Annotated in this window: 60 protein-coding genes (1 of these 60 running past the window's edge); 35 read left to right on the plus strand and 25 right to left on the minus strand. The window is 68.7% G+C overall.

Annotated features, from left to right (window positions below; genetic code table 11):
- Positions 1-78 precede the first annotated feature (78 nt).
- Complete coding sequence (locus tag PCA76_RS20560; protein ID WP_272612095.1) at positions 79-1,077, plus strand: RNA polymerase subunit sigma-70; 999 nt, start codon at positions 79-81, stop codon at positions 1,075-1,077.
- Between the two features lie 283 nt (positions 1,078-1,360).
- Complete coding sequence (locus tag PCA76_RS20565) at positions 1,361-1,816, plus strand: DUF6069 family protein (protein ID WP_272612096.1); 456 nt, start codon at positions 1,361-1,363, stop codon at positions 1,814-1,816.
- 81 nt (positions 1,817-1,897) lie between these two features.
- Here the strand turns inward: PCA76_RS20565 and PCA76_RS20570 are convergent, their stop codons facing one another.
- A complete protein-coding gene (locus PCA76_RS20570; protein WP_272612098.1) occupies positions 1,898-2,728 on the minus strand; it encodes a peptidoglycan-binding domain-containing protein in 831 nt (276 codons plus the stop codon).
- Positions 2,729-3,076: 348 nt separating this feature from the next.
- On the opposite strand from PCA76_RS20570, the gene PCA76_RS20575 reads away from it, so the two are divergent.
- Positions 3,077-3,742, plus strand: a complete 666-nt coding sequence (locus PCA76_RS20575; RefSeq protein ID WP_272612099.1) for a DNA alkylation repair protein — start codon at positions 3,077-3,079, stop codon at positions 3,740-3,742.
- A gap of 43 nt (positions 3,743-3,785) precedes the next feature.
- Here the strand turns inward: PCA76_RS20575 and PCA76_RS20580 are convergent, their stop codons facing one another.
- Positions 3,786-4,409 (minus strand): hypothetical protein, encoded by a 624-nt coding sequence (locus PCA76_RS20580; RefSeq protein ID WP_272612100.1) that lies wholly within the window; start codon positions 4,407-4,409, stop codon positions 3,786-3,788.
- 120 nt (positions 4,410-4,529) lie between these two features.
- Here PCA76_RS20580 and PCA76_RS20585 point away from each other — a divergent pair, with 120 nt between their 5' ends.
- Complete coding sequence (locus PCA76_RS20585) at positions 4,530-5,126, plus strand: VanZ family protein (protein WP_272612101.1); 597 nt, start codon at positions 4,530-4,532, stop codon at positions 5,124-5,126.
- 274 nt (positions 5,127-5,400) lie between these two features.
- Positions 5,401-6,051 (plus strand): DinB family protein, encoded by a 651-nt coding sequence (locus tag PCA76_RS20590; protein WP_272612103.1) that lies wholly within the window; start codon positions 5,401-5,403, stop codon positions 6,049-6,051.
- 4 nt (positions 6,052-6,055) lie between these two features.
- On the opposite strand, the gene PCA76_RS20595 is transcribed toward PCA76_RS20590, so the two are convergent.
- The gene (locus tag PCA76_RS20595) at positions 6,056-6,448 is read right to left on the minus strand and encodes a winged helix-turn-helix transcriptional regulator (RefSeq protein ID WP_272612104.1); all 393 of its coding nucleotides are present in this window, start codon (positions 6,446-6,448) and stop codon (positions 6,056-6,058) included.
- A 79-nt stretch (positions 6,449-6,527) separates the two neighbouring features.
- Here PCA76_RS20595 and PCA76_RS20600 point away from each other — a divergent pair, with 79 nt between their 5' ends.
- From PCA76_RS20600 to PCA76_RS20610, 3 genes are all read left to right on the plus strand, one after another.
- Complete coding sequence (locus PCA76_RS20600) at positions 6,528-7,196, plus strand: NAD(P)-dependent oxidoreductase (protein ID WP_272612105.1); 669 nt, start codon at positions 6,528-6,530, stop codon at positions 7,194-7,196.
- Positions 7,197-7,356: 160 nt separating this feature from the next.
- Entirely contained in the window at positions 7,357-8,292 is a 936-nt protein-coding gene (locus PCA76_RS20605; protein WP_272612106.1) for a hypothetical protein, read from the plus strand.
- 178 nt (positions 8,293-8,470) lie between these two features.
- Positions 8,471-9,142: an MFS transporter gene (locus PCA76_RS20610; protein ID WP_272612107.1), complete on the plus strand. Its 672-nt coding sequence runs from the start codon at positions 8,471-8,473 to the stop codon at positions 9,140-9,142.
- Here PCA76_RS20610 and PCA76_RS20615 read toward each other — a convergent pair.
- The 3 genes from PCA76_RS20615 to PCA76_RS20625 form a co-directional block, all read right to left on the minus strand.
- The gene (locus PCA76_RS20615) at positions 9,073-9,369 is read right to left on the minus strand and encodes a chorismate mutase (RefSeq protein ID WP_272612108.1); all 297 of its coding nucleotides are present in this window, start codon (positions 9,367-9,369) and stop codon (positions 9,073-9,075) included. The two genes, PCA76_RS20610 and PCA76_RS20615, sit on opposite strands and share 70 nt — an antisense overlap.
- A 227-nt stretch (positions 9,370-9,596) precedes the next feature.
- The gene (locus PCA76_RS20620; RefSeq protein ID WP_272612109.1) at positions 9,597-9,899 is read right to left on the minus strand and encodes a MerR family transcriptional regulator; all 303 of its coding nucleotides are present in this window, start codon (positions 9,897-9,899) and stop codon (positions 9,597-9,599) included.
- 627 nt (positions 9,900-10,526) lie between these two features.
- On the minus strand, positions 10,527-11,105 hold the full coding sequence (locus tag PCA76_RS20625) for a TetR/AcrR family transcriptional regulator (RefSeq protein ID WP_272612110.1): 579 nt from the start codon (positions 11,103-11,105) through the stop codon (positions 10,527-10,529).
- A gap of 92 nt (positions 11,106-11,197) precedes the next feature.
- Here PCA76_RS20625 and PCA76_RS20630 point away from each other — a divergent pair, with 92 nt between their 5' ends.
- Positions 11,198-12,133 carry an SDR family oxidoreductase gene (locus tag PCA76_RS20630; protein ID WP_272612112.1) on the plus strand — a complete coding sequence of 312 codons (936 nt, stop codon included), beginning with the start codon at positions 11,198-11,200 and terminating at the stop codon, positions 12,131-12,133.
- A gap of 121 nt (positions 12,134-12,254) precedes the next feature.
- Here the strand turns inward: PCA76_RS20630 and PCA76_RS20635 are convergent, their stop codons facing one another.
- Complete coding sequence (locus PCA76_RS20635; RefSeq protein WP_272612114.1) at positions 12,255-12,677, minus strand: ATP-binding protein; 423 nt, start codon at positions 12,675-12,677, stop codon at positions 12,255-12,257.
- A 201-nt stretch (positions 12,678-12,878) separates the two neighbouring features.
- Here PCA76_RS20635 and PCA76_RS20640 point away from each other — a divergent pair, with 201 nt between their 5' ends.
- Positions 12,879-13,244, plus strand: a complete 366-nt coding sequence (locus PCA76_RS20640) for an STAS domain-containing protein (RefSeq protein WP_272612115.1) — start codon at positions 12,879-12,881, stop codon at positions 13,242-13,244.
- Here the strand turns inward: PCA76_RS20640 and PCA76_RS20645 are convergent, their stop codons facing one another.
- From PCA76_RS20645 to PCA76_RS20660, 4 genes are all read right to left on the minus strand, one after another.
- On the minus strand, positions 13,245-14,501 hold the full coding sequence (locus tag PCA76_RS20645; protein ID WP_272612116.1) for a PP2C family protein-serine/threonine phosphatase: 1,257 nt from the start codon (positions 14,499-14,501) through the stop codon (positions 13,245-13,247).
- A 144-nt stretch (positions 14,502-14,645) separates the two neighbouring features.
- Positions 14,646-15,131, minus strand: coding sequence for a DUF6896 domain-containing protein (locus PCA76_RS20650; RefSeq protein WP_272612117.1), 486 nt, complete (start codon positions 15,129-15,131; stop codon positions 14,646-14,648).
- A gap of 289 nt (positions 15,132-15,420) precedes the next feature.
- Positions 15,421-16,152: a GAF and ANTAR domain-containing protein gene (locus tag PCA76_RS20655; RefSeq protein WP_272612118.1), complete on the minus strand. Its 732-nt coding sequence runs from the start codon at positions 16,150-16,152 to the stop codon at positions 15,421-15,423.
- Between the two features lie 53 nt (positions 16,153-16,205).
- Complete coding sequence (locus PCA76_RS20660; RefSeq protein WP_272612119.1) at positions 16,206-16,949, minus strand: GAF and ANTAR domain-containing protein; 744 nt, start codon at positions 16,947-16,949, stop codon at positions 16,206-16,208.
- Between the two features lie 269 nt (positions 16,950-17,218).
- Here PCA76_RS20660 and PCA76_RS20665 point away from each other — a divergent pair, with 269 nt between their 5' ends.
- Positions 17,219-17,635, plus strand: coding sequence for an STAS domain-containing protein (locus tag PCA76_RS20665; RefSeq protein WP_272612120.1), 417 nt, complete (start codon positions 17,219-17,221; stop codon positions 17,633-17,635).
- Here the strand turns inward: PCA76_RS20665 and PCA76_RS20670 are convergent.
- Positions 17,615-18,556, minus strand: coding sequence for a TIGR01777 family oxidoreductase (locus PCA76_RS20670; protein WP_272612121.1), 942 nt, complete (start codon positions 18,554-18,556; stop codon positions 17,615-17,617). The two genes, PCA76_RS20665 and PCA76_RS20670, sit on opposite strands and share 21 nt — an antisense overlap.
- 179 nt (positions 18,557-18,735) lie before the next feature.
- Here PCA76_RS20670 and PCA76_RS20675 point away from each other — a divergent pair, with 179 nt between their 5' ends.
- From PCA76_RS20675 to PCA76_RS20710, 8 genes are all read left to right on the plus strand, one after another.
- On the plus strand, positions 18,736-20,277 hold the full coding sequence (locus tag PCA76_RS20675) for a phenylacetate--CoA ligase family protein (RefSeq protein WP_272612122.1): 1,542 nt from the start codon (positions 18,736-18,738) through the stop codon (positions 20,275-20,277).
- On the plus strand, positions 20,274-20,720 hold the full coding sequence (locus tag PCA76_RS20680; RefSeq protein ID WP_272612123.1) for a DUF4188 domain-containing protein: 447 nt from the start codon (positions 20,274-20,276) through the stop codon (positions 20,718-20,720). Before PCA76_RS20675 ends, PCA76_RS20680 begins: the two co-directional genes overlap by 4 nt.
- Positions 20,717-21,841, plus strand: coding sequence for a hypothetical protein (locus PCA76_RS20685; RefSeq protein WP_272612124.1), 1,125 nt, complete (start codon positions 20,717-20,719; stop codon positions 21,839-21,841). Before PCA76_RS20680 ends, PCA76_RS20685 begins: the two co-directional genes overlap by 4 nt.
- Positions 21,838-22,731, plus strand: coding sequence for a hypothetical protein (locus PCA76_RS20690; protein ID WP_272612125.1), 894 nt, complete (start codon positions 21,838-21,840; stop codon positions 22,729-22,731). The genes PCA76_RS20685 and PCA76_RS20690 overlap by 4 nt, the downstream gene beginning before the upstream one ends.
- A 113-nt stretch (positions 22,732-22,844) precedes the next feature.
- Positions 22,845-23,525, plus strand: a complete 681-nt coding sequence (locus tag PCA76_RS20695; RefSeq protein ID WP_272612126.1) for an NAD(P)-dependent oxidoreductase — start codon at positions 22,845-22,847, stop codon at positions 23,523-23,525.
- Between the two features lie 4 nt (positions 23,526-23,529).
- A complete protein-coding gene (locus PCA76_RS20700) occupies positions 23,530-24,387 on the plus strand; it encodes a sigma-70 family RNA polymerase sigma factor (protein ID WP_272612127.1) in 858 nt (285 codons plus the stop codon).
- A 139-nt stretch (positions 24,388-24,526) separates the two neighbouring features.
- A complete protein-coding gene (locus PCA76_RS20705) occupies positions 24,527-25,381 on the plus strand; it encodes a phosphotransferase (RefSeq protein WP_272612128.1) in 855 nt (284 codons plus the stop codon).
- A gap of 169 nt (positions 25,382-25,550) precedes the next feature.
- On the plus strand, positions 25,551-26,528 hold the full coding sequence (locus PCA76_RS20710) for a phosphotransferase family protein (protein ID WP_272619491.1): 978 nt from the start codon (positions 25,551-25,553) through the stop codon (positions 26,526-26,528).
- Between the two features lie 286 nt (positions 26,529-26,814).
- Here the strand turns inward: PCA76_RS20710 and PCA76_RS20715 are convergent, their stop codons facing one another.
- A complete protein-coding gene (locus tag PCA76_RS20715) occupies positions 26,815-28,848 on the minus strand; it encodes a hypothetical protein (RefSeq protein WP_272612129.1) in 2,034 nt (677 codons plus the stop codon).
- Between the two features lie 182 nt (positions 28,849-29,030).
- On the opposite strand from PCA76_RS20715, the gene PCA76_RS20720 reads away from it, so the two are divergent.
- Positions 29,031-30,002 carry a PaaX family transcriptional regulator gene (locus tag PCA76_RS20720; protein WP_272612130.1) on the plus strand — a complete coding sequence of 324 codons (972 nt, stop codon included), beginning with the start codon at positions 29,031-29,033 and terminating at the stop codon, positions 30,000-30,002.
- Positions 30,003-30,236: 234 nt separating this feature from the next.
- Positions 30,237-31,442 (plus strand): cellulose binding domain-containing protein, encoded by a 1,206-nt coding sequence (locus tag PCA76_RS20725; RefSeq protein ID WP_272612131.1) that lies wholly within the window; start codon positions 30,237-30,239, stop codon positions 31,440-31,442.
- A gap of 136 nt (positions 31,443-31,578) precedes the next feature.
- Here the strand turns inward: PCA76_RS20725 and PCA76_RS20730 are convergent, their stop codons facing one another.
- Entirely contained in the window at positions 31,579-32,139 is a 561-nt protein-coding gene (locus PCA76_RS20730; RefSeq protein ID WP_272612133.1) for an AAA family ATPase, read from the minus strand.
- Positions 32,140-32,314: 175 nt separating this feature from the next.
- Between PCA76_RS20730 and PCA76_RS20735 the strand changes: the two genes are divergently transcribed.
- The 4 genes from PCA76_RS20735 to PCA76_RS20750 all read left to right on the plus strand — a co-directional run bounded on the left by PCA76_RS20735 (position 32,315) and on the right by PCA76_RS20750 (position 37,683).
- Positions 32,315-32,779 (plus strand): NUDIX hydrolase, encoded by a 465-nt coding sequence (locus tag PCA76_RS20735; protein ID WP_272612134.1) that lies wholly within the window; start codon positions 32,315-32,317, stop codon positions 32,777-32,779.
- A gap of 124 nt (positions 32,780-32,903) precedes the next feature.
- Entirely contained in the window at positions 32,904-34,115 is a 1,212-nt protein-coding gene (locus PCA76_RS20740) for a radical SAM/SPASM domain-containing protein (protein ID WP_272612135.1), read from the plus strand.
- Positions 34,112-35,143: a zinc-dependent alcohol dehydrogenase gene (locus PCA76_RS20745; protein ID WP_272612137.1), complete on the plus strand. Its 1,032-nt coding sequence runs from the start codon at positions 34,112-34,114 to the stop codon at positions 35,141-35,143. Before PCA76_RS20740 ends, PCA76_RS20745 begins: the two co-directional genes overlap by 4 nt.
- Before the next feature lie 80 nt (positions 35,144-35,223).
- The gene (locus PCA76_RS20750) at positions 35,224-37,683 is read left to right on the plus strand and encodes an NB-ARC domain-containing protein (RefSeq protein ID WP_272612138.1); all 2,460 of its coding nucleotides are present in this window, start codon (positions 35,224-35,226) and stop codon (positions 37,681-37,683) included.
- A 127-nt stretch (positions 37,684-37,810) separates the two neighbouring features.
- On the opposite strand, the gene PCA76_RS20755 is transcribed toward PCA76_RS20750, so the two are convergent.
- The 3 genes from PCA76_RS20755 to PCA76_RS20765 form a co-directional block, all read right to left on the minus strand.
- Positions 37,811-38,140 (minus strand): TraR/DksA family transcriptional regulator, encoded by a 330-nt coding sequence (locus PCA76_RS20755; protein ID WP_272612139.1) that lies wholly within the window; start codon positions 38,138-38,140, stop codon positions 37,811-37,813.
- A complete protein-coding gene (locus PCA76_RS20760; protein ID WP_272612140.1) occupies positions 38,137-38,565 on the minus strand; it encodes a hypothetical protein in 429 nt (142 codons plus the stop codon). The genes PCA76_RS20755 and PCA76_RS20760 overlap by 4 nt, the downstream gene beginning before the upstream one ends.
- A 96-nt stretch (positions 38,566-38,661) precedes the next feature.
- Positions 38,662-39,420 carry a TetR/AcrR family transcriptional regulator gene (locus tag PCA76_RS20765; RefSeq protein ID WP_272612141.1) on the minus strand — a complete coding sequence of 253 codons (759 nt, stop codon included), beginning with the start codon at positions 39,418-39,420 and terminating at the stop codon, positions 38,662-38,664.
- 111 nt (positions 39,421-39,531) lie between these two features.
- On the opposite strand from PCA76_RS20765, the gene PCA76_RS20770 reads away from it, so the two are divergent.
- Positions 39,532-40,731: a DUF418 domain-containing protein gene (locus tag PCA76_RS20770; RefSeq protein ID WP_272612142.1), complete on the plus strand. Its 1,200-nt coding sequence runs from the start codon at positions 39,532-39,534 to the stop codon at positions 40,729-40,731.
- Positions 40,732-40,900: 169 nt separating this feature from the next.
- Here the strand turns inward: PCA76_RS20770 and PCA76_RS20775 are convergent, their stop codons facing one another.
- A complete protein-coding gene (locus PCA76_RS20775; RefSeq protein WP_272612144.1) occupies positions 40,901-42,142 on the minus strand; it encodes a cellulose-binding domain-containing protein in 1,242 nt (413 codons plus the stop codon).
- Positions 42,143-42,410: 268 nt separating this feature from the next.
- Here PCA76_RS20775 and PCA76_RS20780 point away from each other — a divergent pair, with 268 nt between their 5' ends.
- The 3 genes from PCA76_RS20780 to PCA76_RS20790 all read left to right on the plus strand — a co-directional run bounded on the left by PCA76_RS20780 (position 42,411) and on the right by PCA76_RS20790 (position 45,240).
- Entirely contained in the window at positions 42,411-42,848 is a 438-nt protein-coding gene (locus tag PCA76_RS20780) for a ribosomal maturation YjgA family protein (protein WP_272612145.1), read from the plus strand.
- A gap of 314 nt (positions 42,849-43,162) precedes the next feature.
- Entirely contained in the window at positions 43,163-43,984 is an 822-nt protein-coding gene (locus PCA76_RS20785; protein ID WP_336298004.1) for an alpha/beta fold hydrolase, read from the plus strand.
- Between the two features lie 83 nt (positions 43,985-44,067).
- A complete protein-coding gene (locus PCA76_RS20790; RefSeq protein WP_272612146.1) occupies positions 44,068-45,240 on the plus strand; it encodes a PP2C family protein-serine/threonine phosphatase in 1,173 nt (390 codons plus the stop codon).
- Positions 45,241-45,283: 43 nt separating this feature from the next.
- Here PCA76_RS20790 and PCA76_RS20795 read toward each other — a convergent pair whose 3' ends face one another.
- Positions 45,284-45,517 carry a hypothetical protein gene (locus PCA76_RS20795; RefSeq protein ID WP_272612147.1) on the minus strand — a complete coding sequence of 78 codons (234 nt, stop codon included), beginning with the start codon at positions 45,515-45,517 and terminating at the stop codon, positions 45,284-45,286.
- A 286-nt stretch (positions 45,518-45,803) separates the two neighbouring features.
- On the opposite strand from PCA76_RS20795, the gene PCA76_RS20800 reads away from it, so the two are divergent.
- Both PCA76_RS20800 and PCA76_RS20805 read left to right on the plus strand, forming a co-directional pair.
- Positions 45,804-46,841: a fatty acid desaturase family protein gene (locus tag PCA76_RS20800; RefSeq protein WP_272612148.1), complete on the plus strand. Its 1,038-nt coding sequence runs from the start codon at positions 45,804-45,806 to the stop codon at positions 46,839-46,841.
- 67 nt (positions 46,842-46,908) lie between these two features.
- Entirely contained in the window at positions 46,909-47,619 is a 711-nt protein-coding gene (locus PCA76_RS20805) for a helix-turn-helix domain-containing protein (protein WP_272612149.1), read from the plus strand.
- Here the strand turns inward: PCA76_RS20805 and PCA76_RS20810 are convergent.
- From PCA76_RS20810 to PCA76_RS20820, 3 genes are all read right to left on the minus strand, one after another.
- Positions 47,601-48,179 (minus strand): dihydrofolate reductase family protein, encoded by a 579-nt coding sequence (locus PCA76_RS20810; RefSeq protein ID WP_272612151.1) that lies wholly within the window; start codon positions 48,177-48,179, stop codon positions 47,601-47,603. The genes PCA76_RS20805 and PCA76_RS20810 overlap by 19 nt on opposite strands.
- Positions 48,180-48,482: 303 nt before the next feature.
- Entirely contained in the window at positions 48,483-49,547 is a 1,065-nt protein-coding gene (locus PCA76_RS20815; RefSeq protein WP_272612152.1) for a golvesin C-terminal-like domain-containing protein, read from the minus strand.
- Positions 49,548-49,688: 141 nt separating this feature from the next.
- Positions 49,689-50,066: a hypothetical protein gene (locus tag PCA76_RS20820; protein ID WP_272612153.1), complete on the minus strand. Its 378-nt coding sequence runs from the start codon at positions 50,064-50,066 to the stop codon at positions 49,689-49,691.
- Between the two features lie 194 nt (positions 50,067-50,260).
- Here PCA76_RS20820 and PCA76_RS20825 point away from each other — a divergent pair, with 194 nt between their 5' ends.
- Positions 50,261-50,863, plus strand: a complete 603-nt coding sequence (locus tag PCA76_RS20825; RefSeq protein WP_272612154.1) for a DUF5317 family protein — start codon at positions 50,261-50,263, stop codon at positions 50,861-50,863.
- Positions 50,864-51,088: 225 nt separating this feature from the next.
- Here the strand turns inward: PCA76_RS20825 and PCA76_RS20830 are convergent, their stop codons facing one another.
- From PCA76_RS20830 to PCA76_RS20840, 3 genes are read right to left on the minus strand one after another with little or no spacing between them, the layout of a single operon-like run.
- On the minus strand, positions 51,089-51,652 hold the full coding sequence (locus tag PCA76_RS20830) for a GerMN domain-containing protein (RefSeq protein WP_272612155.1): 564 nt from the start codon (positions 51,650-51,652) through the stop codon (positions 51,089-51,091).
- A complete protein-coding gene (locus PCA76_RS20835; protein ID WP_272612156.1) occupies positions 51,649-53,004 on the minus strand; it encodes a sensor histidine kinase in 1,356 nt (451 codons plus the stop codon). Before PCA76_RS20835 ends, PCA76_RS20830 begins: the two co-directional genes overlap by 4 nt.
- On the minus strand, positions 53,001-53,690 hold the full coding sequence (locus PCA76_RS20840) for a response regulator transcription factor (protein WP_272612157.1): 690 nt from the start codon (positions 53,688-53,690) through the stop codon (positions 53,001-53,003). Before PCA76_RS20840 ends, PCA76_RS20835 begins: the two co-directional genes overlap by 4 nt.
- A gap of 153 nt (positions 53,691-53,843) precedes the next feature.
- Between PCA76_RS20840 and PCA76_RS20845 the strand changes: the two genes are divergently transcribed.
- The 3 genes from PCA76_RS20845 to PCA76_RS20855 form a co-directional block, all read left to right on the plus strand.
- The gene (locus PCA76_RS20845; RefSeq protein ID WP_272612159.1) at positions 53,844-54,248 is read left to right on the plus strand and encodes an STAS domain-containing protein; all 405 of its coding nucleotides are present in this window, start codon (positions 53,844-53,846) and stop codon (positions 54,246-54,248) included.
- 133 nt (positions 54,249-54,381) lie between these two features.
- Positions 54,382-54,999 (plus strand): STAS domain-containing protein, encoded by a 618-nt coding sequence (locus PCA76_RS20850; RefSeq protein ID WP_272612160.1) that lies wholly within the window; start codon positions 54,382-54,384, stop codon positions 54,997-54,999.
- Between the two features lie 166 nt (positions 55,000-55,165).
- On the plus strand, positions 55,166-55,265 hold the beginning of the coding sequence (locus PCA76_RS20855; RefSeq protein WP_272612161.1) for a sensor histidine kinase. It continues 1,040 nt past the right edge of the window; 100 of the gene's 1,140 nt are visible here — the first part of the coding sequence; it begins with the start codon at positions 55,166-55,168; the stop codon falls past the right edge of the window.

Genomic DNA, 55,265 nt, shown 5'->3' on the forward strand with positions numbered 1-55,265 from the left:
ACTGACCCTGGTGATGAGTTGTCGCGCCCGCACCCGTCACACCTACGACAGGACATGACGAAGCGGAAGGATGACGTGATGAGTGCGGACACGCGGCTGAAGGAGCTGGGCGTGAGTGGTCTGGGCGAGGTCGACGAACCGGCGTTCTCGGGGCTGGCGGAGCGGCACCGGCGGGAGCTGCACGTGCACTGCTACCGGATGCTCGGGTCGTTCGAGGATGCCGAGGACACCGTGCAGGAGACGTTCCTGCGTGCCTGGCGGCGGCGGGAGACCTTCGAGGGGCGGTCGACGTTCCGGGCCTGGCTGTACCGGATCGCCACCAACGCCTGCCTGGACCTGCTCGCCAAGCGCCGCCCGGAACCCGCGACCGGTGGCGAGGTGCTGTGGCTGCAGCCCTACCCGGACCGGCTGCTCGACGAGCTGCCCGCGGGCGACGCGGACGAGCCGGAGACCGTCGCGGTCGCGCGGGAGACGATCGAGCTGGCGTACCTGATCGCCGTCCAGCACCTCGCTCCGCGCCCGCGGGCCGTGCTGATCCTGCGGGACGTGCTCGGCTGGCCGGCGAAGGACGTCGCGGAGCTCCTCGGGGACTCCGTCAACTCGGTGAACAGCGCGCTGCAGCGGGCCCGCGCCGGCATGCGAGAGCACCTGCCCGCCGAGCGGCAGGACTGGACCGGCGGCGAGGAGGACGTCGCGACGCGCGATTTGGTGCGCCGCTTCACCGACGCGAGCGTGGCCAAGGACATCGACGGGCTCGCCGCAATGCTGCGAGACGACGTCCGCTGCTCGATGCCGCCCACGCCGGGTCTGCACGTCGGCCGCGACGCGGTGGTGAACGACTGGATCGGGGGCGGCTTCGAAAGCCTGGGTGCCATGCGCACCGTCGCCACCTCCGTGAACCGGCAGCCCGCCGTCGCCTCCTACCTCTGGCATGAACAGGAGAGCGCGTACCTGCCGCTGACGATCGACGTCCTGCGCATTACCGGCGGGGCGGTCGCCGAGATCGTCATCTTCCACAACGACCAGTTCCCGCGGCTCGGGCTGCCGGAGCGACTGCCGGCGGACGGCACGGAGTAGTCCCGGTGTGGACGCTTGCGCTGCGCGGTGGCGCGCGTGTCGCGGTGGTCGCGGCGGAGTGGTGCGACGCGTTCGCCGTCGTCACCCGTGGGCGGGTGCAGCTGGAGCTGCGCGACGGCGAGCCCGGGCCGGTCCTCGGACGCGACGCCGGGTTCTGGCTCCGCGGCACCGGCGTCCGCGCCCTGTGGAACCCCGGCCGTCGCACGGCGAGGGTACGCATCGTCACGCCCAGGGCCAGGACCGTCACCTGCCAGTCAACACAACCGAATGATGGAGGATCGCCATGAACAGCATGAATGACACCGGGGTCGCCGCAGACCCGGCATCGGGCCACACCGGCCGCAGCCACCGACTCCGCGGGCTCGCCGTCACCGGCTTCGTTGCCACGCTCGCAGCGATGGTGGCCACCACCCTCGCCGCTGCGCTTGCCCAGGCCGTTGGCGTCGACTTCGAGGTCCCCGATGGTGGCGAGACGATCCCGTTGCCAGGGTTCGCCGTGGTGACCGGCTTCTTCTCGGTCGTAGGCATCGTCATTGCCGTCGCTCTTCTTCGTTGGAGCGCTCGCCCCGCCGAACGATTCGTGTGGACGGCAGTGTCGCTGACCGCGATCTCGTTGGTCCCGCCCCTCCTCTCCGGGGCAGACAGCGCCACCACCACCGCCCTCCTCGGGCTACACCTCGTCCCTGCGGCGGTGATGATCCCCACCCTGGCGCGGAGCCTCCGCACCCGGACCGATTGACGATCCCGCAACGAAACAACGGTGGGCGCAAGGGCGTGCACGAGCGGATCGGCGTGCCGCCACTCCTCTATGGACGCGTTGTCAGAGCGTCCGCTGATACTCCTCCCAGGTCCGCTTGGGGCTGACCGCCGGTCCATCATCGGCACCTCGGTTGGCCAGACCGTTACGACCGAGGTAGTAGTCGCCGGCCTGGTTCTGCGCACCAGTCGACTGGTCGGTGTCGGAGAGCGCGACGGCGTGGATGTGGTAGCCCCAGTCCCCCTGGGCCGGGGTCCGCAGCCACGCGGCGAAGCCCACCGTGCGCAGCCGACGCAGCACGTCGGTCCGGACGGCCGAGGAGAGACCGCTGACCGAGAGGTCGAGTGCTCCGCCGCCATCGTGGGTGCCGGCGGAGGCGCCCACATCATTGCTGTACGAGCCCTGCGTGATGCTGAGCTGACGGCTGAGCAGGCGTTCGGCCTCGAACAGCATCGATCTGGTGCGGGTGTTGACCTGCACCCCGCGCAGGGTCACCACACTGCCGGGCGAGATCGCCCTGACCACGGTGTAACGCCCCTCGCCGAGCGACCGCAGCGACGACGGGCCGGGGAGGCCGGTCGCGTCGAGACCGGTGTAGCCGAGCGACCGCTGGTACGCCGCGTACGCGGCGATCGTGCTCGTGCCGAAGTGCCCATCGACGTACGTTGACGACAGCAGCCCTTTCGCCTGGAGTGCGCGCTCCACCAGCAGGACACTGTCCTTGGCCCCTTCGGTGAGCGCGGTGTCCGGCCGACGCGGGTCAATCTGCGCCGCTTTGATCAGCGCTTCCATGTCGACCTGCGGCAACGCGGCCGTGGCCGAAGCAGCCATCGGTACGGCGGCGACCACCACCGCCGCACCGGCGGCGACGAGCAGGTTCCTTCTCGTTAGCACTTTGTCCTCCGTGAAAGTCTGAGCGATCCGTACGGTCGGCGGTGCGCCACACGGCCTCGACAGGCGGGCCATCGGATCGGGGCGATGCGATCAGTCGTCGTGGGCCGGCTTACACATGGCCGCCCAACGGCGGCTGGCGACGGATGCGACCCCGCCGTCTCAAGAGGAGCGCTGCGCGACACCGTCGAGGCGTAACGTCAGCGGCAGACCTTTGAGGCGAGTCTTGACCATGACTTCACCTGAAACAACCTCACCCGGGCATCGATCGAGCCGACTCCCTCAGGCGTGTACGGCAGGGCAGACCTCCGTCGTACGCTGCATCTCGCACGCGACAAGCAGGAGGCTGCGGTGGTTGGGACGACGGTGGCCGAGGTCACGGCCGAGTTGGCCGCGCTCGAGGACCCGAAGACACGCGAGGTGAACGAGAGACACGGTGACGATCACGGGGTGAACCTCGGCAAGCTACGCGCGCTCGCGAAGCGGCTGAAGACACAGCAGGATCTCGCGTGTCAGCTCTGGCAGACGAATGACACCGCGGCGAGGCTGCTGGCGATCCTGATCTGCCGTCCGAAGGCGTTCGAGCGTGACGAGTTGGACGTCATGCTGCGCGAGGCGCGCGTTCCCAAGGTGCACGACTGGCTCGTGAACTACGTGGTGAGGAAGAACCCGCACTCCGAAGAGCTGCGCCTGGTCTGGTCCGCCGATCCGGACCCAGTGGTCGCGAGTGCCGGCTGGGCGCTGACCACCGAGCGCGTGACGAGGAAGCCCGAGAGCCTCGACCTCCCGGGGCTGCTCGACGTCATCGAGACGGAGATGAAAGACGCCCCGGATCGCCTGCAGTGGGCGATGAACCACTGCCTGGCTCAGATCGGGATCGAGCACGCCGAGCACCGTGCCCGCGCGATCGACATCGGTGAACGACTGGAGGTGCTCAAGGACTACCCGACGTCCCCGGGCTGCACGTCACCGTTCGCGCCCATCTGGATCAGCGAGATAGCGCGCCGAGCGCGATAGGCAGGAGGTTCCCTCTCGACTTCGGGGGGGTGGATCAGCCCGGTCAGGCGGCCGGTGCGCGGTTGGGCGACCGGTGGCCTCCGTGGCACGCGACCAACGCGTCCGCCACGATTTCGGCGTCAGCTTCCGCGACGTCCGCTGGATACTCCGGCAGCAGGTCGTCCCAGACCACCAGCCACGACCCGTACAACTGGGCCTGTCCCTCGGGCCGAGCGAAGAACCAGACGTGCAGGTGGGCTCCACCATCACCGATGCGGTAGACGTGGGCCCGCGAGATGTGCGGCAGCGCCTGGATGTGACGGACGATGCGGGTGCTCAGCAACCCCAGCTCGGCGGCCAGATCGTCAGGCAGATCCGCCATGTCGTAGTGATCACGCGGATGCAGCATGAGCACCAGGGGGACGCCCACTCCCGGAATCCGGACCAGCCGCCAGTTGTCGTTGAACCAGATTCCTTCGTCCCGGTCACGGCAGGCGTCGCAGTCCGACGGATCCTCTCCGTGCCGCGCGGGCTCAGGGAGCACTGGCGGGCGCAACGGCGCGACGCGCAGTCCGTCCGGCGCGAACGGACTGATCTCCCATCCCGTCATGCGGGCCAACGGGAGACGCCGCTCGCTGTCCGCGACGGCGACTGCGTGGTCATAGAACTCGTCCGGTCGCAAGGCCATCGGCGCATGCTAGTACAACCCACACGGCTGCGGCGGCCTGCTCGTCGCGCCGACGCCGGAAGCTCGCCTGACCAGACAAGGGCCCGATAGATTTCGCAGTCGGACGGAAGCAGAGGTGACATGGTCGAGGGGTGGCACGGCTGGTTCGGCACGTTCAATGGCGTGGTACTCGTAACGGTGGCCGCATTGCCGTTTGCCGCCCTGGCGGTGTGGGCTCTGGCATGCCGTAGGAGCGTCACCGGCAGCACCACCCCGGCGTGGCGGAAGTCGCTGGCCGAGGTCGGCATCGTCTACGGAACGGTGCCGTGGGTATGGATGATCATGTTGCCGGGCGAAGGGGCCGGCGGCGTCCCCGGTCGAGTGAGCCTGGTACCGCTGCGGGACCTGGTCACGATCTTCGCCGACGGGGGGCCGCTGACGGCGACCGTCCAGGTCGTCGGCAACCTGCTCGTGTTCGCGGCGCTGGGGTTCCTCGCCCCGCTGCGGTTCGCGGCGCTGGCGTCTGCGCCGCGGATCCTGACGCTCGCGGCGGGCTGCTCGGTCCTGGTCGAGGCCGCACAGTACGTCCTGCAGCTGGACCGGGTGTCGTCGGTGGATGACGTACTGCTCAACACCGCTGGCGCCGGGCTGGCCGCGCTGGCGTCGCGCCGCTGGTGGCGCGCTACGGCGCAAGCGTCGTCGGATCAGCCTCGATCGGCCCCGGTACCGGGGCGCTGAGCCGCCCGCGGTATGCCGGTCAGCGGCGGCCGGGGGTACGGTCCCTCAAATGATCTTCGGGCGCGTTCGTGACTGGCGAGGCCCGCCGTGACAGCGGTATCGCGGTGGACCGTGCTCGCACCATACCGACGGTTCCACCCAGCACGTCCTGCTGTCGGACCCCAGCGCTAGCATCGCCGCGATCGTCGGAGGGTGGGAGGACACCATGCCCCAGGACAACGCCACAACATTTGTCGACAAGGACCTGCGAGGTGCGCGGTTCAACAGGTCGACGTTGGCCGGCGCGGTGATGCGCGGCGTCGACGTTCGTGGGCTGGATATCGACGCGCCGTGGCTGGGCGATGGTGCGCTCCTGGTCAACGGTGTCGACGTCGTGCCATTCGTCGAGTCCGAGCTCAACCGACGCTTCCCCGGACGTGAGCTGAGGCAGGCCAGGGACCCGAGCGAGCTACGAACGGCGTGGGCGGCGCTCGAACGGGCGTGGGTGGCCGCAGTCGACCGGGTCCTGTCCATGCCCGAGGGCGCGGTCGACGTCTCGATCGACGGCGAGTGGTCGATGGCGCAGACGCTGCGCCATCTTGCGTTCGCCACCGACGCTTGGCTCGGCAAAGCCATCCTGCGCCTGCCACAGCCCTTCCACCCGCTCGGCCAGCCGCACGCCGAGTACGAAGCCGACGGATTCGACATGTCGATCTTCGCCACGGAGCAGCCAACTTTCGCCGCGGTACTTCAGGTGCGTGCCGACCGGCAGGCCATGGTGCGGGACCTCCTCGCGACCGTCACGCCGGAACTGCTCGCCGAGCCTCGACCGAGCGCATGGTCACCCGAGCACCCCGCCTCCGTCCTGCACTGCCTTCACGTGATCTTCGACGAAGAGTGGGAGCACCTTCGCTTCGCACTGCGTGACCTCGACGCGCAGGGCTGACGGTCTACTGCTGCGAAGGCCCGGGAAGCCGGCTCTCGGATTCATACGCACGGCGAGCCGCCAGCAACTCCGGAAGGTGGTCCTTGCTCCACACGCGGACCGCACCGATCAGGGAGAGCAGGCTCCGACCCAGAACCGTCAGCTCGTATTCGACCCGCGGTGGTTGTTCCGGATGGACCGTCCGCAGCACGAGCCCGTCTCTTTCCATCGCTCGCAGGGTCTCGGTAAGAACCTTCGGCGTGACCGTGCGAAGCGGTGTGCGGATTTCGCCGAATCGACGGGGACCGTGCTCAAGGCACAACACGACCATCGCGGTCCACTTGTCGCCGATCTGGAACGGCATCGCACTGAATGGGCACACCGGGTCGAACATCTCGGGATCCAGGGCCGCCGACACGTCAGTATCTTTGCAGTAACCAGGAACTCGTCGCTACCGTCCCCTCAACGATCTCGACGGGCGAACAGGAATTCACCGCATGAGCAGCATCGCTGTTTTCGGAGCCGGTGGGCGGGCCGGACGAGCCACCACGGCAGAGGCACGCCAACGCGGCCACACGGTCACCGCCGTCGTGCGCGACCCGGACAAGCACCGTGGGATCACGGCCGACCGTGTGCTGCGAGGCGACGTCCGAGATGCCGCCTCCGTGGCCGCCGTCTCATCAGGACACGACGCCGTCGTCAACGCGGTGTCTCCCGCTTCGGATCCTGAGGCACTGGCCGGTCTCGCACACCTGGATGAACAATTCTTCGTGTCCAGCGTCGACGCGTTGTTGCTCGGCATGGAACGAGCCGAGGTCGGCCGACTCGTACTCATTGGTCTGTTCGCGAACCTTGTCGACCACCATGGCCGAGCGGTGCTGGACGATCCCACCTTGTTCCCTCACGAACTGCGCCCGTTCGCTCTCGCGCACACCGCGGGTCTGGAGAGGCTCAGGAGCACGGGCACGACGGTCGACTGGGTCATGCTCACTCCGCCCGCACTGCTGGATGCCGCAGCGCCCCGGACCGGCCAATACAGGATTGGCGGTGAAACATTGCCGGAAGGATCACCGGCAGGTCTCTCCTACGCCGACCTGGCAGTCGCAATAGTCGACGAGATCGACAATCCGCTCCATCATCGTATGCGGATCTCGGTCTTCGATTGACACCACCGCCCATCCCCACGGCACATGCTTGCCAAGCACTGACCACGGTCACGATCCGTCCGGGAAACTGCTCCCGGTAGTCGCTGGGTCCCTCCGACGAGGGAGTGCGTTCCCCTGTCGGCGGGGTCCGCCCGCACCGGGGCGCCGGGAGGATCGGGTCATGACCACATCGGCATCGATCGTTCGCGGTACCGGCCATGGTTTGACGTACGCCGTGCTCGGTTGGGCTGTGGCATACGGGGGTGTGCGTCTGGCGTGGACGATCGGCGAGGCTCCGGAGTTCCGGCAATTCGGATCGGACCTGCTCGGTTTCACCGGTTGGCGGTCGGTGGCGTTATGCGTGGTCGCGGCTGTTCTGGCGGTTGCCCTGGACCGGGTGGCGACCTGGCGGCCGGTGCTGGCGGGAGTCGCCTGGACGGTTGCCGGGGCGCTGGTCGCGGCAGCCGCGATCCTGCTGCCGGAGTTGGTGGGCTTCCTGCTGTTCACGGTCGGCCCGTACTTCGACCCGGTAGCGTTCGCCAGCCGGCTCGGCTGTGTCACCGGAGCGGCCCTGCTCGCTCTGGCGACCGCTCGCTATCAGCGGCGCACCCGGGGTGGCTGTCCGGACTGCTGCCGGACGGTCCGACCGGGTTCGCGGCGCTCAGCACCTGCCCCGTGGGCGCGCTGGGCCGCGTACACCGCGGTAGCCGGCCTCGTCACCCGCTTCGCGGCCCAGGTCGTGGTGGGATTCGACGGTCTTGCGCACGACGCCTCCCTGATCGGGTTGGAGGTCGGCCTGGTGTTGGCTGGAGTGCTGTTGCCGCTGGCACTGGTGCACCGCTGGGGTGAGACCTGGCCAGGGTGGGTGCCGCTGCTCACCGGCCGCACGATTCCTCGCCTGCTGTTGCTGGTGCCCGGCTTCGGGCTCGGGGCGGGCATCGTGGGCTACTTCGGCATGGGACTCGTGCAGTTGGCGTCGGGATCGATCAGCCAGTTCTCCGACACGTTCCTCTGGGTGGCGATGTCGGCGTACTGCGTCCTGGGGCTCGGCCTCGTCGCGGCGTCAAGCGACTACCACCTGCGCACCCGCAGCGCGTGCAGGGCCTGCGGCCGGTGACAGCGGATGATCGACTTTCCCGTCCGGCGACCCCGTCGCCGCCGGTCAGCCCGGCGGTACGGGCACCGTCGACTTCCTGCTCGCGTACGCGTAAGGGATCGCCTTTCACCACCGGAACCACCAACAGCTACTCGTCGTCGGACGATCGCACCCAAGGGGGCTGCTTAGCCGGATCGCCGTGCTGGGCAACATCCAGGTGCTCCTCGCCATCGTCACCACGGTGCTTTACTACGTCGGCGGCTTCGCGCTCTACACGTACCTGGCGCAGGCACTGTCCGGCGGCACGGCGGTGACCGCCTCGGCGATCGCAGGGTTCCTGCTCGTCTTCGGTGTCGCCGGCGTGGCCGGCAACGCGCTCGGCGGGTGGCTCACCGACCGGATCGGCCCGGTGCCGGTGTTGCTCGGTGGGCTCACCGCGTTCGCGGCCGCCCTGCTGCTGTTTCCGCTGGCGTCGCGGTCGACCGCCGGTGCCGTCGTGGACCTGGCGGTGTGGGGTGTGGCGGCGTGGGCACTCACCGTGCCGCAGCAATACCGGCTGATGACCTTCGCGACCGAGGCGCCGGCCGTGGCGGTCGGGCTCAACAGCTCGGCCACCTTCCTCGGGATCGGACTGTCCGGCCTCCTCGGCGGCATCGCGCTGGCCCGGATCGAGGCGGCGGACCTGGGCTACCTCGGTGGGGTGCTGGTGCTGGGCGTGGTGGTAACGCAGACGATCACGAGCCGGCGTTCCGCCGCCGCGCCCACGCCCGCGCCAGCCCGGTCTGATCCGCGCCACAGCGCTCAGGCGCCGGTGAGCCGGTGGTGCTCGTCGGTCTCCATCTCGATGAAGGCCTGGATCATGCCGCGGTAGATCCGCTCGATCAGGTCCGGGTCCGCGCCGGCGTCGTTCGCCAGCGCGCGGACCCGGGCCACGACCTGCGCCACCCGGTCCGGCGCACGGACCGCCTGCCGGTCGCTCTTCAGCGGGGCCGCACGCCGAACCAGCGCCTCCCGACGGGCGAGCAGCCCGACGAGTTCGCCGTCCAACTCGTCGATCTGTGCGCGGATCTCGGTCAGCGCCGACGCAATGTCTGTCATGCCGGAAATCTTCGCACGGCGGGCCGGGTGCCCGGATCGCCGTCTTCGCAAAGGAGGAAGGGCCGATGACCCCGACGACCGAGCTCAGCCGGCCGGCGCCGGCCCGCCTCGATGGAGAGCATCTGCTGCCCTGGTACGTCGCCGTGGAGAACGGCCCCTGCCCTGACGGGGAGGGACCGTGTGGCGCTCGCGTCGCCCTCGGGGTATGCCACCCCGGGCGGGTTCGCTCAGCTCTGCTGGTGTCGCTCGTTGCGGCGAAGGGCCTCTTCGAGTTGGTCCTCGAGAATGATGATGCGGCAGGCCGAGGCCATGTCGGTGCCCTGATCGCACATCTCCCGGGCTCGCGCGGCCAAGCGCAGTTGGTAGCGGGAGTAGCGGCGGTGTCCGCCACCGGAACGCTGCGGGTCGATCAGTTTCGCGTCGCCGAGCCGGCGCAGGAAGTCCTGCGAGCAGCCGAGGATCTCGGCGGCGCGGCCCATCGTGTAGGCGGGGTAGTCCTCGTCGTCGAGCATGTCGCCGGATTGGGTCATGGAACCTCCATCACGAGGGCCCCGGTGCTCGAAAGCACCGGGGCCCAAGGGTTGTGGGTCAGGAACACCATCTACCGACGGAACGTCGGTTTGTCGTATCCGCACCAGCCCTCACTGAAGGCTTCGGGTGCGAGGATCGCATAAGCGTGACCGGAGACCACCTCTCGTTCGATGGAAACTGCGGTGTCCGCGCCCAGCCCACGATTGCGGCTGACAGCGGGCGATCCAACGGTGTAATGCCCTCCCTTGCCTCTGATTTCCTCTGTCGTACTCCGTGCTGTCCATCGGCGTCCGAGCCCCACGCGACTTCATGGCCCTGACACGTACGACGAACTCTCCTTGCCTCGGGTGCAGCCCTGAACCAGCCTCGGCCCCACCCGCTGTCACACCTAACTGCGGCAAACCTCTGCCGTCGAACCGAGCAGGAGCCTGGAGGTTCCCTGGCCCAACTCCTTCGCCCTCGTGCGGGGCGGTTACGTCAGCGTCTTTGTTACTTCGTTCTCGACCTCAGGAACATTAGCCGACGATGGAGAGGATGTCTAGCGCTTCGCACATAGATTTTCTCCGGGCAGGCGGTTCGATGCGATGTGCAGCTCACGGCCGTTGTCGGGTGGTGCTGACGGCGGCTCAGCGCGGCGGCGCGTTGCGCTCGAGGGTTGCCAGGAAGGTCTCGGCGGCTTCCTGAACGCGGTCTCGGTCTCCGGTGGTCAGCAGATCGAGCAGCAGCCCGCGGATCGTCGCGATCACCAGGGTGGCGGTGCGTGTCGCCGTCGCCGGGTCGGTGTCCGGGCCTTGCGCATCGACCAGGCTGCTCATCCAGTCGGCGACGACCCGGTCGAGGAACTCCGCGAACTGTTGCGGCGCCTGAAGGGCGCGTCCGTAGACCGCGAAGAACAGCCGGAACTCCGCCGATCGGCGCGGGTCGGAGGTGCGCGTCCAGACCGCACGGACCGCCGAAGCCAGGTCAGGCTGGTCGCCGACCGCATCGCTCGTGGCGGCGAACGTACGCTCCCGCAGCCGCCCGAGGATCGCCTCGAGCATCTGCTCCTTGGTGCCGAAGTGGTGCACCAGCGTCGTGGTCGACACCCCGAGGGCGCCGGCCACCGGGCGCCACGACAGCTCGGCGAACCCATGCTCGATCGCGTAGTCGACGGCGGCGTTGAGCAGATCGGCCCGCCGCTGGTGATTGACCGGTCGTCCCGCCATCTCCGCCTCGTGGTCCATCTCGCCTTGCAGTTACTGGAACGATCGTACTATCTTCATTCCTAGCACGATCGTTCTAGGAATAGGAGATCCTCGTGAATGTGTTCGTCACCGGAGCGTCAGGTTGGGTCGGCCGCGGGCTCGTCCCAGAGTTGACCGCCGCCGGCCACAAGGTCACCGGGCTGGCCCGCTCGGATGCGGCAGCCCAGTCCCTGAGGGCGATGGGGGCCGAGGTCCGCCCAGGCTCGCTCGACGATCTCGACGCCCTGCGCGACGCGGCAGCCTCCTCCGACGGCGTCGTCCACCTCGCGTTCAAGCACGACATGTTCTTCGCCGGCGACTTCGCCGCCGCCACCGACGCCGATCGTGCGGCGATCGACGCCTTCGGCGAGGCCCTGGCCGGCACCGACAAGCCGTTCGTCATGGCCTCCGGCATGCTCGGCGTCCTCGGGCTACCGTCCGGTGTCGTCGCCACCGAACGCGACGGACTGACACCGGACGCCAGCGACCACACCGGCCCGATCAGCGGCGCTGGCGGACGGATGGCCAACGCCCGCCACGCTCTCGCGCTCGCCGGCCAGGGGGTCCGCTCCTCAATCGTGCGGCTACCACCCGCCACCCACGGCAAGGGCGACAACGGCTTCACCACCACCGCGATCGGCTTCGCCCGCCAGAAGGGCGCTGCGGCATACGTCGGCGACGGCAGCAACCGCTGGCCGGCAGTCCACCGCGATGACGCCGCGCGGCTGTTCCGCCTCGCGGTCGAGTCCGCGCCAGCCGGCTCCGTGCTGCACGCGGTCGGCGACAACGGTGTGCCAATGCGCGCAGTCGCCGAGGCGTTCGCCGCACGACTGCACATTCCCGTGGTCTCCGTCACCGCCGAGGAGGCAGGCGACTACGTCGGTTGGCTTGGCGCCCTCTGGGGAGTCGACGGGCCCGCCTCGGCGCACGTCACTCGTGAGCTGCTCGGATGGCGACCTACCCGGCCCGGACTGATCGTCGACCTCGAACAGGGCCACTACTTCGCCTGAGCAGGAGATCGCCCACCGGAGCAGTCGCCGGGTGACCAGGCTGCCCCGATGACCGGGCGGCGCCGATCACTTTCGTGCTCGCCGGCCTATGGACGAGTGGGCACTGGCATGGCGTCTCGGATCATCCTGTCGGTGCCGGTCGTACGTCAGCGAGGTGTTTGGTGATGCGGAGCAGCACCTGGTCCGGTGGGCCGGGGATGAAGGCGGCCTCGTCGGCGAGCGCGGCGATCAGTGGCAGTCCACGGCCGCCGACGGTGAGCGGGGCGGGGAGGTCGGCGGCGAGTCCGGACCCATTGGGGGTGCTGCCGCGGTTGCCAACCTCGATCAGGCAGACGACGTCGTCGATGACGACGGTGATGTCCACGGTGCTGTCAGAATCGGCGTGTATCACCGCGTTGGCGCATGCCTCGGTGATCAGCACGGCGAGGTGGCCACGGGAGTCCTCCGCGACGTCGGTGAGGCTCAGCAGAGTGTTGAGCACCTGGCGAGCGCAGGTCACCGAGGACGGCTGGCGCGGGAGCGACAGCGTCATACTCACTGGCATTACGCAGCTCCTCCCCACCGGTCCGGGCGTGAACTGCCGGACCACTGCGTCACACCCTAAGGCGGGATGCTCCGGCAGTGATCAGCACTACCCAACGTCGCTGGGATGAAACGGTCAGGACGCCGGCTCGCCGTACGTCCGGCGGCGGTTCGCCCGCCGGGCGCATAGGGTGAGCGGGACCATCGGCGTGGAGGGGTTGTTGTGGATCTGCTGTTGTCGGCCCGGCCGGGCCGGGATTGCACCGTGCTCGAAGTGCGCGGTGAGCTGGACATGGCGACCGCCCCCCAGTTGCGGGAGAGTCTGCAACGGCTGGTTGACGCCGGTGACCGTCAGGTGATCGTGGATCTGGCCGAGGTGGGGTTCATGGACTCCAGCGCGCTGGGCGCGCTGGTGGTGATGTTCAAGGCGCTGCGTAGCGTCGGCGGCCGGTTGAGCCTGGCAGCGGCGCAGCCCGCCGTGCGCAGCGTCCTGACGGTCACGTCGGTGGATCGAGCCATCCAGGTCTACGACAGCGTGCAGGCGGCTGAAGCCGACCCGCCGTCCACCGGCGACGCGACAGGCCGGTAGTCAGTCCGCCAGCGCGGCGCTGGCACGCGCCTGGTCCGCGCCCGCACTGGTACTCCGGTCCCCGCTGTGCCCGCTGTGCCAGTCGAGAATGAGAAGGGTCGCGTCGTCAGGCAGAGTTGGTCCGCTAACCTCGAGCACGGCATCCGCCAGCGCCCGGACAGCCTCGCGCGGGTGCAGATCGGCGATCGACCGCAACATTGTCGGTATATCCAGCTTGGCGGCGTCGCGCTCGCGCATGCCATCGGTCACCACGACCAGACGGTCGCCTGGTCGCAGCGTGATCTCGCCAGCGCGGTAATCGGCCTCGGGGAACATGCCCAGAGGGAAGTTGGCCGGTAGCGGCAACACCTCGGTTTGCCCGTCGCGTACCAGCAGTGGCGGCACATGCCCGGCGTTGAGCAGCGCGCACACCCCGGTGCGCAGGTCGAGACGGCCGAGGACCGCAGTGATGTAACTGCCGGGCACGGCGGCGTGCCCGGACACGTCGGCATTCGCGGCGGCGGCCTGCTCCACCAGAGCAGCCCCGCGACGACGGCTGTTGCGCAGACTGCCCACGCCCAGGGTGGCCGTCAGCGCGCTGGCCACCCCGTGGCCCATCGCGTCGGTGACGCTGAAGTGCAGCACGTCCCGACCAATGCTGTAGTCGAAGGTGTCACCGCCGATACTGGCGGCGGGTTCGAGCCAGCCGGACAGGGTGAACGCACTGCCTTCACACGTGAACGAAGCGGGCAGCAGGCGGCGCTGGATCTCCCCGGACAGGGTGAACGGGGTGGTGCGTTGCCCCCACTCGAAAAGGTCGGTGTACCGCCGGTTGGCAATCACCACGTACGCCAACATGTGCGCCGTCCGGGCGATCTCATTCAGAACTCCCGGCCCGGGCTCGTCCGCCAGGACCATCTCCAGCAGGCCGATCGCCTCACCGCGGTCGGTCACCGGCGCCAACACCGTCCACCTGTCCGACTGCGTCACCACCTGCACCGACTGGGTGCGGAGCGCCTGCTCGGCGGGACCGCCGTCGAAGGGCATCACCGTGGCGACCTCATCACCGTGCCGGCGGCCCTCACCGGCGTCGCCGAGCGGCACGTGCGCCAACCGGACCAGTGCCCGGCCGCTGAGGTCCGCGATCAAAAACGCTACCGTACGTGCCCCCAGCGCCACACCGAGTTCACGAGTGACCGCCTCGACCGCCTCGACCGGTGAGGCGTCCTCCGCCGCATCCAACATTCGCGCCACGATTCGCCCCCGGCTGCTGTCCACTGTCGGAGCCTACGAGATCCCACGGCCATCGCCGAACACGAGGATCGTGACAGCAGCAATTCATCGAGATCGTGACTCGCACCACGCCGCCGCGACCCGTGGATATTGTGAACTGTTCCCCGAGCTGCGGCCGCGGGCGCTGCTTCAAGACGGACGGCCCGCGGGTTGCTGCGTGTGTGCGACTCCTACTGAGCCGCCTGGAGTGTCAGGCAGCGCGAACCAGTGGCCTTCGACCACCTCGCGTAGGTGACCCTCGCGGGCGAGGTGGGCACAGGCCGCGACTATGTGATCACGGCTGTAGCCGTCATCGGCGGCTTCGTCGAGGAACCAACGGATTCGCCAGGCGTCGAAAGCTTCAACCTCGCGCCCGAGCAGAGGATCGATGATCAGGTCGAGGTCCACCTCCCTGCCGTCTGAGCTGGTCATCTGGCACCCCGCGCCGTGGACGGTGTACTCGATCCCGCTGCGAGTAAAGCCCTGCCGGGGCAACTCCCGGCGCGATCGGACCGCTGCCAGCAGATCCGCGATGTCTGCGATAGGAGACAGATCGGCAAGTAGCTGGCCACGGATTTCCTGCACGGCGGCGGCGAAGCGCCGCACGGCGTCCACCGACGTCCCGTCCTGAACCATGCCGCCCAGTATGAACGCCTACCTACGTGGCCCGCGGATCCCGTGCTCCATCAGTACCGCTCACATCGGTCTGCCACGATGTCCCGTCGTGAACTATCACGATCAGTGACGTGTCCCTGCCGGGCGCTTTGGCGGAATGCCTCAGCTGGCGGCGGGGGCGCCTTGGCCGTCCGAATCGCCGGGGGCGCCACTGGCGTTCATGGCGTTGAACAGGCCGGAGCCGCCGTCGGCGTCTTTCGGTGCCACCCGGTACAGCCTCGTCCTCGGCAGTCACGACCGAGGGCGGCCTTCAGGCGTAGAGGATGCGGGCCAGCATGGCCGGATCGGTGACGAAGGCGTGGGCCACGTCGGTCAGCTTGCGGTTGTGCCGGCGGGCGTAACTGCGGATGAGGACGAACGCCTCGTCGACGTCGATACCGGCAGCTTGCGCGACGGCCCCCTTCGCCTGTTCGATGACGATGCGGCTGTTCAGTGCGCCTTGCAATTGCTCGGTCAGGAGCTCACCGCGTCGGATGGCACGCTCCTGCAGCAGTCCGATCGCCGCAACATCCGCCAGGGCCTGCATGATCGGCACGTCGGTGTCCGCAAAGTCACCACCCTTGGTGCCACCGAAGACGTTCAACGCTCCGATCACATTGGCCCGCAGCCGCAGCGGAAACGCGTGTACCGACTGAAACCCGGCGGCGGTGGCACGTGGCGCGAACCGGGGCCATCGGCCACCTGCTTGGCCCAGGTCGACGTTGATGACGGGCACGGCAGTCTGGAAAGCCTCCAGGCACGGGCCCTCCTGACTCTGCAACTGGAACAGTTCCACCAGTTTGACGTTCTCGTTCGAGCCCGCCATGAATTCGAGCCGCCCATGTTGATCGGCCAGGAGGAGCCCGACGGCGGCCGCGTTGACCAGGTCGGCCGCCCGATCGGTCAACATGTGCAGGAAATCGATCAGGTCGAAGTCGGCCACCAGGGTGTCGGCCACCTCGACAAAGATCGTCGCCATCCGTTCGGCGGAAACGCTGGTCATGCTTGCCTCCCGGCTGGTCCAGCTCTCGTAGGCACATTCATAGGAATTTGGAGTCACCGCTCGTCGAGGTCGAACCGCAGCCGCCGCGCGACGATGTCCCGGGTCACATCGTTGAGACGGCGATTCTCGGCGTACGCGTAGGCTCGGATCCGCGCCATCGCCTCACCGAGGGTGACTCCAAGCTGGACCATGACCATCCCCTGGGCTTGGAACAACTCGGCACGGTACTCGGCCCCGTCATCATCGATGTCGGCGATACCGCCGCTGGCCCGCTGGGCCTGCCGGTCGAGCAGGGCGGTCACGGTGACATCTGCGAAGGCGAGAGCATCGGCGAGTTCCGTGTCGGTCAGTGGGCCGGCACGGTCACGGAACACGTCCAGAACGCCGAGTCGGGCAGCGCCGATCTGCAGCGGGAACGCGAACACCGCGCGTAGACCGCCCGCATGAGCGGCAGGTGCGTAGAACGGCCATCGGCCGTCCGCGCTGTCCACGAGATCGCCGAGATTGGCGACCAACACCGGGCGACGGCTGGCGAAGGCGTCGATGGAGGGCCCCTCACCGAACACGAATTGCAAATCCTCGATACGCTCGCTCGCCGAGTCGGACGCGGCGACCGCCCCCCGGACTCCGTCCTCGGCCATCACGCTGATCCCAGCGCCGGACGCGGCGAGTTTCTGCGCGGCGGCACCGCACACCCGATGCAGCAGGCCATCGCTTCGGCCCGGCTCGCCGGACTGTCGCAGGATGAGGTTCTTTATGACTGCGGCACGGCTATCCATCGATCGCGCCGATGCCACGACTAGCACCGACGTATCGGCGCGGCAACGGCACTCGTGAGATCACGGAATTCGGATGCGGCACGGCGGCACCTTCCAGGGTGAGGCACCGCCGAAGACTGGGGCAGCAGACTCAATCTTAGTCGCGGATCGAGTGCCTCGCATGGAGGAGCCGCGCGGCCAAGATCGACTGAGCAGAGCGGGCCGCTACGCGGTAGCATCGATGCACGGTCCGTCTTGGAGCGATGCCCCAGCCCCCGGCATGAGTCTATTCATGCCGAGGTGAGGCCATGGTTCAGCTATCCGACGATCACTTCTCCATCACCGTGCTGGCCGCCCCGGAGGCGCCTACGGCTCTGGTCTGCCTCGCGGGTGAGATCGACCTGGAGGCCAGTTCGGCGTTGTCGGACGTGGCCGACCGCCTGTCCGCCATCGCGCCGACCGAGGTCGTCGTTGACGTAGCTGACGTCACCTTCGCCTGCTCCACGCTGCCCAACTTCCTCGCCCGAATGCACCTCGGTCTTCCGAACAGCTCTGCGCTGGTCGTGTGCCGTCCTACGACCAACGTCCAGCGCCTGCTTGATTTGACAGACATGGCGCGAATAGCGACGCTGCGCGCAGATCTGCCGACGTCTGGTTCCTGGGCGTCGCTCGATGGCACGAGACCCTGCGGAGTCCGGCCACGGCTAGCCCCGGCGGCGCCGTAACGTCAGGTCTGCGGCTGCGGTCTGCCACTGCGGATAGTCGAAGGTGAAACCCGCAGCAGAGAGCCGTCCTGGGACAACCCGCCGGCTCTTCAGCAGCAGTTCGGTGTCTGACCGGATCGCGAACGCGCCGACCCCGGCCATCCATCTTGTTGCCGGCAGGCCAACCGGGGTCCGCCAGGCCGAACGCAGCTCACGCATGAAATCTCGCTGCGGCAACGGGCCGGGTGCGGCCAGGTTCACGGCCCCGGTGAGGTCGTCGCGCTCGATCAGGAATCGGATGGCGCGGACGAAGTCCTGCTCGTGGATCCACGAGACATACTGCCTACCGCCCGCGACCGGTCCGCCGAGTCCGAGCCGCGCAAGCCAGCTCAGCACGTCGAACACGCCACCGCGGTCGGGGCTCATCACCATGGCCGACCGCAGCGCGACCTTGCGCGTATCGGGAGTCGCCGCCTGCTCCTGCGCAGCTTCCCAATTCTGGGCGATCTCGACGCTGTACGCCCAGTACCCGGGCACACCCTGCTCGCCACCGCCGATCAGGCCACCGTCCTCGTCGTTGGCCGCGTCGAACCGGTGGGCATAAATCGTGGCGGTGCTCATCTGCATCCACACCTTGGGTGGGCGGGCCGCCTCGGCGATGGCCTCGCCGACAACCCGTGTCGACTCCACACGGGAGCTCATCATGGCGTCGAGGTTCTCCGCGGTGTACCGACAGCTCACACTGCGCCCCGCCAGATTGATGACCACATCGCTGCCGTTGATCTGCTCGGCCCAATCGCCAAGCGTGGAGCCGTCCCAGTGAACCTGACGCGCACCCTTCGGCGAGCGCGTCAACAGCACGACATCGTGACCCTCCGCAGTCAGCGCCCGATCCAGGATCGTGCCGACCTGGCCAGTGCCCCCGGGAATGACGACCTTCACAACTCCTCCTCGTCGGGCGCCTAAATTTGAACACGTTCAACTTCGTGTTGAGCGTATCCCCCGATGACCATCTGGTCAAGATCGACACCTGAGCTCACCTCTCGGGCAGCCCGGGATACTTAGGACAGCTGAGTACCCGCCATCAGGCACCTGGCTCGAAGATTCACTAGCGTGGCCGCGTGGTGACATTCCTGCGTCGGTGGACGCTACGTTCGGCGAGCTTCGCCCTGACCTGGCTCTACACCCTCTACCGGATCCATCCGGCGGTGTGGCGGCTCACCGCGCGTCAATACCGTCCGTTCATGGGCCGCTTCGCCCGGCTGCACGCCTGGATGACCTGCCAGTTCGCCGCGATCGACGTGCCCGCGTACGGCGACTTTCTTCGCCGCAACCAGTGGCGGTTCCGGTGGTTCGACCTGTCGTCGTACCCGCCGACGGACAAGCGGTCGTACGTACAGGCGTACCCGGAGGCGCAGCGCTGTTGGCACGGTGAGATCGAGATCGCCGGCAGCGTGGTCGATGAGTCGTCGGGTTCGTCCGGTCAGCCGTTCAACTGGATCCGCAGTCGCCGCGAGCTGCGCTCGGTCCACAAGAACCTGGCCGGCTACGCGACCATGGTGTTTCCGTCGAAGCGGCGGTTCGTCATCAACGCGTACTCGATGGGCGCCTGGGCCACGGGCACCAACACCGGCATCGCCATGTCCACGATCGCGATGGTGAAGAACACCGGACCGGACCTGCAGAAGATCGTCGACACCCTGTTGTACTTCGGGCCCGGCTTCGACTACATCGTCACCGCCTACCCACCGTTCCTCAAGCACCTCCGCGACAAGCTCGACGCCGAGGACTTCCCGTGGGCTGACTACCGCATCAGCGGTCTGGTCGGTGGCGAGGGGATGACCGAGGCGCTGCGCGACTACCTACAGGAGCGCTTCGGCAAGGTGCGCTCCGGCTACGGGGCCAGCGACCTCACCATCGGCATCGCCGGGGAGAGCGACTTCAGCGTCTGGGTCCGCCGCCGACTGCGTACCGACGCGGCACTGCGGACCGCCCTGCTCGGCGCCGACGAGCACCGGTTGCCGATGGTCTTTCAGTACAACCCGCTGGAGACGTACCTGGAGACCACCCCGGACCATGAGGTGCTCTGCACGATCAACTCGACGGCGGTGCTCAATCCCCGGGTCCGCTACAACATTGGCGACGAGGGCCGGCTGATCTCGTACCCGGACGTCCTGGCCGCGATCGCCGACCCCGCGGCGCGGGCGGCCGCGGGGCGCGCCTGGCAGATCGACCGGATGCGGTTACCGCTGCTGTTTCTGTACGGTCGCAAGGACAGCACGATTTCGTACATGGGGGCCAACATCTACCCGCAGGACGTCGAGTACGGCCTCTACACCGGCAATTCCCAGGCGCACCTGCTGCAGAGCTTCTGCCTGCAGTTGACCGAGCAGGCCGACCTGGAGAGCAGACCGGTGGTCAACCTGCAACTTCGCGAAGGCCTGGCGCTCGGCGCCGATGAGCGGCGAACCCTCATCCACACCTGCCGCGCGGGGGTGGTGCGTCACCTCGCCGAGGTCAGCCGGGACTTTGCCGAGTCCCTCGCCGAGGACCCGTCCGCAGCCGACCTGCGGGTGGAGGTCCACGAGTATGGCACCGGCCCATTCGCCGACGCCGCGTCCACAATCAAGAACGTGTATCTGGTGAAGGGCGTGACGGCGTGAGGACCACCGATTTCTCCGCCGCTCCCCCGGTGGGCCAGGCGACCGCCATGTTCGTCGGCGCCACGCGCTACCGCGGGCCGCGCTCGATCATCACGCTCACCCGGGCCTGGTTCAAGATGGTCCGGCAGATGAGACGGATGGACGGGTACCGGTGGCACACCGTGTATTACCAGTTTCCGTTCACGCTCGGCACGATCGCCTTCTTCAGCGACCGCGACGCGCTGCTGAAGTTCGCCCGCAGCCGCCACCACCGCGACCTCATGTGTTGGGTGACCGATCACGGCACGAAGAACGCGACCGGTGGCTACATCCGCCTCTACAACGCCGAGCCTGAGGGCTACAGCAACGGCATCTGGCGCGCTGAGGCGGACGGCATGGCGCACGTACCAACCTTCACCCCGCTGTCCAGTGAGACGTCCGGCCCGCCGGTGCATCGCGTATGAGACTGGTCCCCGTGCAGTCGCGGGCCGACCTACGGGCGTTCGTCGACTTTCCGCTCCAGCTCCACCCGACCGACCGGTACGTACCCCTGTTGTCATCGGTCATCGCGGCCCACCGCCGCAGCGCTGAGCTGTTCCTGGTCCGCGACCGACACGGCGTCGTCGTTGGGCGCACCAGCATGCACCGCAGCGCGGCCTTCGACAGCAAGGTGGGCCCACGGCAGCTGTTCGGGCACACAGAGTTCGTCGATGACGACGACGTCTTCGCCACGATCATGGACGGGGTCGAGACCAGGGCCAACGGCCGACCGCTGTTCGGACCGGTGGCACTGTTGCCGAACCAGACCGGCGGGGTGATCACCTCCGGCTTCGACGACCGCGGCTTCGTGGACTCCGCGTGGAACCCCGCCTACTACCCGGACATGTACGATCGGCACGGCTTCCACCGTCGCTTCGAGGCCGACACCTGGCTGGTCGACCTCAACGGTACGGCCACGGCCACGGGTTCACCGCTCACCGCCGGTGCTCCGGTCGTCGCCGACCAGGACCACGGTTTCGCCTTCGACGACGCCCGGATCGCCGCCGAACAAATCGTCATCCGGCACGGCTCCCGGTGGCACCTGCGCAGCCAACTGCCGATCCTGCGGCGGATGCTCAACGCGAGCTTCGCACAACTCGGCTACTACACCGATATCTCCGCGGATCAACTGGCGGAGCAGACCGATGGCCTCGCGTTCCTGCTCGATGAGGCGCTGCTGCTCTGGCTGGAGAAGGCCGGACGACCCGTCGCGTTCGTCGTCACCGTGCCGGACATCTCCGAATACCTCATGAGCGTCGGCGGCCGGCTCGGCGTACTCAATCAGCTCCGCCTCCTCGCCACCCACGGCCGGTACCGGAGCGACGCCGTCCTCATCATCAAGGGCACCGTGCCCGACGAGCAGGGCAGGGGTTACCTGACGCTGCTGTCCCGGGAACTGCACCGCAACCTCGCCCGCAACGGCTACCGGACGCTGCGCAGCACCTTCGTCGAACGGACGAACATCGCCTCGGCCGCCCAGTACCGGCGTGCCGGCGGGCGGCCACTGCACGGCTACACCTTCTATGAAAGAGGGGCGGCGGCGTGAGCTGGGTCGAGCAGTTGCGGGCCAACGAGACGGTCTGCCGCCGGGCACCGAGCGCGCACAACACGCAGCCCTGGCAACCGGAGTACCACCCCGACGAAATCATCATCGGCGTCGATCCGACCCGTCGACTGCCCGACTCCGACCCGACCGGGCGTGACCTCGCCCTCGGCATCGGCGCTTTCGTCGAGACGTGCCTCATCGTCTCCGCCGAACTCGGCCTCACCGTCACCGCGGCACCCGGTCCGCGACTGATCCCCGCACCGAACCCGTACGCGACTCCGTTCACGATCGCCGACGTCGAGGCCCGCCGGGTCGCCCGTGGTCCCTACGCGCCCGGGTACGTCGCCGCCACCGTCATCGCCGACCTCGGGCCGGGCATCGCGCACGTTCCGACCCGAGATCTCGCGCCGGACCTGGCGGTCGCCGACCGGTGGCTGTTCGGCACACCAGCCGTCGCGGCCGAGTTGCGGGACTGGCTGCGCCTCAGCCCCCACCACCCTCGATACCACCTCGACGGACTCACCGACCGGGCGCTCGCCCTGTCCCGGTACGAGGCGCGGGTCCTGTCCGCCGCGCTCCGCGCGTACCCGGTCACCCGCCGGCTGGGCCTTCCGGCGCTGCTGGCAGCCAGCGGCCGCGGCCTGTTGCGCTACGACGGCAGCATCCTGGTCCTGCTCGCCGACGACGACGACCACGTCGCCGCAGGCCGGCGTCTTCTGCGTACGTGGCTGACTCTCGCCCGACACGGCTTGGCGGTCCATCCACTCAGCCAGCTCATCGACTGCCCGGCGACCGCCAGTCGGCTCGCCGAGCGGGTGGGCGGCCAACCGCTCGCGGTGTTTCGCGTCGGCCGACCCCTCGCCGAACCGGTCCGCTCGGCCCGACGCTAGCGGACCGGGACTTGGTGCGACATCTGCACACCACCGTGACCTGTGGTTTGTCACAAACGAGCGGCGCGGATCGACGTTGCTGTCGTAAGCCACCTCGGGAGGGAGCACACCAGATGCGCATCGTCGTTCTCGGCGCGAACGGGGGCACGGGCCGTCGCCTGGCACAGCAGGCGCTGGACGCCGGCCATGACGTACGGGCGGTGACCCGGCAGCCGCGGTCGTTCCCGGTCAGGGGCCCCGGCTTGGAGGTGGTGGCCGCAGATGTCACCGTGGACGTCCCGGTGGCCGGTGCCGACGTGGTGCTGTCGACGCTCGGAGTGCCGTTCACGCGGCAACCGGTGACGCTCTACAGCCGCAGCACCACGACGGTCCTGTCCGCGATGCGCCGTGAGGGTGTGCGGCGGCTCGTCGTGGTCAGTTCCAGCGCCACCGAGCCGCACCACCACGCCGAGGGCGGTTTCCTGCTCAACCGCGTCATCCAGCCGTTGGTCACCGCCACGATCGGCAGATCCACCTACGCCGACATGCGCGCCATGGAGACGCTGGTGCGGGACAGCAACCTCGACTGGACGATCGTGCGTCCGTCCGGGCTATTCGACAGCGACAGCGTCACTCGCTACAGGCTCTCCGAGAATCGCTCCGACGGTGTCTTCACCAGCCGCGCGGACCTGGCGGCCTGCCTGCTGGCCCAGGCCACCGACACTGCGTGGGTCGACCGGACCGTCGCTGTCACAACCGCGGAGGGCACTCCGACACTATTGGCGATGCTGCGGCGGGAAGCGTTCGGGAAATAAGCGGATGGACGACCAACAGTGGTTCGCCGAGCAGTTGGCGCAGCACCGCCCGCGGTTGCGGGCCGTCGCCTACCGGCTGCTGGGGTCTATGACCGAGGTCGATGACGCGCTGCAGGAGGCGTGGCTGCGCACCACGCGCGCCGATCCGGCCGCGATCACCAACCCCGCAGCGTGGCTGACCACGCTGGTCGGCCGGGTGTGCATAGACATGCTGCGGGCCCGGCAGGCGCGCAGCGAGCAGTTGAGCGCGACCTGGGAGCCGCTGGTCAGCGAGTACGGTGATCCGGAGGAAGCCAGTCTGCACAACGACGCGGTCGGCATCGCGTTGCTCGTGGTGCTGGACAGCCTCGAGCCTGCCGAGCGACTCGCGGTGGTGCTGCACGACATGTTCGGCATGCCGTTCGAGCAGGTGGCTGCCGTCGTGGGACGCACACCGGCGGCGACCCGGCAGCTGGCCAGCCGCGCCCGGCGGCGACTGCGCGAGCATGCCCCGCAGCCCCGGACCGGCCTGCCCGCCCAGCGACGTATCGTCGACGCGTTTCTGGCCGCCGCCCGCGCCGGTGACTTCGACGCCCTGCTGACCCTGCTGGACCCCGACGTGGTGTTCCGCTCCGACCACGGACGCCGCGGGCGGCTCGCACCCGCCGTGCTCACCGGCGCCCGTGCCGTGGCCGCCCGCGCCGCCGACGCCGGGCCACGGTTCGCTCGCCTCTGCGCTCCCGCGTTGGTCAACGGGATCGCCGGCGTCGTCGCCCGCGACCGGAGCGGCACGCCCATCGCCGTCGTCGGCTTCACCGTCTGCGGCGATCGCATCGCCGCCATCGACATGATCCTCGACCCGGACAAGCTCCAACAGAGCTGACCGCCGCCAGAGCGAGGCCACTTACGGCTGTCGTCGGCGCCGCATGAACATCTCGGCCGATGCAGACGGGGGGCCGACAACCGGCCCGCAGCCTCCTTGTTCGACCGGGTCCGGTCGTCGACCTCGTATCATCCCCGCCATGGCTTCTGGGCTCGGCAACCTCTCTGCGCGGCAGCGGGCGCTGGTGGACCAGTGGCTTCCGGGCGCCACCGTCGAGAAAGACCACAGTTGGGGCTTGGTGGCGACCACTGTTCTGGAGATGACCCGTGCGGGGTCACGATTCATCGTCAAAGCTGGCGGCGACGATGACCACCACGTCCAGCGGGAGCTCCACGCCCATCTCAACTGGTTACGCCCATGGACCGACAGGGGACGCGCACCGATTCTGGTACGTGCCAGCGGGGACGCGAAGCTCCTCATCACCCGGTATCTGCCCGGTGAACTGGTGCTCGGCAGCAGGCAGGCCGACGATCCCGCCATCTATCAGCAGGCAGGCGAGCTACTGGCCTTGCTCCACGCTCAGACTGCCGTCACGGACGACGACTACGAAAGGCGCGAGAACGAGAAGTCGCTGGCGTGGCTCCGCCAGCCACACCGGATCGCTGCGACGACCGTGGAACAACTACGAGCCGAAATCGTCGCCTGGCCGACGCCGCCCGCGACCCTCGTACCCACCCACGGGGACTGGCAGCCCCGAAACTGGGTCGTCCACCACGACGTCGTCGGCATCATCGACTTCGGCCGAGCGGCGATGCGGCCCGCAGCCACGGACTTCGTCCGGCTGGCCGCCCAGGACTTCCGCCGCAACGCGCGTCTTGAAGCTGCCTTTCTCGGCGGGTATGGGACCGATCCGCGCGAGGCGGGCGCATGGCACCGCAACCGAGTCCGCGAGGCGATCGGCACCGCAGCCTGGGCCTACCGCGTAGGCGACGAGCCGTTCGAAGCCCAAGGCCACCAGATGATCGCTGAAGCTCTCATGTCTTCCCGAGCCTGACGGACCGAGAAGGCGAGGTAGTGAGCCGTTCCGACGCCCGCAGCTCGGCAGACATGACCGCCGCATGCCTGACACCGTGCACCTCTACCGCTGTAAAGGTGCGCGGAAAGTCGATTGCACGGCGCTCGCTTCGCCCGGCAGCATGGCCGGTCGGCCGGACGAGGCGACCATGACGCGGACGTTCCTGCAGTCGGATGAGTTACACGACTTGGTGGCAGAGCAGTTCGGCTCCCACAGCCGGCTTACTGGTCTGGACCGGCTGACCGGCGGCACCAAGAAGGGCGTCTACCGGCTCGGCCTTGACGACCAGACAACCGTCATCTTGTATGTCTGGTCGGCGGGTGAGAATTACTGGCCCCCGTCGCCAGCGGCCCCGGACGACCCGTTCACCGACGCGTCGGGCGCGGAACTGTTCGCCGCCAACCACGCGGCACTCTCCGCTGCCGGAGTACGGGTACCGCGTCTGATCATGCTCGCTCGCGACCGCCGCTACCTGGACGCCGACATCGCGTTGTTGGAAGACGTCGGCGGGCTTCGGCTCGAGGCGCTGATGGAACGTGACCCCGCTGCGGCCGCCTCGCCGCTATCTGCGCTTGGTGACGCCCTGCGCCGCATGCACACCACCTTTGGCCCGCACTATGGAAAGGTCGCGGCTGTCACTCGGGGGGAGGCGTCCCAGACCCGTCGCACCGAGGACATTATCGTCGACCGGGCGCTCGGCCACCTCGACGCAGCAGGGGCCCGTGACCCCCGGCTGGCTGACGCGCATCACCGGATCGCCGCTCATGTGCATCGTCTCCGTGGCAGGGTGGCACCACGACAGACGTACGCACTGGTGCATGGTGAACTCGGACCGGATCACGTACTCGTCACCCCGACCAACGAACCGGTAATGATCGACTTCGAGGGTTTGGCCTACTTCGACGTCGAATGGGAGCACGCCTGGCTGCAGATGCGCTTCGGCGAGGCGTATCTGGCGCTGCATCCTGTCGATCTCGACCCGGACAGGCTGGAGCTCTACCGGTACGCGCAGGTGCTGTCGCTGATTGAGGGTCCGCTGCGCATCGCGGACACCGACTTCCCGGATCGGCAATGGATGCTCGACCTGGCCGAGTGGAACATCACCAAGGCACTCGCGGCAATCTGATGCCACCTATCGGTGCAGCAGACCCCAGGTCTGCACCTCGATCGTGACCGGGAGCACGTTGCGCGACCTGCGGTGCTCGAGCGGCCCGGATGTCTGGTTTCTGGGCAGCGCTGCCGACCGACGAACTCGACGTTCCTCGGCGGGGCGCTGGGCATCGCCAGCGCCCCGCCTCGTCGGCGGAGCTGCGCCGGTTCGGCTTCGTGGCAGGTCTGCTACGTGGGCACGCGCGCCACGCTTGAGGACTCCTGAGCAACGGCGGGTCTCTCCGGCACGACCAATTGCCTCGTCACGGGCAGGGCGTTCGCGCGCAGACGTCGATGACCTTGCCGGTGAGCAGGAAGACCGCCTTCTGTTTCTGGGCCCCGGCCTGGGCGCGCGGGAACTCGTGCGAATCGTCGCCGTACTCCGGTCCGGCCGGGGCGAGGTTGGTCAGTGGTGGCGCGTAAGCCGCGCCGCTGTTCCAGATCACGATCGCCGAGCCGGTGTACGGGTACCTGCGGATCGGCGCGATGCCCCAGTACGGACGCACGTCCAGTGACCAGCCGTCGGCGAGCGCGGGGGTGTGCAGGCGGGCACCGATGGTGCGCGCCTGCACCTCCGCCGCGGCGGGCGAGACCTGCTGGTCGCCGAAGGCCACGTGCATCAGCACCTGGTGCGCCGGGGTGCCGGGCAATGGCCGGTCGGTCATGTGCTGGGCGTACCCGTTGGCCTCGGACCGGTCCCACAACATCTGCAGCAGCGCGAGGACCAACTGTTGGTCGACCTTGTCCGGGTAGTAGCCGTCCAGGACCGTCTGGAACGGGGCGAAGTCCACGCTGCGTTGCAGCAGCGTGGAGTAGTTCATCGCCGGCACGCCGAGCACCGAACGTGTCCAGTCCTGGGCGATGGCGGTGAGTGCGCCACCGTTGATGCCACCCTGGCTGTTGCCGTCGTAGTGCAGCCCGCCAACCCGGTTGATCAGCGGCCGTGCGGTGGCGTCCCGGAACGCCGGGTGCGCGGCGAACCCGCCCGGGTGAATCATCGCGCGGCCCAGAAAGAGGAAGTTCAGGAAGCTCTGCTGCAACCGGTCCACCACCGCGGGAAAGGCACTGAGATCGGTGAAGGCGCCAGCCACATAGGGGACATCGCCGGCGGACATGCCGATCCAACTGGTCGCGCAGAAGGTGAAGTTGTGCGTGTTCGACATCGTCTTGACGTTGCCAGCGTTGATCTCGGTCGACTTGCCGAGCAGGCCGTGGCCGTAGAGCGAGAGATGAGCCGGCTTCGCCGCGGAGGCACTGCGCGGAATGTTGCAGACGAAGTCCGCCGCCACCGTCGCGCCGGACGGCGTGGGCAGGGCGTTCGGCGTTTGCGGCGTCCCGGCGCCGCCGGCCGGACCGTAGTGCAGCCGGGAGCCGGGCCCGCCGTCGCCGGTCAAATAGGACGGTACGCCGATGGTGCCGGTCACCTGCCGAGCGATCAGCGGCTCCTGCTCCGGTGGGTAGTCGGTGACCTGGGTGACGGTGAACGACGGTGCGGCCCGGCCGAGTGCGCCGAACGCGCCGTCGCGGACCGCCAGCATCCGCCCGGTCAGGCCGTGCCGGCTTGCCACGGTGAAGTCCCAGGCCAGGTAGAGGCTGTGCCGCTTGACGCCGGTCCGGGTCAGGTCGGCGAGGATCCGCCTCATCTGCGGCACACGACTGTCCCGATGGCCGAGGCCGGCACCGGTCGCGTACGCCGTGAACGCCTTCGGCGCCGGGATCAACGCCCCGCTGCCGTCGCGCAGGCCGCGCAGGCCGACGACGTAGCGGGTGCCCTCGGTCAGTGCCACCGCCGGCCGGATGATCAACACCTGCCGGTCGGGCTGGCCGGCGGCGTGCGCGTCCAACTCGGCCCAGTACGGCGTGCGCTCACCGGTCCGGGCGTTGAGCAGCACGATCGGCGCGTCCGGCGCCAGCGAGCGGCCGATGTCGCTGACCGGCGCGATCCCGGTCGCCGCGGCGTCGAGGCCGGGCACGCGCACCAGGATCGGCGAGCCGGGGCTGAACCCGTCCTGCCGGTTCCATTCCGTCGGGTCGATCGGGGCCCCCTGCACGTTGGCGGGCATCGCGGCGGCCGCGAGCCGCACCCGCTTGCCGGTGGGGCTGGTCCGATCCGGCACGGTGAAGTAGTCGTTCGGGAACGGCAGCAGGCAGGCCGCCGGGTCGATCGGGTCACAGGCCCGGTGCCCGGCCGGTCCGGGAGCCGCAGGCGGTGCCGCAGCGGCGGCCGTGCTCAGCAGGACGGTGCCCGCGGTCACCAGCACGGACAGGGCGAGACGGAGCCCTCTGGATGTGGTCACGCGCATCTCCTTCGACGCTGGACGGCGATCGAATGCAGGGGCCGACGGTGGTGGGTGGTGATGGTGCTGTTCTTCCTACGCTCGTGAAGGAAACTCAGCAAGCGCCGCTGCCGCCCACGAACGCCGCCCTCAAGTCGTCCGCCGGCGCGTCAGACACACTTCACCTGAGGCAATCTGATGAGGTGAATGTCCACGAGCCCGCCGACGACGTCCGAGTTCCCCGGGCCCAGACCGGGTCCAGCCCGCAACACCTGTTGGCGACCGTGCTCGGCGAGTATCTCGACTCCTCGGATGCCGATCTGCCGTCGACGGCGGTCATCGCGATTCTGGGAGAGTTCGGAGTCAGCGAGTCCAGTGCCCGTGCCGCGCTGTCCCGGCTGATCAAGCGTGGTCTCATCGCGACGCGGGGGAATGGACGACCGCCGGTCTACCACCTCACGCCTCAGGCGATCGCGAAGCATCGCTCCCGGATGCAGCACTTCCTGAACTTCGGCGCCGACCCGCCGCGCTGGACCGGTGAATGGGTCATGGCGTCCTTCTCGATTCCGAGCTCGGGCCAGGCGTCCCGCCACGCGGTACGCAAAACGTTGAGCGCACTGAGCTTCGTGGGCCTGTACGACAGCGTGTGGATCCGGCCGGGCTCCGACGCCGCGCCGGTGCAGGAGGCGCTGAGTGAGCTGCTGCACCACGTCGGGGGTGCTCGGTGGTCGGTCATGCACGTCCGGTTCGACGAGGAGTCAGGACCCCACGGCCCGGCCTCCGCGTACGACCTGACCACTCTCGCTTCTGCGTACTCGAATTTCATTGAGCAGTATGCCGAGCTGCGGGTGGCCGCCCGCAACGGGAAGGTGGACCCGGCCGGGGCGCTGGTGGCCCGGACCTCCGCCATGGACTCCTGGCGCAAGTTCGCGGACATCGACCCGGATCTGCCCCAGCACCTGCTGCCGCAGCCCTGGCCTCGTCAGCAGGCCAGAGCGACCTTCCTGGACATCCACTCCGCGCTCGGCCCGCTCGCACAGGCGCGTCTCGTCCAGGTGGCAACACCGCACTGGCCGGGCGCCGCCTCGTGGATCACACACTTCCAGGCTTCGAGCGATGCCTCGCGACCCGAGCCGACCGGCGGCAGGCACGGCAGCCCGCCCCTCGCAGGCTGACGCCGGTCGCGGGCCGGCGGGCCGGACGACACATTGACACTTTTCGTTACCGCAGTGATAGTAACTGCAACCAGCTCCCGCCGGATCGCCTGTGGGGACGACCGCGGCCGGGCGGTCGACGGGCCCACATCGACCTGGCCCGTGGCCGGCGCCGACCACCTGGTCGGGGCGCGGATGGGCAACCGCGACCGCCACCGCAGGGAGCGTCGTCGCGACATCCGCTGGAGGGTTTGAATGAGAACGAGATCGAAGATCTACGTGGGATTGGCGACCGCAATGGTCCCGCTCGCCTCGGTGATCATGGCGCTCGGCGCGGCACCGGCCAATGCCGCGGTCGGTGGTTCCGGTCCTTATCCCGCCGACTACGAAACCTCGGCCACCCTGGCCAATCACACCATCTTTCGGCCCCAGACACTCCCGACCGAACGCCTTCCGATCGTCGTGTGGGGCAACGGCGGCTGCTCGGCCAACGGCCTCTCCCAGGGCAACTTCCTCCGGGAAATCGCCTCCCACGGCTTCCTCGCCATCGCCAACGGAGCGCCGAACGGATCCGGCTCCACCACCTCCCAGATGCTCACCCAGTCCATCGACTGGGCGGTCGCCGAGAACTCCCGGCAGGGCAGCAAGTACTACGGCAAGCTCGACACGACCAAGGTCGCCGTCGCGGGCTTCTCCTGCGGAGGCCTGGAGGCCTACGCCGTCTCCAACGACCCGCGCGTCACCACGACCGGCATCTTCAGCAGCGGCCTGTTGAACGATGCCGACGATTACCAGCTCAGGAGACTGACCAAGCCGATCGCCTACTTCATCGGCGGGTCCGGCGACATCGCCTACCCGAACGCCATGGATGACTGGGGCAAGCTACCGGCCGGGCTGCCCGCCTTCATGGGCAACCTGAACGTCGGGCATGGCGGCACCTACGACCAGACCAACGGCGGTGAATTCGGCCGCGTAGCGGTGCTCTACCTCAAATGGCGACTGAAGGGCGACACCACCGCCGGTGGCAACTTCGTCGGCGCCAACTGTGGTCTGTGCCGCAGCCAGTGGAGCATCCAGCAGAAGAACCTGACGCTCGATGACACCCCACCGCCGACCACCCCACCGCCCACTACCCCACCGCCGACCACCCCGCCCCCCAGCGGGACCCCCACCTGCACCGCGGTCTATTCCGTTCAGGACCAGTGGAACAGCGGATTCGTCGCCAACGTCACCGTCACCGCGGGAACCACCGCTCTCACCGGCTGGCGAGTCACCCTCAACCTGCCGAGCGGAGCTTCGGTCAGCTCGGTGTGGAACGGCGTTGCCAGCGGCACCAGCGGTGCCGTAACCGTCGCGAACCAGAGCTACAACGGACTACTGGCCCCGGGCCAGGCCACCAGTTTCGGATTCCAGGGCACCGGAAACGGCAGCGGAACCACCGTCACCTGCACCGGAAGCTGAAGCCCCACCGATACCGCGGAAGGACCAAACCGTTCGGCGGACCGGCACCCAGGCGCCGGCCCGTCGAGCGCGTTCCGCACATCGCTGTGGTCCCGCCCGCGCGGCCGACTGCCGCGCCACCGCGCTCGGTCCGGCCTCACACCGGTGGATCGGCTCCGAGCCTGTCCAGGGTGAAGCGAAGCCGGTCGCCGACGTCGGTGCGCGGCAACTCGACAAGGTCGTACCCGTAGCCTTTGTGCACCTCCACGATCGCCTCGTGGATCCGCTCCGCGTGGTCGAACGTCTCCCACCGTTCGCTGTCACGCCGGTAGATCTCCTGCCACGGTGGGGCGACGAGGACCAGCGGGTCGTACCGGAATTGTGCCGCCGCGGCGTCCAGGTGAACGGGGACTGCGGTGCCGCGCGCTCGCTTGTAGCCAGCGATGCACGGGATGCCGTGGTCGAAGAAGACCGTGCCGCCCTGGTCACGGGCGGTCGTGTACGAGCGCATCCCCTGGGCGAGGACGAGTTCATCGAACAGGTCCGGGTCGGACCAGGGAAGCGCCGGCCCGCCAACCAGCATCTGGTCCCGTACGATCGCCCGGCCCGCCTCCTCGCGGACGCCGAACCCGGCGCGGTGCAACTGGTTGACCAGGGTCGTCTTACCGGCGCCCGGGCCACCCGTGACGATGACGAGGCGCCCACGCGTTGTAGACATGTCACTCCATTAGCCCGACGTGCGCCGACGCATGCCCGTTCCCACCAGTCTCCCGAGAGCGTCCCACCCGCCGTCAACAGCGGCGCGGCGCGACGAGCGCCGGCGATCGAGGGCACCACTCGTGGGAGCATGAGAGCAGTTGCCGCCATGGATATTTCGATCACCGGAGATCCCCATGTCAACCGCCCGCCACTTCACCGCCGCGGCGATCATCCTGGACGACCACGACAGGGTGCTGCTCGTAAGCCATCACAAGATCGGCCTCTGGATCTATCCGGGCGGGCACCTGGACGGCGACGAGGATCCGGTGCAGGCGGTCGTGCGCGAGGTGCTCGAAGAGACCGGGCTGCATGTGGAGGTAATCCACAAGGAAATGTTCGAGCATCCGGCAATCCGCGTCGTTCCACCGCCGTTCGTGATCCTCGAAATCGACATGAAGGCACCATCGTCGTCACCGCACCGACACATCGAAATGATCTATGTCTGCCGCCCGGTCCGCGGCGTGCTGAAGCCCCGGCTCGGCGAGGTCGGCGAGTGCCGTTGGGTCCCGACGCCCGAGGTCGGCCGGCTCGACACTCCGACTGAGCTGCCCGATCTCATCATGGCCGCGGCGAACTGGTTGCACGCAAGCAACCGGTGACCTTCGCAAGCTCTCCCAACCGCAATCATCAGCCCGACAAGGGCGAGCGAGCAGATCTTTCTTCCCGGGCATCGGCGTGAAACGATTGGCCGGTCGTCGTAGCCGGCGTTCCCGGGAGGCGCGCATGAGCGATGGTGGGTCGACCCCCGACACATCAGTGAGAAGACTCGACAACATCACCATCTCGCTGACGCTCCACTGCAACCAGGGTTGCCGGCACTGCTGGGTCGACGCGGGCACAGCTGGCGCCGACGAACTCGACAACGACGAGGTGGTCGACCTCCTGTCCCAGGCCCGCGCGCTCGGCGCGCGGCACGTCAAGTTCACCGGGGGCGAACCGCTCGTCCGCCGAGGCCTGGCCGATCTGCTTGACGCCGCGTATGACCTGGGCTTCCGGATCTCGGTGGAGACCAACGGCACCGCGCTCACCGCGCGCATCGTCGACCGGCTTCAGCCACTCCTCGACCGGTTGCACCTGTACGTGAGCCTCGACGGCGCCACACCGGACGTCCACGACACCTTCCGCGCTCAGCCCGGCGCGTTCCGGCGTACGGTCGACAACCTCGCAGCCCTGCGGGACCGTGGCGGCTACTTCTCGATTCACACAGTTACCCGGCGGCAGAACCTCCTCGAAATCCCTGCCATCCTCTCCCTGGCCCAGCGACTCGGCGCGTCCCAGTTGAAGCTGATCCTCTCCGTGCACGACCTCGGCCGTGGGCGCGAGATGCAGGACGAGGCGATTACGCCCGACGAGCTGTTCGCCCTGCTCGACCGGCTACCGCCCCAGCAGTTCTGGGATTACCAGTGGAGCCCGGAGCGTTCCCGAGACACGGTCCTGATGACCACCCTGCCCCCGGCGTTCCAGCCGACCGGGAACGCGGTGACCTGCGGCTGGGGGTCGTCGTACGCGGCGGTGCTCGCCAACGGGGACGTCGCGATCTGCCACGGCATGCACGACGTCGACGAGGCGAAGGCTGGCAACATACGGCGGCAGTCCCTCGCCGAGCTGTGGGAGTCGAGCGAGCTGTTCACCCGTACGCGGTCGTGGCAGGCCGGCGACCTGCTTGGCGTCTGCGGCAACTGCGCGGTCGCGGACAGCTGCCGAGGGCTGTGCCGGGCCAACGCCATCGCCCGCTACCGGGACCTACGCGCCCCGTACCCGCTGTGCCAGACGCTCTACGCGGCCGGCCGCTTCCCGACCGGAATGCTCCGGGATTCGGCGCGCGACGCGAGCTACCGACCCGACCCGCACACGCAGGCACCGGACAGACCGAGTGGCCGCCGACTCCTGCCGGTGCTCACCAGCGGCCCGAGCGGCGGGTGCGCCACGCCGTGAGACAGGCCGTGATGACGGCCCCGTACGAGGTGGTCGTGCACTCCGTACCAGATCCGCGTCGCGGCCCCGACCAGGTCCTCGTGTCCGTCGGGGCGTGCGGGCTCTGCACCTGGGAGCAGCGCGTCTACCGCGGAGTGCGATCCGAGTATCCGCTACTCGGCGGACATGAGGTCGGTGCGGTGGTGCTGGAGGCGCCGGCGGGTTCCACAGTCGCGGCCGGCGACGTCGTGGCGGTTTCGCTCTTGCCGCGCTGCGGGCACTGCCACTACTGCGTATCGGGTCGCTCGAACCTTTGCGCCTACAACGCGCCGGCGCCGCCGCCCGACGGACGGCCACGCGGGCCGGGCGGCCTGTCCGAGCTGCTGGTCGTGGCGCCAGCCGACGTCTATCCGATCGGTCCCGAGGGCACCTGCGCGCAGGCCGCGCTGGTCGAGCCGCTGGCCTGCGTCGCCCACAGCGTCCGGCGTGCCAGGTGCCAGCCAGGTGACCTGCTCGTCGTCTTCGGAGCAGGGTTCACCGGGCTGCTTCACCTCGCCTACGCGCGGGCGCGCGGTCTGACCACCGCGGTCGTGCTGACCGGGCGAGACGCCGGGGTCACCCAGGTGCCGGACGCCGACCTGACCATCGCCTCGGCCGAACCGGCCGCCATTCTCCAGGCGCTACGCGACGCGCTCGGCGTCCCGGGTGCCGACGCGGCCGTGGTCACACGCGGCGGTGGCGCGGCGGTCGCTGCGGCAACGGAGACCGTACGGCCGGGCGGCTTCGCCATCGTCTTCCAGTCCATCCCCGACGGCGAACCGGTCCCGCTCGATCCGGCGCGGCTGCGGTCCCGCGAGGTCATGGTGGGTGGTGCGGTGAGCCACACGGCACCCGACTTCGAGACGGCGGCGCACCTCGTCCGGTACGGCGGGATCGACCTGGCGCCACTGATCGGCCGTACGTTCCCGCTCGCCGCCACTCGCGAGGCGCTGGACCACGCGGTCGCCCGGCCGGGCCGGCGCACGCTCGTGCTTCCAAGCCAGCGATAGGACCAGGCGCGATCAGCGACCAACCACAGTGGCTGTTTGTTGTCTGAGGCCGGTGGCGTAACCGGTATACCTTGAACTCCATGTTTGCCGACCTGATGGTCCGTGGGCTGGAGGCCGTCGTCGGAGCCCAGCTCCGGCGTCGCGACTTCGACAAGCGGCTCCGTTCGGCAATCGACCGCGCCGTTCTGCGCTATCGCACCACCTACGGCCGGGTCGATCCCACGATGGTCGACCTGCTGCTTGATCACGCACCCGTGCTCGATCTGCCGACGGTCGCCGACGCGCTCCGGGAGATGGTCTTCTTTCCGGCGCGGGCCAACGACGAATCGAAGGATGCCTTCACCCAGGCCGTAATACGTTTCAGCACGACGACCGACGACCCACGAGTGGATCGGGCCGTTGCCGAACTGGTGCGCTGCCTGCGCGACGAGCTCCAGCACGTGCCCGAGCTGCAACCGTCGTTCGCGCTGATGTACCAGCAGCAGCAACTAGAGGCCCTGCGGGCGATCGAGGCGCCTGTCTCTCCGGCACCAGATTCTTCCTCCGCCGTAGGGAGCGCGAGCCTGCCGCACAACCTGCCCCACCGCACCTACCACGAGCTCGTAGGGCGCGACGAGGAACTCGCCACCGTGGTGGCCAAGATGGCACCGAGCGACCGGACCTGGGTGGTCGTCATCGATGGGATCGGCGGCGTCGGTAAGACGTCGCTGGCGCTGGAGACCGCCAACGAGCTGATGGCCGGTGGGCCGGGGAAGGCGACCTTCGACGCAGCGGTCTGGGTCTCGGCGAAACGAACCATGCTTACCGGCCACGGCATCAACCGGCGAGAGCCGGAACTGGCCGTGCTACGCGACCTCATCGAGGCGATCGGGACGGTGCTCGGTCGGAGCGAGGTCGTGCAACTACCGCTGCGGGAACAGCGGTCCCTCGTCCGAGAACTGCTCAGCGGCCCGACGCGCGTCCTGCTCGTGCTCGACAATCTGGAGACCATCGACGACGAGCAGATCGTGGCCTTCTTGCGCGACCTGCCACAGCCCGCCAAGGCAATCGTCACCTCGCGGCACCGGATCGACGTCGCGTTCTCGCTGCGCCTGCACGGCCTCCCGAACGACCAGGCCGCTCAGCTCATCGCGGCTGAGGCTGGCCGACGCGGCCTGGTCCTCACCGAGGCGGAGTCGGCGTCGCTCACTCGCAAGACCGGCGGGGTGCCGCTGGCGATCGTCTGGAGCCTGAGCCTGATGGACCTCGGGCACCCCGTGCATTCGGTGCTGCGCCGGCTCGGCTCCGGACACAGCGACATCGCCGCCTTCTGCTTCGCAGAGAGCGTACGGGCGCTGGAGGGGACCGACGCGCTTCGGGTACTCGCCGCGATCGCGATGTTCGAGGCCCCGGTGGACCGGGAACTCCTCGGCAGGGCCGCCGGCCTCGGCGAGGACGTCATCGCCCGCGACGACGCGATCCAGGTGCTCACCCAGCTTTCCCTGGTCAACTTGCGGGACGGTTCCTTCAGCCTGCTGCCGCTGACCCGCACGTACGCCACCCAGCTCATGCGCGATCGTCCCGTGCTGCGGGACCAGGTGACCGGCGAGTGGATGAAGGCGATGCTGGCCATCGCCGCCGAGTACCAGCTTCCCGACCCGAGCTGGCGTGATCTCGTCCGGCTGCGGACCATCGGGCCCCACCTCCAGTCGGCCTACAGATGGGCCCGGGACGCCGACCAAATTCACAACGCCTTCGCCCTGGCCGGGGCCGTCCTCGCCGACCTGGACAGCAACGGCCGCTGGGACGATCTCCTCGCCACCTGCGCCGAGATCGAGAGCTACGCGCAGGCCGCCTCTGCGCACCACCTCGTGGTCCACGCCGCCTGGTACCAGAACTGGATCCATGGGCAGCGCGGCGAGTTCGAGCTGGCCTGGCTCGCGCTCGACCGAGTCGAACACCTGCCCATGTCGCCGCAGGAACGGCTGCGCCAGCTGACCTGCCGCGCACAGACCTGCCGGCGTGAGCGAAGGTTCGCCGACGCGGCCCGTTACCTCGACCAGGCGAGGACACTGGTGTCAGAGTTGGACCAACCATCGAGTTCGGTCCTCGTCGCGCACATGGTCTTCGAGGAAGGAAAACTCGCCCGCGACCTGGAAAACTGGGACGACGCGGAACGCGCATTCCGGGAGACGAGCCGGGTCTTCGACCCGGAGGCCGCAGCCCAGGCGCTCGCCGACGGCCAGGCCCCGGCGTATGACGTGGAATGGGCTGTACGAGTGCTTGGCAACCTCGCCGTGGTCGAGCATCGGCGCGGCAACTTGATCGCTGCGGCGGTCCTACTCGAACGCGCCCTCGCCTCCACGCGGGAGCACGGCAGCGTCTCCAACCTTGCCACGCTCCTGGTCCGGTTCGCGGATGTCGAACTGGACCTGGGCCGGATCGACAACGCGGCTCGCACCCTGGCCGAGGCGCGGCTGCTGGCAGGCCGGCTGCGGATGCGCGGCGAGATCGCGGAGTGCGAACGGTTGACCGCCAAGCACGCGGCACTGGAGCCCTGACAACCCAGCACCGCCAACGGCAGAGGCTGATTGAGGAGTCCCAGGACGGTCACGACGCCATCTGCTGTCTGGCCCTGGCATGACGGTGTGTGGCTGCCGTGCCAGCGGCGCGGCAGCCACACGGGCATCACTTGTTCTGCTTTTCCTGGCACGGCACGCAGAAGCGAGCGTGCGGAAGAACCTCGAGCCGCTCGGCCGGGATGTTCTGGTGGCACTTCTGGCAGGCACCGTAGGTGCCGTCGCTGATCCGGCTCAGCGCACCGGTGATCTGCTCGATGTTGCGGCGGGTGGCCACCAGCAGCGCAGCCTGGTTGTGGGCCTCGCCGGGGTCGCCGGTGTCCGCGTTGAGCTCGGTCAGTTCCCGCAGCCGAGCCGTCTGCGTGGCGAAGTCTTCCGCCAGGGACGCTCGCAGGTCAGCCAGCCAACTCTGATCGACAGCACGATGATCGACGCTCATGGTCTACCTTTCCGGAAAAAGAAAAAGGGCCGAAGCTCGAATAGCTTCGCCCTGGCGGTCGTTTTGAAATGCAACGATTCCGCAGGAGGGTCTCGGCCGATTTGCGGCGGGCACGACAGCTTGTGCATGGGCGCGGTGTGCAGCGCGCGGACAACCGGCACCCGCATCCCGACCCGCAGCCGTGCCCCCGTCGCCGCGCGGACAGCGCCGAGCGCCGCCAGCTCAGTGACGGCACGCGAGCGGAAAGTCACCGGCGGCATGACTCCACCATAGGGTGATGCTTGCCCTAAAGCCAAGGTCTGCGGTGTGACCTCACTCCGGCTGATGTCCGGAACAGCGGACTCTTCGGCCGGTTGCTGGCCGTGATCGGGTTCATCGGGGACTCCTTCGATGTTCCGGCTCGCGTTGGCGACCGCGGTGCTCATCGGGTCCGCCTATACGGCGTGGCGGCTGACCTCGGGGTAGGCCACCGCACCTTCCGCCGCCGAGGCTAGGTCAAGAGGTAGCTTCACCGGTGCACGTCAGGAGCCGGAGCGTTCAATCCGGACGGCGACGCCGTCGAGGATCAGGTCCAGCCCGAGTGTGAAGTCCGCGTCGGCGATCGTCGCATCAGAAGTGTCCGACGGCGGCGCCTCGAACAGCGTCGAGGAGAACAGCCGGGCAGTCTCGGGGAAGCGCTCGGGCTCGACGAGCCGCACCAGCGCGCGGCCGTAGTCGCGCTCAGCGTCGGCCTGTCCCTGGCCTTCGGCCCTGCCCTCGGCGAGGTCGCTGTACTGCCGCACCGACTGCGCGACGTAGCCACTGATCAGCGACAGGACGCCGATCTTGTGCGCCCAGTCGAGGCGGGTGCCGGACAGGACCGCCAGCCCGGCCTCCATCCAGGCGATCTGGTTCGGCCCCGACGGCGGCCCGGAGGTGGGCACGCGCGTCAGCCACGGCCGACGGTGGAACACCGCGCGCTGTTCGAAGGCCCAGCTGCGCAGCCCGTGGCGCCAGTCGTCGGTGGGGATGTTCGGCGGCGTGCCCAGGGCGGCGTCGGCCATCAGCTCGAGTAGTTCGTCCTTGGATCCGACGTACCGGTAGAGCGACATTCCGGTGAAGCCGAGGCTCTTGGCGACCTTGGGCAGGGTCACCCCGCCGAGCCCGTCGCGGTCGGCGATCTCCACCGACGCCGTGACGACCCGGTTGACGTCAAGGACCGCCGGCCGCCCGAGGCGCGAGGACTCCGACCTGCCCCACAGCCTCCGCAGCCGAGCCGGAATCACGTCCTCGCTGGTCATGGCTCCCTCGCTCGCCTCCCGGAAATCAGGCCCCATCATGCCAGACGGCTTTAGTGTGCCTGTGATACTTTCTCAAACAAACTAAAGCAGGTTTCGGGGAGAGGGACGACCATGAGCGTTGACACGGCACCACGGCGGACATCGAGAGGGCCGGTCCTGCGCGCCGAACGCGCCCTCGCGCCGGACCTGGCCCGGGGAGCGATGCTGCTGATCATCGCCCTGGCCAACGTTGCCGGGGTCGTCTTCGCCGGCGAGCCCGGCCTGGATGCCACCCCGGCGGGCATCGAACGCGGCGTCAACTTCCTGCTCTTCGATCTCGTCCACGCACGCGGATACCCGGTCTTCGCCGTGATGTTCGGCTACGGACTGGTTCAGCTCGCCCGACGCCAGGACGCCTCCGGCGCAACGCCCCGGCAGGTCCGCTCGGTGCTGTTGCGCCGCAACCTCTGGCTCGTCGCCTTCGGGTTCGCGCATGCCGCGCTGCTGTACTACGGCGACTTCCTCGGCGCCTACGGCATCGTCGGGATCGTGATGACCGTCCTGCTGCTGCGCCGCGGTGAGAAGCTCCACCGGATCGTCCTTGTGCTGTGGGCGCTGGCGACGGTCGAGATCCTGATCCTTGGCGCCATCGTGGCGAGCAGCATCGCGGGTTCAGGCGGTTCCGCGCCGCTGCCGGCGAACCACGTCGACTCCCTCGCCGCGTCCGGCTACCTCGCATCCATCGTGGATCGTCTCGGTGAATGGCCGATGCACACGCTGACCGTCGTGCCTTTCATCGTCATCGCCTGGCTGGGCATGTGGGCCGCCTGCCGCCGCGTCCTGGAGGAGTTGGCCCGTCACCGGACCCTGCTCAGGTGGACGGGTGCCCTGGGGCTTGGCGTCGCCACCGTCGGAGGTCTGCCGGCCGCCCTGGTCAGCGCCGGATGGCTGCACGTCGACAAGCCGACCGCCAGCCTGATCCTCATGCTCCACGGCGCCAGCGGCATGTTCGCCGGTCCGGGCTACGTGGCGGTCTTCGGCCTGATCGCCCTGCGGGTGACCCGGCCCGGCCCCGTCGTCGGTGCGCTCGCCGCCCTGGGTCAGCGCTCCCTGTCCGGGTACCTGTTCCAGTCGGTGGCGTGGCTGCTCCTCCTGGCGCCCTTCACGCTCGCCCTGGGCCAGCGCCTCGGCAGCCCCACGGTGTCCGGTGTGCTCATCGCGGTCACCATCTGGCTGGCGACCGTGCTGATCGCCCGCCTGCTCGACAAGCGCGGGCAGGCCGGGCCGGCCGAGATCGTCCTACGCCGGCTGACCTACGGGCCTCGAACCTAGGACTGTGCTCCGACCGCGCAACGGAAGGTCGGTACCGGGGACAGTTACATCGCCCCCCGGAGGCAGTTGGAGATGATCAAGGGTGTGCCACGTCTACCGGGACACACCCTTGATCATTTACCCGGACATGTCAGCCACAGCTGACGGTTTCCGTTCACACCTCGAAGGGTCAGCAGCCGATCCGGCTGGACCCGACCGCGACGTCGTCATACCAGAGGGTGTCGGCCCCGCCGCCGTAGCTCTCCCAGCCCAGCTTCAGGTCGGTGAGCTGCGGCCGCCAGGTGCGGTTGTACCACTGGCTGTCGATGTCGTGCGTCGGTACGCCGTCCGCGGTGAGCCCGGTGACGGCGGTGCCGTCCAGCCAGGTACGGAGCTGACCGGCCGAACCGTCCACCATGAACTCCACGCAGGACCACCGATTGGTGGGTAGCGGCACGCTCTGCGCCACCCCGGCCGGGCTCTGCTCGGGCAGGGTCGCGTCGTCGGAGGCGCGGTTCCACTGCAAGGCTCCGTTCTGGCCGCCCATCCGCAGGTCCTTGTTGCCGTCGGCGGCGTCGACCATCGCGATCATCGTGGTGTGATCGGTGGGCTGGGCGGTGGTGTGCCGTACCCAGATCCGGCCGTACCGCACACTGCCCACGCTGCCGAGGCTCTTCGTGGACCTGATGAAGACGTGGTTGCAGTACCCGGCGGCGCCGTTGATCCGGACCGCCCGGCTGCCGCTGTGCGTGGTGGCCGTGTCGATGGTGGCCGTGCCGGCGCCGGAACAGTCCGGGTTCACCACCGTCCAGTCGCCCGACGGCGTCGAGCCGGTCTGGTTCTCGAAGCCGTCGCACAGCACCGCCCCGGCGCACCCGGTCGGCGGCGCGGTGGTCGGCGGGGCCGTGGTCGGCGGGGCCGTGGTGGGCGGCGCGGTCGTCGGCGGGGCCGTGGTGGGCGGCGCGGTGGTCGGCACCATCGTCGTGGGCACGCCGGTCGGGGTCGGCCCGGTGCCGTTGCACGGTACGCCGTTCAGGCTGAACCCGGTCGGCCCGCTGCCGCTGGAGCCGAACGTGCCCTGCACGCCGAACTCGGTGGTGCCGCCCGCCGGGATGCTGCCGTTGTACGACACGTTGCGGGCGGTCACCGTCGGTCCGGACTGGCTGACCGTGGCGTTCCAGCCGTTCGTGACGCGCTCGTCCCCGGCGTACGTCCAGGTGACGGTCCAACTGGAGACGGCGGTGTCGCCGGGGGCGACCTTGATGTTGGCGGTGAAACCGCCGGGCCACTGGTTGGGCGTGTAGTCGACCCGGCAGCCCTGGGCGGCCGCTGCCGGGCCGGTGAGCAGGGCCGTTCCGCTCGCGGTCACGGCGGCGACCAGCGCGGCGACGACCGCCAGGGTCGGAGCGGGGCGGGCGCGGAGAATCATCATGAAAGGTCCTTCTGCCATCGAGCTGGATACGTAGGCGGCGCGGCGGCGCGCCCTGGGTGCAGCGCGGCGGTGCGCCACAGCGACTGGTCGATGCGTACGACCAAAGTGCCCGGCTCGGGGTGGACCTGTCAGTCGCCGACGGCCCGGGTTGCCCGGACCACGACGATGCCCATCCTCAATCTATTGACAGTTCCCTATCCAATCAAGCGTCGGGCGGACTGGCGCGGACCTGGACCCGTACGTTGGCGCAGTGACCACCATTGCGAGCATGCCCATCACGGCCCGTACGGTGCGGCTTCTCATGCCTGTGGTGGCGCTGCTGTTCCTGGGCCTCGCACTGCTGATCCGCGCCGTCGACGACGGGGCGCTGCGGCAATACTCCGGCACCGCGCTGTACGCGTCGATGGTCTGGGCCGTGGTGCTCTTCCTGGCGCCGCGGATGGCACCGGTGCCGGCCGGGACCGTCGCCACCGTCTTCTGCTGGGCAGTGGAGCTCGCGCAGCTGACCGGAGTGCCAGCTGAACTGTCCGCGCGGAGCCTGGCGGCGAGACTGGCGCTGGGTGTGCAATTCGACCCCGTCGACCTGGCCTGGTACCCGGCCGGCGTGGCTCCCCTGATCGTGCTGCACCACCTGCTACTCGCCCGCCACCGCCGCGCGATGTCGTCCCCCCAGCGGCCCTTCGAGGTGACAAGCGCCCATAGCTGACCGCACAGCTGCTGACCATTTCGCGGGCGAGGGCGTCGCGGAACGCCTGCCGTGGCCGCACGCTCAGATCTGCGTTCTCGTCTGCTCGATGTGCCGGACGATGGCGTGAGCACCGTGCTCTCGTGCGATGGCGTGCGCCTCGTCGAGTGTATGGACGAGTACCACCTGTTCATCACCACGAGTGGTCGGCGGCGGCAAGCGGTTCTTCCCCGACGGCGTACGCCTCGATCTCGAGCTGGTCGAGGAGCGTGCCTTCGACAGCGGTGCACGACGTTCGCCCAGGTGAGCGAGCACTTGGTCCCGAGGTGCGGGTGGTGGAAGATTGGCGAATGCGTGTGCGGAACCGCAACAACGTGGTGTTGGCCGGTCGTGAGGACGGTCCGACCGTTGTGCTCGCGCACGGCTTCGGCTGCGATCAGAACATGTGGCGCTACGTGGCCGCCAAAATCGGACAATGGGCCCAACTAGTTTTGTTCGACCACGTCGGATCAGGCAAGGCCGATCCAATGGCCTGGGACGCCGACCGGTACGCCTCCCTGGACGGCTACGCCGATGATGTGCTCAGCATCTGCCAGGACTTGGACCTCCAGCAGCCGATCTTCGTTGGCCATTCGGTCAGTTCGAGCATCGGGGTCCTCGCCGCGAATCGTGAACCGGAGCGCTTCTCCGCGCTTGTCCTGGTCACCCCGTCACCGTGCTACATCGATGACGGAAACTACCGAGGCGGTTTCACTCGCGACGACATCGACGAACTGCTCGAGTCGCTCGACAGCAATTACCTCGGCTGGTCGTCGACCATGGCGCCCCTGATCATGGGCAATCCGGAGCGGCCGGAGTTGGGCGAGGAGTTGACGGCGAGCTTCTGCCGGACGGATCCTGCGATGGCGCAGGTGTTCGCCCGCGCCACGTTTCTGTCTGACAACCGTGCTGACCTCGCCGCGGTGAGCATTCCCACCCTGATCCTGCAATGTGCCCAGGACGCCATCGCGCCGCCCGAAGTCGGCGCGTTCGTGCACGCGCAGATCGCCGGAAGTCGGCTCGTCACTCTGGATGCGACCGGGCACTGCCCGCAGTTGAGCGCGCCGGAGGCCACGGCCGCAGCGATCACGTCGTTTGTCAGGACCGCCTACCGATGACCGCCACTGCGGGGGGTGATCCTTACGGCCAAGGCCCAAGCGATGACGGGAGCGCTCGGCCGAGCCAGGTGAGGTTCCCTGCGTTGCTTGAAGACAACCTCGAAGACCTCTACGAGAATGCGCCCTGCGGGAACCTGTCCACCCTCCTGGACGGCACCATTGCGAAGATTAACGGCACCCTGCTGGCGTGGCTCGGCTACAGCCGCGAGGAACTCGTCGGCCGGCGCCGCTTCAGTGACCTTCTCACCGGTGGGGGCCGCATTTACCACGAAACTCACTTTGCACCGATGCTGGCCATGCGGGGCAAAATTGGCGGCGTCTCCCTCGAACTTCGCGCCAAGGATGGCACCCGTATTCCGGTCCTCGTCACTTCTATCGTCAAGGCCGGCAGCGAAGGCCAACCTCAACTCATCCGGACGGCCATCTTCGACGCCAAGATGCGCCGCGCCTACGAACGAGAGCTCCTCAACGCCCGCAGAGCCGCCGAACGCGAGGACGAACGGCTACGGCAACTCGTCAGCAAACTGCAACGCAGTCTGCTACCCGCAGTGCTGCAAACCCCGCCCGGGCTGGAAAGCGCCGCCTATTACCGAATGGCCTCCACCGATGACGTCGGCGGCGACTTCTATGACCTGTTCCCCCTCGACGACGGCCGCTGGGGATTCTTCCTCGGCGACGTCAGCGGCAAAGGCATCGAAGCCGCCGCCGTCACCGCCTTGGCCCGCTACACGTTGCGCGCCGCAACCGTCTACGACCCCGACCCTGCCGCCGCGCTGCACAACCTCAACACCGTGCTCTGGCAGGAATACCGCGAGGACGCGCGCTACTGCACCGTCGTGTTCGGCATCCTCACACCCACACCGGCCGTCGGCGGGTTCACCGCAGTCATCGCCAGCGGCGGGCACCCCGAACCACTGCTGCTGCGGGCCGACGGCTCCGTCCACCACCACCCCACCAAGGGCCGTATCGTGGGGGCCTTCCCGACCTCCCGATACACCAACACGACGGCCGTAGCGAACCCCGGCGACACGTTGCTCCTCTACAGCGACGGACTCACCGAGGCCCGTCCCGTCAGCAGCGAGACCACCGATGGCCGTTACGGGACGGCAGCCCTGGCCCGATTTGCCACCCACCTCGCACCCACCAACGCCGCCGATGCCGTCGCCGCCGTCACCGATCTACTCGGCACCTTCGGCACCGGGCTGACCGACGACGCCGCTGTCCTGGCCATCAGCGCCCCACCCAGCCGACGCTAACCGGCCCAACTGCAGCAAGTTTGTGATCATGGCGCTCCCGGGGTCACCCGTGCTGCGCCGCGGGCCTGATCACAGGCCCATGAGAGGGGGCGTCGATACGCCCGCCGAGCGTCGGAGCGATGCCCTCGTCGAACTCGCTGGCGACGTCTCCCGTGGGGAAACCACCATCCTGCCGGCGACGTCGCAGCGTGAGCGTGCCCGCCGCTCCGATTACCGCCCCAGCCGCGAAGGCAAGGATGAGCTGCTGTCGCCCGGAGGACTTCCTCTTTCGTGCCATGGCTACTCCCTCAATCCAACCTGACCTTGTAGCCCTGATTGTCGGACTCGATCGCCGTGGTCACGCACCCAATCGCTAGACATGCATGAAGTGGGCACCACCTACGCGTTGGCTGCCGCGAGCTGCCGATTCCTCCTGCGGAGACGCGACGGTGAGGAAGACTGGAACCGTCAGCGGCGGTTCGCTGTCGATCTCTGTGACACCGCGGCTGCATCGCGCAGCTGCCTGGTCACGGATGACGGCGGAGCCGGCGAGCTGATCGGCCTGGTGATAAGGAGTGGCGAGGGTGAGTGAAACGGATCTTGGCGCCCGCAGCGACCGGGGCAGCGAGTACGCCCACCTGTCTCGCCTGATCCGTGGCGCAGGTCTCCTCGACCGACACCCTCGCCGCTACAGGACGCGGTCGACGGTGTTGCTGGGTTGTCTTGTGGTTATCGGCGTGGTGTTCGTCCGACTCGGATCGTCGTGGTGGCAGGCGGCTACCGCTGCCGGCGCCGCGGTGCTGATGGCGCAGCTGGCGTTTCTCGGTCACGATGCCGGGCATCGACAAATCTTCCGCTCGCGTCGGGCGAACGATGTGGTCGGCCTGATCTGTGGAAACCTGCTGACCGGGATCAGCTACGGGTGGTGGGTCGACAAGCACAACCGCCACCACGCACAACCGAACACCGAGGGCCACGACCCCGACCTCGTGGTGGCTCCGCTGTCCTTCACCGCGGGCCAGGCTGCCACGCAGCGCGGCCTGCGGGCGCTGTTCGTACGGCACCAGGCGGGGCTGTTCTTTCCCCTGCTGATGGTGGAGGGTCTGCATCTGCACGCCGCCAGCGTCCGGGCGGTCGTCGGCCGTGGCGGGCTCAGGCACCGACCAGTGGAGGCCGGGCTGCTCGTCCTGCATTTCGCCGGCTACCTCGGGGCCGTGTTCCTGGTCCTGAGCGCGCCGCAGGCGATCGTGTTCATCCTGGTCAATCAGGCTCTCTTCGGCCTCTACCTGGGCAGCTCTTTCGCCCCCAACCACAAGGGGATGCCCATCCTGACCGAGGCCGACAACCTCGACTACCTACGCCGGCAGGTCCTCACCTCCCGCAACGTGCGTGGCGGCCGGCTCCTCGACGCACTACTCGGCGGGCTCAACTATCAGATCGAACACCACCTCTTTCCCAGCATGCCGCGACCGAACCTGCGCCACGCCCAGCCGCTGATCCGCCAGTTCTGCACCGAAAACGACATCGCTTACCACGAAACCACCCTGATTCAGTCCTGGGCGCAGGGGCTGGCACACCTTCGGGCGATCGGGATCGCATCGACTCGACCGGGCGACGACTGAGACTGGCCGCGCTCCACTGGCTGTCCTCGGCGATCATCGGATGAGCGTGTACGCCTATCCTCTTCCCGTGGCACTGTGGTTCGAGACGCGGGCGTCCGACTCGCCTTGGGTCGACACCGTGTGGACCTGTACGAGCGAGCATGTCGCAGAGATGACCTCCGTTGCGACGGTCAGCTGGGGTTTGGTGTTCTGGGAGTGCGGAGGCACGGCGTCCGCGGGCATTACCGGCCCTGAGACCAGGACCGGCATCGCACCGGTGCCGGAAGGCGCGACCTTCGTCGGCATCGAGTTCGCCGTGGGTACGTCGCTGCGGGCCGTGCCCACGCCGACCCTGGTCGACGGTGGCGCTGAGCTTCCAGACGCGACGCGCAGGAAATTCTGGCTGGACGGCGGCCGTTGGGAGACGCCCGGTCCCGATGACGCTGAGGCCCTGGTCGACCGCCTCGTCCGCTCCGGAGCCGTGGTTCGTGACCCGCTCGTCGGCGAGGTCCACCGAGGCCATCGCCCAGCGGTCTCGGGGCGCACCGTTGAGCGCCGATTCCGAGCGGCGACCGGGCTCACCCAAGGCGCTGTACGGCAGATCGAACGCGTGCGCACGGCCGCTGCGCTACTGGCCGCCGACGTCCCGGTCACCGATGTCGTCTTTAAGCTTGAGTACTTCGACGAGCCGCACCTGGCCCGAGCGCTGCGCCGGTTCGTCGGGCGTACAGCGCGACAACTGCGCGCGGGCACCGGCGGTGCGATCGCCCTGGATCTGGATCAGCCGACGACGTCGTAGATCATCTTTACGATACCGTTCGGGTAGGGTGCGGACGCCCGGAGGCTGAGCACTTGCCTGTCCTTGTCCGCTCTGCTGAACAGGCTCTTTCCTGCTCCGAGCAGCACGGGGAAAACAAGAAGGTTGTACCGGTTGATCAGGCGCGCGTCCGACAGGCGGCGGGCGAGCTCCGCACTCCCATGGATGAAGATCGCTCCACCCTCGCTCTTCGTGAGCTCGACGACATCGTCGGTCGAGCGCAGGATCGTCGTCGGACCCCATCCCTCGACGAGGGCGTCGTCGGGCAGCGTGGTGGAGACCACGTACTTGGGCAACTGCTTGTAGGCGGCGTGGTCGTCCGAGTCACGCCAGACCGGCGCGAACGCCTCGTAGCTGCGGCGGCCGAACATCAGCGCCGTCGTATCCTCAAGCTCCTCGCCCTTGAGCGAGAACGCCTCGGGCACGAACTCAATGTCCTTGACCACCCAGCCACCGCTGCGGTGCTCCTCACCCGGCCCACCGCCTGGGGAGTCCACAACGCCGTCGAGCGATATGAACCCGGTGTAGACCAGATCACGCATGCCTCGTTCTCCTCATGGTCGGGCGACGAGAGTCGCCAGGTGGACCCGACGGCCGCAGCACCATGCCGACGCACAGTGGAGCGACCACGCCCATGCTAGGAAGCAGCTACCGCACCCGTCTTGTACGGAAGCGACAGCACGAGAAGGCAGTGGCGCTGCCAGGGAGCGAGCCGCGGCCGACGTAGGAAACTGCCAGCATCACCTGCCCGGCCAGGCTCCGGCTGAGGCGCCCATGCTGACGCCCTCGCCTCCGCTACCCACGCTGGTCGTGCGACTCTCGCCGGGGTCCGAGGATCGCGACAACTAGACTCGGGTGACCCGGACGGCGTCGGCGACGACGTAGCCGGCGGCGCTGGTCCACCGACTCACCGCGACCAGGTTGCGGTCACCGGCAGCGAGCGCAAAGGTGCCGAGCGAACGCCAGACGCCACCGTTGGAGCGCTGGTCCATGTTGAGCGTCTGGTTGCCCGAGGCGGTGACGATGACGTGCGGGGTTGAGCTGTTGTAACCCGGATCGGCCGGGTGCCGTACCTCGATCCGGTAGTTCCCGGCCGCCGGGATGTCGACCTTGAACCAGGCGGCGTCGCTGGCGGGGGTGGGGCTGGCGAAGCGGTAGTCAGCGCCGTAGCGCTGGCTGGAGTAGGCCGAGCTCCCCCAGTTGGTGCTCGCCGTGAACCGCCCTGCGGTGGCGTTGTCCACGATGACGCTGAAGGTGGGCGGGGTGGTGCTGCCCAGCCCCAGATAGTTGGCGATGCCCTGAGCGTGGGCACGGGCGGTGGCGGTGATGAAGTCGGCCCGTTTGAGCAGGTTCGCGTCGGCCACGGTGTCGATGAAGAGGTTCTCGGTGAGCACCGCGGGCATGGTCGACTCGCGCAGCACGTGGAAGTTTGCGGTCTTCAGCCCCCGGTCGGTGACCGAACCGACCGACCGCATGCCAGCCAACACCGTCGGGTGCAACGCGTTGTGCAGCCTGGTGGTGGCAGCGTCCGCCGTCGGGTACCGGTAGCTCTCGAAGCCGGTGCCGCCCCCGGAGTTGATGTGCACACTCACGAAGAGGTCGGCACCCCAGGCGTTGGCGTCGTCGGTGCGGTAGGCCAGGCTGCGCGTGATGTCGGTCGTCCGGGACATGCGGACGTCGACGTTCCAGTTGGCCAGCAGGATGCTGCGCAGTTGCAGGGAGATGTCGAGCGTCAGGGCCTTCTCCTGCAGCCCGTTGCCGACCGCCCCAGAGTCGGTGCCGCCGTGACCGGGGTCGATGTAGACCTTGGGCAACGCGGCCTGCGCGGGGCCCCCGAAAATGGGGGCGGCCGCGGCACCAGCGAGGGCCGCCAGGAGGGTACGCCGCCGCAGCGCCAAGTCATCGAACATGTGCACCTCTCAAGGGGAACCGAAGAGATCAACGTTGCTCGGAATATAACGGACCTTCGATGGATTTGAAAGATGTCTACGCCTCAAGGTCTGGTCCTCGGAGGTTTTCGCCGCCGCGTCACGCGGTGCGCCAACCGTGGGTCAGCGACCGCACCAGGCGCGGGCCGCCGCGGTACGGACCAGTAGTCCGCCGGTCAGCAGGGCAAGCAGCGCCAGCAGACCGCACCCCATCGCCGCGGCGATGGCCGGATCGATCTCACCTGAACGCAGCGCATCGGGAAGTGGCCCGACGCGCAGTAAATTGCCGATCCCGAGCAGGAGCGCGGCGGCGATCGGCGCGGCGAACCAGTGCATCACCCGCCAGGCGGTCGGCCCGCCGTACCAGAGCCCCCGGAGCACGGCCGCGACCGCAACCGTGCAGCCGGCCAGGGTGAGCCAGTTTCCCGCGCCGCCGACTTCAGCGAGCAGCGCGACGTCCACGGCGAGCATGTACGCCCACCAGAACGCCAGCAATGACATGCTCACGACGATGCTGCGCGGTCGCCGCGGTGGCCTCCGCACCGTCGGCAATGGCTCGGGGTGCAATGGCTCGGAGGTCATCGTCGGATCTTATGGTCACGTTCCCGTTCGCTCGCACGCACACTGATCAACATCGCCGGCATGTTAGGTTTCTGCGCCCAGTGCTAGCGGGAGTGTTGATGCCGGGTCCACTGATGCAGGCGTTCATGGTCCTTCCCCTGGTGATAGCCGTCGTCGTGGTCGGCCTTCGTACCGGGGGCATACGGGCCCTTCTAGCTCTGCGGCTACGCCACCGCTGGCTCGTCGGGGCTTCGGTGGCCGTGCAGTTTCTCCGCCAATCCAACCCCGGCTGGGCGAATGCTGTCCTGAGCGCGGCCGGCGGAACCGTGCCGGTCACGCTGATCTGGTTACTCGTGACCGCGTTCGCGGCGACGAACTTCTTGATGCTGCCGTCCCGGGCGCGTGCGGCCATGGCCATCTTCATCGTCGGCATGACGATGAACACGCTGGCGATCGCGGCCAACGGGGGAATGCCTTTCTCGCTCGGCGCCGCCAAGTGGGCGGGCATGACAGACGCCGAGATCGAGAAGTACGTACCGGGTCACCCTCCACTGACGACGGACAGCCGTCTCGCGCCGTTGGCTGATGTGTTGCCGGTGCCCGGAGTGCACGCCGTGGCGAGCATCGGGGACCTGCTCATCATCGGTGGGTTGACGTGGTTGCTGATCGCGATCATGCTGCAGGGCATCCAGGACCCGGCGGTGCCCGCGTCCGTGCGTCGTGACCGATCGTCCTGAGTCCTGTCTGGAATGTCCTAGGTACCGAGGAGAATCTCATGTCACGCGTACGCATGGTCTGGACCGCTGTTGTGTCGATGGCTACGGCGGCCGGCGCCGTATACGTGGCGGTCGCGCCATACACCCAGGGCCTTTGAGCTGACCTCGCGCGACCAGTTCGTCGATGCGACGCGGCCGTAGCGGCCGATCGTTCTAGCGTGGTTGCCCGCATCGGTGTGGCCGGGGTCAGCGTGGGGTGATAAGTGTGGCGTAGTCGGCGCGGGTGAGCGGTTGTTCGGAGAGCGAGCCGTCCGCGCGGGGCACGCCGAGGGGTTTGCCGTCGCGCAGGAACACCACAGTGGTGATGTCGTCGCGGCTGGTGAGGGTGCAGACGATCTGCCCGAAGGCGAGGATCTCGTCGCTGCGGCCGGCATCGTCTACGGGTGCGTCGACCGCGACGCGGGCCTGGGTGCCGGTCACCGTCGCACCGGCGGCGTCAACCGCTCCGGGCAACGCGCTGGTCAGGTCCCCGTCGCGTTCGGCCGAACTTGGCCCGGCGAGCAGATGCCGCAGTTGGTCCTCGACCGTTGGTGGGCGGTTGACGCGCCGGACCACGGAGATGATGCGGTTGTCGCGGACGAGGCAAACTGTCTCGACGGCAGGCCCGGCCGGTGCCCTGGTGTCGGCGGGAGCTGAGCTTTGGAACGGACCCCGCGGGGGTTGCACCGTTCGCGGGGCGGCGTCGGTGGGGACGCCGCACCCGGTCAGCAGCGCGGTGAGCGCCACGGCCAAAAGGTGACGGTGGTTCATGGCAGGCTTTCCGGAAGGGTGATGCGGAAGCAGGCGCCCCCACCGGGCCGGTCGGTGACGGTGGCGTGTCCGGCGTGCGCGGCGGCGTGCTGGGCGACCAGCGCGAGCCCGAGGCCCGTGCCGTCCCCGGTGCCACGGGTGTGCGCAGCCCGCCCCCGGACGAACCGGTCGAAGATTGCCTCGCGGTCCTCGATGGGCACGCCCGGGCCGTCGTCCTCAACCTCGATGACGCCGACGCTGCCGTCGCGGCCCAACCGGACGCCTGCGGGACCGCCACCGTAGGTCACCGCGTTGTCGAGCAGGTTCGCCAGGACCTGCGCGACACGCCGACGGTCGACCCGCCACGTCGCGGGTACCTCGGGTGCGAGGTGGACGAACGTCGCGGGCAGGTCGAGGGCCTGGCAGGCATCCTGGGCCAGCGCCACCACGTCCACGGGGGCCCGGTGGGCGGGCTGGTCGCTGCGGGCCAGATCGATCAGGTCATTGACGAGCCGTTGGAACCGGTCGATCTCCTCGGCGACGAGCCCGGCGGCGACGGCCGTACGTTCATCCTGGTGTTCTCGGCGACGGGCCAGGACGCTGGCCGCCGCGGCGAGGGTCTGCAACGGTGAGCGCAGTTCGTGGCTGACGTCGGCGGCGAAGCGCCGGTCCCGCTCGACGCGATGGGCGAGCCGGTCGACCATCTGGTTGAACGAGCCGGACAGCCGGGTCAGGTCGGGGTCGGTCGCCGGGTCGAGGCGAGCCGTGAAGTCACCGGCGGCGATCTTCTCGGCGGCGTCGGCGACCGCCGTCAACGGCCGCAGCCCATGCCGGGTGGCGTACCAGCCGAGGGCCGCGCCAGACCCGGCGACCATGATCGCGACGGTGGTCAGCGCGAGCGCCAGAACCTGGAAGGTCTGCTCCAGCTCGCGTAGGGAGTTGACCTCGAAGTACGTCGCCGTCGCGGACAGGGGCACCCCGACCACCAGGACGGGTTGGCCGTGCACGCGTACGCGCTGCACCGCCGGATCCCCGGCGGCGACGAGCCGTCGCAGGTCGGCGGGGATGGCGATGGTGGTGCCCGGGTCGGCGGTGCGGGCGTACCATTCGCCGTTCAGCTGCAGCACGGGCCGCCGGCTGCCGCCCGTGTCCAGTGACCGAAGCACCTCCACGACGTCGGGGGTTTCGGTGTCCAGCCCGGCACGGACGACGTTGGCGTCGTAGTAGGCGGCGCGCAGGGCCGTGCGTTCCCGCTCTTCGATGAGGGATTGGCGGGTCAGCTCGTAGGAGACCAGGGCCATCGACGCGGAGAGCAGAAGCGCGCCGACGGCGAACGCGGCGGTGACCCGGGTACGCAGTCCGAGACGTCTCATCGCTGAAGCTTGTAGCCCAGACCCCGCAGGGTCACCAGGTGCCGGGGGGCCGCAGGGTCCGACTCAATCTTCTGCCGCAGCCGGCCGATATGCACGTCGACCAGCCGCTCGTCGCCGCTGTCGTACCCCCACACCCGGCTGAGCAGTTGCTGGCGGGACAGCACCCGTCCGGCATGTTCGGCAAGCTCGCACAAGAGCCGGAATTCGGTGCGCGTGACCGACACGGGCTGGCCCGCACTGCGCACCTCTCCTGCGTCGGGGCTGATCTCCAGTTCGCCGAAGGCGAGCACGGGCACGGGCTCCGGCGCCTGCCCCGCGACGTGGGCACGGGCACGGCGGCGCAGGGCGCGCAGCCGAGCGGTCAGCTCCTTTATCGCCACCGGCTTGACGACGTAGTCGTCGGCGCCGGCTTCGAGGGCGGCCACGATGTCGTGGGTGTCGTCGCGGGCGCTGACCACCACGATCGGCACGTCGTCGTCGCGGCGCAACTGCCGGATGCACTCGAAGCCGTTGAGGCCGGGCAGCATCAGGTCGACCAGCACGTAGTCGGCCGGGTCGCGGCGCTGGGCGCGCAGACCCTCCTCGGCCGTTGCCGCCCCGTGAGCTTGGTAGCCCTCTTCCTCCAGTGCGAGCAGCAACGCCAAGCGGATGCGGTCGTCGTCCTCGATCACCAGTACGGCCGTCATACCCGGCATCATCCCCAGGCACCGGCCACGCGGCCAACTCGGTCGGCCGGCTGGCGCATTTGTCACGCAACTGTCATAGATCCGCGCGGCGACCGCCAAGCGAGCACGGCACGGTCGGAGGCGACCGGGTCCATGAGAGGGAGGGGCACGCCTGTGACAGGGCCACTGACACCGACGCCGTGCACACTACCGCTGGTCGAGGTCTGCGTCACCGAACTCGACCTGGCCTGCCTGCCGGCGGCCGGAGCGGTGTTCGACCGGCTGCTGACCCTGCATCCCGGGCAGGTCGTGGTCGACCTGTCCAGGTGCCGGCACATCGATGCCGCCGCGATCGGCCTGCTGCTCGACGTTCACCGGCGATTGGCTGGGTCCAACGGGGTCCTCACCATCCGCAATCCCAACCCTCGCATCGTGCGCATCCTGCACACCGCCCGTCTCGACCGGGTCCTGCAGATCGTCACCAGTCCCCCGCCGTCGTCCGACACCCCGACGGCGGAAGACGAACCCAGCTCAGCGCAACCGGCGCTGGTCGTTCGGGGCCGAGCGTCGGTGAAATGACCTCACTGACGAGCCCTGCCAGTCAGGTCGGGGTCGTCGGCGTGAGCCCGGAAGCCGGACCATCACTTTAGGCCCGCCCCGAATGCCGTGTCCGCCGCGCCGGCGGGACAGGGACGTAGGAAGGACCAGCAGAATGACCGTCGTCCCGGACGACCACCTGATGACATTGATCTGCGACACCTGCGGCGACTCCGTCAGGGCCACCGCCTGCGTGCTCCCCGACGCGGAAGTCGTCTGGACCCTGGTGTCCGAACAGGGGTGGAGCGGCTCCCCATTCGCCACCGGCCCACACCGCTGCCCGCACTGCAGCCTGCTGCCGATCTCCGATGGTGGCAACGCTTCGTGCGGCGACCACGGTCCGGGCGGCATCCTCGGCATCGACCATCTCGACGACGTGACAGTCGTCGCCGCCACCGGGGACATCGACCTCGACACCGGTGACACCCTGCGCGCCGCCCTGCGCCACGCGGCCGACGTGGGAGGACACGTGGTGGTCGACCTGACCCGAGTACACGTCATCGACTCCACCGGCCTCGGTCTCCTCGTCCGCGCCCACCGCGATGCCCGCGACCGCGGCGTCACGCTGTGCCTGGCCGCGCCGTCGCGGTTCGTCCGCACCGTCCTGCACACCATGCGCCTGGACGGGACGTTCCCGATCTTCGACAGCCGTGACGCCGCACTCGCCCAACTGTCCGCGGGAGTGGCCAACAATCCCGTGGCCTCCAACGCCGCGACGGCCACCCGTGGTTGATCGACGGCGACACCGCCCGGACCCCAGTTGGCACCAGCAGCTGCACGACGCGATCTGAGGAGAGCGCGGGCGGGCCGCCGGAGCGGATCGTGCGTGCCGGACGCATGAGCCATCGGTCGTACTTTGGGACGATCTGAAGTCGCACCACCGTTCGTACGATGGTCCTATGCACCCTCGCCTGCACGCTGTGTTGGCCGAGCCGCGTGTCGCACATGCCCCGTCCCGTGTGTGGCGCGACTGGGCGTTGATCGCAGTCTTCGCGCCGG

Origin of the sequence: Micromonospora sp. LH3U1 (assembly GCF_028475105.1) — a bacterium.
In the GTDB taxonomy this organism is placed as follows: Bacteria; Actinomycetota; Actinomycetes; order Mycobacteriales; family Micromonosporaceae; genus Micromonospora.

Excerpts from the sequence above, each read along its gene's own strand:
- PCA76_RS20560 (WP_272612095.1), top strand. The coding sequence starts at position 79 with ATGAGTGCGGACACGCGGCTGAAGGAGCTGGGCGTGAGTGGTCTGGGC.
- PCA76_RS20565 (WP_272612096.1), top strand. The coding sequence starts at position 1,361 with ATGAACAGCATGAATGACACCGGGGTCGCCGCAGACCCGGCATCGGGC.
- PCA76_RS20580 (WP_272612100.1), bottom strand. The coding sequence starts at position 4,409 with ATGGCCTTGCGACCGGACGAGTTCTATGACCACGCAGTCGCCGTCGCG.
- PCA76_RS20585 (WP_272612101.1), top strand. The coding sequence starts at position 4,530 with ATGGTCGAGGGGTGGCACGGCTGGTTCGGCACGTTCAATGGCGTGGTA.
- PCA76_RS20600 (WP_272612105.1), top strand. The coding sequence starts at position 6,528 with ATGAGCAGCATCGCTGTTTTCGGAGCCGGTGGGCGGGCCGGACGAGCC.
- PCA76_RS20605 (WP_272612106.1), top strand. The coding sequence starts at position 7,357 with ATGACCACATCGGCATCGATCGTTCGCGGTACCGGCCATGGTTTGACG.
- PCA76_RS20615 (WP_272612108.1), bottom strand. The coding sequence starts at position 9,369 with ATGACAGACATTGCGTCGGCGCTGACCGAGATCCGCGCACAGATCGAC.
- PCA76_RS20620 (WP_272612109.1), bottom strand. The coding sequence starts at position 9,899 with ATGACCCAATCCGGCGACATGCTCGACGACGAGGACTACCCCGCCTAC.
- PCA76_RS20625 (WP_272612110.1), bottom strand. The coding sequence starts at position 11,105 with ATGGCGGGACGACCGGTCAATCACCAGCGGCGGGCCGATCTGCTCAAC.
- PCA76_RS20635 (WP_272612114.1), bottom strand. The coding sequence starts at position 12,677 with ATGCCAGTGAGTATGACGCTGTCGCTCCCGCGCCAGCCGTCCTCGGTG.
- PCA76_RS20650 (WP_272612117.1), bottom strand. The coding sequence starts at position 15,131 with ATGGTTCAGGACGGGACGTCGGTGGACGCCGTGCGGCGCTTCGCCGCC.
- PCA76_RS20655 (WP_272612118.1), bottom strand. The coding sequence starts at position 16,152 with ATGACCAGCGTTTCCGCCGAACGGATGGCGACGATCTTTGTCGAGGTG.
- PCA76_RS20665 (WP_272612120.1), top strand. The coding sequence starts at position 17,219 with ATGGTTCAGCTATCCGACGATCACTTCTCCATCACCGTGCTGGCCGCC.
- PCA76_RS20685 (WP_272612124.1), top strand. The coding sequence starts at position 20,717 with ATGAGACTGGTCCCCGTGCAGTCGCGGGCCGACCTACGGGCGTTCGTC.
- PCA76_RS20695 (WP_272612126.1), top strand. The coding sequence starts at position 22,845 with ATGCGCATCGTCGTTCTCGGCGCGAACGGGGGCACGGGCCGTCGCCTG.
- PCA76_RS20700 (WP_272612127.1), top strand. The coding sequence starts at position 23,530 with ATGGACGACCAACAGTGGTTCGCCGAGCAGTTGGCGCAGCACCGCCCG.
- PCA76_RS20705 (WP_272612128.1), top strand. The coding sequence starts at position 24,527 with ATGGCTTCTGGGCTCGGCAACCTCTCTGCGCGGCAGCGGGCGCTGGTG.
- PCA76_RS20710 (WP_272619491.1), top strand. The coding sequence starts at position 25,551 with ATGACGCGGACGTTCCTGCAGTCGGATGAGTTACACGACTTGGTGGCA.
- PCA76_RS20725 (WP_272612131.1), top strand. The coding sequence starts at position 30,237 with ATGAGAACGAGATCGAAGATCTACGTGGGATTGGCGACCGCAATGGTC.
- PCA76_RS20730 (WP_272612133.1), bottom strand. The coding sequence starts at position 32,139 with ATGTCTACAACGCGTGGGCGCCTCGTCATCGTCACGGGTGGCCCGGGC.
- PCA76_RS20735 (WP_272612134.1), top strand. The coding sequence starts at position 32,315 with ATGTCAACCGCCCGCCACTTCACCGCCGCGGCGATCATCCTGGACGAC.
- PCA76_RS20740 (WP_272612135.1), top strand. The coding sequence starts at position 32,904 with ATGAGCGATGGTGGGTCGACCCCCGACACATCAGTGAGAAGACTCGAC.
- PCA76_RS20750 (WP_272612138.1), top strand. The coding sequence starts at position 35,224 with ATGTTTGCCGACCTGATGGTCCGTGGGCTGGAGGCCGTCGTCGGAGCC.
- PCA76_RS20755 (WP_272612139.1), bottom strand. The coding sequence starts at position 38,140 with ATGAGCGTCGATCATCGTGCTGTCGATCAGAGTTGGCTGGCTGACCTG.
- PCA76_RS20760 (WP_272612140.1), bottom strand. The coding sequence starts at position 38,565 with ATGAGCACCGCGGTCGCCAACGCGAGCCGGAACATCGAAGGAGTCCCC.
- PCA76_RS20765 (WP_272612141.1), bottom strand. The coding sequence starts at position 39,420 with ATGACCAGCGAGGACGTGATTCCGGCTCGGCTGCGGAGGCTGTGGGGC.
- PCA76_RS20770 (WP_272612142.1), top strand. The coding sequence starts at position 39,532 with ATGAGCGTTGACACGGCACCACGGCGGACATCGAGAGGGCCGGTCCTG.
- PCA76_RS20775 (WP_272612144.1), bottom strand. The coding sequence starts at position 42,142 with ATGATGATTCTCCGCGCCCGCCCCGCTCCGACCCTGGCGGTCGTCGCC.
- PCA76_RS20780 (WP_272612145.1), top strand. The coding sequence starts at position 42,411 with ATGCCCATCACGGCCCGTACGGTGCGGCTTCTCATGCCTGTGGTGGCG.
- PCA76_RS20795 (WP_272612147.1), bottom strand. The coding sequence starts at position 45,517 with ATGGCACGAAAGAGGAAGTCCTCCGGGCGACAGCAGCTCATCCTTGCC.
- PCA76_RS20810 (WP_272612151.1), bottom strand. The coding sequence starts at position 48,179 with ATGCGTGATCTGGTCTACACCGGGTTCATATCGCTCGACGGCGTTGTG.
- PCA76_RS20815 (WP_272612152.1), bottom strand. The coding sequence starts at position 49,547 with ATGTTCGATGACTTGGCGCTGCGGCGGCGTACCCTCCTGGCGGCCCTC.
- PCA76_RS20820 (WP_272612153.1), bottom strand. The coding sequence starts at position 50,066 with ATGTCATTGCTGGCGTTCTGGTGGGCGTACATGCTCGCCGTGGACGTC.
- PCA76_RS20825 (WP_272612154.1), top strand. The coding sequence starts at position 50,261 with ATGCAGGCGTTCATGGTCCTTCCCCTGGTGATAGCCGTCGTCGTGGTC.
- PCA76_RS20830 (WP_272612155.1), bottom strand. The coding sequence starts at position 51,652 with ATGAACCACCGTCACCTTTTGGCCGTGGCGCTCACCGCGCTGCTGACC.
- PCA76_RS20835 (WP_272612156.1), bottom strand. The coding sequence starts at position 53,004 with ATGAGACGTCTCGGACTGCGTACCCGGGTCACCGCCGCGTTCGCCGTC.
- PCA76_RS20840 (WP_272612157.1), bottom strand. The coding sequence starts at position 53,690 with ATGACGGCCGTACTGGTGATCGAGGACGACGACCGCATCCGCTTGGCG.
- PCA76_RS20850 (WP_272612160.1), top strand. The coding sequence starts at position 54,382 with ATGACCGTCGTCCCGGACGACCACCTGATGACATTGATCTGCGACACC.